The sequence below is a fragment of the Actinotignum schaalii genome (assembly GCF_028864145.1).
GTDB lineage: Bacteria > Actinomycetota > Actinomycetes > Actinomycetales > Actinomycetaceae > Actinotignum > Actinotignum schaalii_B.
Genome location: NZ_JARBHJ010000022.1, coordinates 1 through 42,770 on the forward strand (window position 1 = coordinate 1; position 42,770 = coordinate 42,770).

The window sequence follows — 42,770 nt, forward strand, 5'->3', positions numbered from 1 at the left end:
ACAAGGCGTGCAGGGCTGGCAGAAAGTACTGGGCGAGTTATCCCTTCACTACCCGGACCGATTCCCAACCAACTAAATAAAACCATTTACACAAAAAACTTGACAAGCCCCGAAAATCCGGAGTCAATCAGCTCCCCAAGCAACTGTAAATGTGCCGCAAACTCGTTAGCGAGCTCATCCAATCGTGCGTTCACCACGGTAGTACTCCTCGAAGCGATCCAGGATTTCCATTTCGAAGTAGGCGTTAGTCTCCTTCGGTCCGAGCTGGTAGTCATCAGCGCGCTGGTCGAATTCTTCCCGGGTCATTCTGACCTCACGCAAGATTTCTTCTTTGCGCTCGAGAATCTCTTCCAGCGAGTTGTAAACACGGTCTGGAAAGCACAACCGATCCTCAGCAATATCCATATGTCTCACTCCTTCAATCACCTTATGGCGAAGTAGTTACGTGTGCTTTTCCGTCATTCTTGCATGGTATGCAAGCGCAAAAAAGACCGATCCACAACCTGTGGAAAAACGCGGAGTAATTCTGCGGATAACTCCGGACCCGTTGCTGTCATATCCCTTCACCATCTACCCCCAATCCCACTCCTTGAAAACTTCCGTCACCTAGAATGGGAGACGTGGATTTGGATACGCTCTCGGAATGGTCTCCGGTTGTTTTTGACCTCTTAGATATTTTCGGGGTGTTCGTGGCGGCCATCCTTGGCGGCATGGTGGCCCGCGAAAAGTCCTTCGACATCGTTGGTTTCGTTATCGTGGCGATTATTAGCGCCCTGGGTGGCGGTATGCTGCGCGATGTCCTCATCCAGCAGGCGCCGCTTCTCAAGGAACCGCCGGTGGCGCTTACCAATCCCTACTATCTCAGCTGTGCTCTGCTCGGGGCGCTGGTTGCTTATCTGCTGCGCTTGCGCGGGAAATGGGTGCGGCGGTTTATGACGGTCATGGACGCTGCCGTTATGGGTGCCTGGACCGCCACCGGTGTTATCAAAACTCTCAATGCCGGATTGGGCGTGATGCCGGCGGTCATGATGGGCATGATTACCGCGGTGGGTGGCGGGCTTATCCGCGATATCACGGTGGGCCGCACCCCGGTGATTTTCGGCGGTAATACTCTTTATGCCACGGCATCGCTTATCGCGGCGTTCCCCGCGGTGGTTCTCTGGTACAACCACGCGCCGATGCTGGCGATGGCGGTTTCTACCCTGCTCGCTTCGCTGCTGGTGATCCTGGCTCGCGTTTTCGAGTGGTCGCTGCCCGTGAATCGGGACTATTCCGTGAACGATACTCTCCAGCACGTCAGTTCTTCGCTGAGCCGGCGGATGCGTAGGTTGCGGGACGAAGAGCACCGTCGGCTTGCGCGCGCGGAACGCCAGGAACGTGCGGTACGACGGCGCAACCAATCCCGCCAATCGCTTCGCGCGCGGGCACTGAGCAAGAAGAGCCAAGCGAATTCTTCCGGCTCGGGCGGCTCCGGAGATGCTGGCTCAAATGCTTAGTAAATCGCGACCGGGCCGCAGGGGCCGGGAATCACATCAATCTCCGCGTCGAAAATCGCGGAAAGGCGTTCCGGGGTCATAATATCCGTCGGGGTGCCCGCGTCCATGACGATGCCCTCCCGCATGGCAATAATGCGATCCGAGTAGCGTGCCGCGAAATTAATATCATGGATAACCAGCACGATGGTGCGGTGGAGCTCATCCGCCGCCTGGCGTAGGTGGCGCATCATCTGCACCGAATGCGAAATATCCAGATTATTGAGAGGCTCATCCAACAGCACGCAATCGGTTTCCTGGGTGAGAACCATCGCCACGTAGGCACGCTGGCGCTGCCCACCGGACAGCTCATCCAGGTAGCGCCCTTCCAACTCCGTGAGCCCCAGGAAATCAATATAGCGGGAGATAATCTCCTCATCTTCGGCGGTCAGGCGCCCATTGGAATACGGGAACCTCCCGAAGCCAACCAGCTGGCGCACCGTCAGGCGAGTAACGAAGTGATTTTCCTGGCGTAGGATCGCGAGAATCTTGGCAAGATCGGCGGATTTCGTCGTCGTCACATCAAGACCCGCCACCGCAATCGCGCCCGAGTCCATACGCATGAGCCGCCCGATCATTGTGAGCAGTGTGGACTTACCCGCACCATTCGGGCCCACCAGCGCCGTGACCCCACCGTGCGGAATATCCAAAGTCACCGGGCCGATCCGCACCTCCGAACTGTAGTCGCGGCGGGTGCCCTCCATGCGGATCATCGGATCCGCGCAACTAAGGTCGGCCGCACGCAGATGCGGGGAAACCACCGGCGGTACCGGTGCGGGAACCTCGATATGTGTGCCTGCTGTTTTCTTGCGGTGGCGCATTACAACCGCCCCTTTCTCAGAACGACGACGAGGAACATCAGGCCGCCCACCAGTTCAATAATGATGGAGACCACGCCTTCCGCCGAGAAAATATTTTTCATCACGAAGAAGCCACCCATGAGTACCGCGTAGCCGATCACGGCGGCCATGGGGAAGAGGAAACGGTGGTCGTAAGTATCCGCAGCTTGGTAGGTGAGGGTAGCAACCAGGAAACCGAAGAAGGTCATGGGCCCCACCAGCGCCGTGGATACCGAGATAAGCACCGCGATAAGCGTGAGTGAAATAAGGAGCATCCGCAGGTGGTTGACGCCCAGCGACACCGCCACATCCCGCCCCAGCGCAATCGCATTGAGGGAACGTGAAATGAGGAGGAGTGCCACCCCCGCGCCCAGCGCCAGCGGGAGCGCCGCCACGAACACATCCGAGCGAGCATTCGCGATAGTGCCGAACATGCGCGCAGAAAGCACATCGAATTCGGAAGGAGTAAGCATGCGTTGCATAAAAGCGGAAAGTGAGCCCAACCCGGTGCCGATAATAATGCCGATCAGCAGCATAATATGAAGGCTGCCGAGTTTGCCGCGCAGCAGCCACCCGTACAGTGCCAGCGCGCAGGCCACCATAATCGCCACCTGGATAAGGAAAGCCCGTACCCCGGTGAAAGCCACGAACCCGGCCACCCCGAAGAAGAAAATCGTGGAGGTATGAATCACTGAATACAGCGACTCAAAGCCCATAATCGACGGCGTGAGAATCCGGTTAGTGGTGACCGTCTGGAACGCGAGGGTGGCCAGCGACTGACAGAAGGCCACCAGTAGAATGGAAAACACCGCCTCGGCGCGCATCCGGGTGATAATCCAGAAACCTTCGGAGCCCACCGCCACCGGAATATTCCACACAAAGTAGAGCGCGGTGCAGGCTAAGCCGAGCAGCGCGGTGCCGATGAGCAGCAACCAGTAGCGCCGCCGCGCCCGCGGGGTTGCGAAAGCGTCCGCGTGGCGGGGAGCTTGTCCAGGAACGCATGATTTTTCGGGAGATTGTGGTACGACGACGCTCATGAGAGCCTCCGACGCTGCCGCAGAATAAGGAAGATGAACACGGCCGCTCCCAGGGTGCCGAGGATCAGGGACACCGGGATTTCGAAGGGAGCAATGAGAGTGCGGGACACCAGATCACAGACCGTGAGGATTCCGGCTCCGAAAACGCAGACCCAGGGGAGATTAGAACGCAGATCGTCCCCGCGCAGCAGCGAAATAATATTAGGGACGATAAGCCCGAGGAAGGGAATACGGCCAATCACCACGGTGACCACGCCGGTGGTCAGGGCGATCACCCCGGTGCCGAGCAGCACGATGAGGTTGTAATTCACGCCCAGCCCGGTAGCCACATCCTCACCTAGGCCTGCCACGGTGAGGCGGTCGGCCAGAATGAAAATAAGCACGGTGGCGATAAGGACAATCCACAGTGGTTCGTAACGCCCGGCCACCACATTCGCGAAACTGCCCTGGAACCAGACTCCCAGGGTCTGCAGGGTGTCAGTTTTGAGGGCGAAGAAGGTGGAAATAGCGGATACTACCGCGCCGAGCATAATTCCCACAATCGGCACAATCACCGAGGAACGCAGCGTCACCCGGCGGAGGAACAAGAAGAAAATAATGGTGCCGATAAAAGCGAAAAGGATAGCTGCCAGCATCTGCTCAATAAGTGAAGTATGCGGGACCAGGAACATGACCACGAGCAGCCCGAGGCCGGCCCATTCGGTGGTGCCCGTGGTGGTGGGTTCCACGAATTTATTCTGGGTCAGCAGCTGCATGACCAGCCCGCACATCGCCATCGCGGCACCGGCCAGCACCAGGGAGGCGGTACGGGGAATACGGGTGGCGAAATACATGAATTCGCCGCCTTCGTGTTCGGCGATATTGTAGGTCCCCGTGGTCATGGATAGGTAGACGAGGCCCGCCAGAATCACGACGCCGAGGGTGAGCGGTAGGGCTCGCAGCAGTCTACTCGCGGTAGGCCTGCGTGAGGAAAGAGAACTCTGCGGTGGTGTTGTCATGAGCGTACATGCTGCGGGGGCCGGGTTACCGGCCCCCGCAGGTTAGTCAACCGTTAGCCTGAGCTACTTGGCGGCCTTGAAGGCCTTGGCCAGGTCGTTGAGGAATTCGATGTAGGTTTGCGGACCTTCATTGACGTAGGTATCCGCGGGCATGGTCAGGATCTGCTTCTTCTGCACCGCCGGCACATTGGCCATGGCCGGGGAGTTGGTCACCAGATCCGCACCGTGGGCCTCACTGCCTTTACCGACCGCGGCATCGCGATCCATAATGAGGATCCACTCGGGGTTGGCCTGGGCCAGGGCTTCGTCGGAAACTTCGTCACCCTTGTGGTTGGCGGTTCCTTCACCCAGATCGAAGGCCGGGGTGAGGTTGAGGAGCGGGTAGAGCGGCCCGAGGGTGCGGCCCACGCCCGGGGCGAGGTAGCCCATCTTACCACCGTTGGTATTGATGGAGAGGACCTTCTGGCCGGCAGGGTAGGCGTCACGCGCGGCCGCAATCGCCGCATCCAGATCCGCGTTGAGCTTAGCGGCTTCCTTTTCCTTGCCGAAGATCTTGCCCAGATCCTCAACGTCCTTCTTCATGCCGTCCATGAGGAGTTCGCCGGACTTATTGGCGTCCGCATCCTTTTCTTCCTTGGGTAGCACGATATTCATATCGATAATCGCGGCATTCGGAGCGGCAGCCTTGATCTTGTCATAATGCTGGGCGAAGCGCTGGCCCACGATAACCAGATCCGGGTTGGCCGCGGTGATGGCCTCAAAATTCGGTTCGCGGTGATTGCCGATATTCACGACCGAGTCATCCTTGACGTACGGGTCATCCTTCGGCATCACATCCTTGGGCGCCGCGAGGAGCTTGACGCCCCAATCATGCAGAGTTTCGAAAGTGCGGTTATCCAGGGAAACCACGCGCTCCGGGTTGACCGGAACTTCCTGGGTGCCATGCGAATCCGTGATCGAAACGGTGCCGGCGGCCTCTGTGGTGGCCTCAGCGGCAGGTTCCGAAGCGGCGGCGGAAGGTGAGGAGGTATCCTTGGCCGAGTTATTGGAGCAAGCGCCCAGCGCGAGGGTGCTGGCAGCCACAAGCGCGAAAAAGCCGCGAACTGTCTTCTTCATTGTTTACCTTTGCGTAGAGTAAAAATACGTTAGGGAAGGAAGTCCTAACCCATCCATGAGTGTACTTATACGGGACACCTTAATTCAAGGCTGTGCGTATAGTGCGGTAATTTCCCAGTTCAACCCAGTGTACAAGCCTTAACTAATGTGGCAGATTTTAGCGACGCTGTCACGAAGGTGGAGTTTTTGTGCGGGTGTGGTGCTGGTGCTATAGGACCTCGGGCCAGCGGCCCGCGCGGCAGCGCGGCGGCGTCGTCACCCTACATGGCACCGGGGTAGAAGCACCTCGGCAGCAAGATGTGGAACGGATCTTGCCACCGAGGTGCAGTCGCTGTGGTGTATAGCCACTGGCGTACGGGATACCTATGCGCTCCGTTGAGAATCCGGGAGACCCCGCGCCGCGGTACTACTCTTCAAGGTTACGCTACCGAAAGTTACCGCGGCGGTAAGGGCGCTCTGGGATATCTCACAAATGTGGATATCTCAACAAACCTTGACTGGTCCCGAATCTCGGTGCTGGCCCTTTCCGTTTCGGGACGCTTAGTCTCAGCACCGCCCTAGTCCCAGCGTTCTTCCGGGCGCGAGGGATCCTGCCAGACGGTGTGGAAAACGCCCTCGGTATCGAGCCGGCGGTAGGTATGCGCCCCGAAATAATCACGCTGGGCCTGAATAAGATTGGCCGGGAGGCGCTCGGCGCGCACGCCATCGTAATAGGCCAGCGAGGACGCGAAGGCCGGGATCGGCACCCCGCGCTGCGCGGCGAACACCACAATCCGACGCCAGGCCTCCACGGCCCCGGAAATCTCCGAGCTGAAATAGGGATCAGCCAGGAGCAGCGGCAAATCGGGCTGGCGAGTATAAGCCTCGGTAATACGGTCGAGGAAAGCCGCGCGAATAATGCACCCGGCCCTCCAAATCCGCGCCATCGCGCCCAGGTCGATACCCCAGGAATTCTCCAGGGAGCCCTTGCGGATGAGCTCGAAACCTTGGGAGTAGGCCACCATCTTCGAGGCGTAGAGAGCCAAGCGAATATCTTCGATAAAGCGCTCGCGATCCTCCACCGCTACCTCGGTGGTGTGCCCGGGCAGGCTGCGGCCGGCAGCACGTTCCGAGCTATCCCCGGACAGGCTGCGCGCGAAAGTGGCTTCGGCAATACCGGTGGCAGGAACCCCGAAAGCGGCGGCGTTTTGCACGGTCCAGGCCCCGGTGCCCTTCTGTGCGGCGGCATCCTGAATCACGTCCACGAGCGCGCCCCCGGTGGCGGTATCGCGCTGGCGCAGCACCTCGGCGGTGATCTCAATCAGGTAGGAATCCAGCTCGGTGGAATTCCAGCGTTCGAAAACGTCGCCAATATCCGCGGCGCTCATGCCCAGGGCGGTGCGCATGAGGTCATAAGCTTCCGCGATGAGCTGCATATCCGCATATTCGATACCGTTATGCACCATTTTTACGAAATGGCCGGCGCCGTTGGGGCCCACGTAGGTGCAGCACGGCTCACCGTTTTTACGCGCGGCAATCGCCTCAAACATGGGGCCGAGGCGATCGTAGGATTCGCGGGTGCCACCGGGCATAATCGAGGGGCCCTTGAGTGCGCCCTCTTCGCCGCCGGACACCCCCGTGCCCACAAAATGCAGCCCGCGCGCGGAGATCTCCGCTTCGCGGCGCATGGTATCGGTGAAGAGCGAATTCCCGCAGTCCACGATAATATCGCCCGGTTCCATGAGATCGGCGAGTTCCTCAATAACAGCATCGGTGGGCTTGCCGGCTTTGACCATAATAATGGCCACCCGGGGGCGGGCCAGCGAAGCCACGAAATCCGCCATGGATTCGCTCGGGTAGAACTCCCCTTCGCTGCCGTGCTCGGCCATCACCCGCTCGGTTTTCGCGGCGGTGCGATTATGGATAGCGACTTTGTAGCCGCGGCTGGCGAGGTTGCGGGCCAGATTCGAGCCCATCACCGCCATTCCAGTTACTCCGATATCTGCAACGCCAACGGGCGGGGTGGGAATAGACATGCGGTTCCTTCTTCTGAGATTTCTACGAACGCCTGATTGAGGTTTCTAACGTGTCTATTCTAGAGTCCCGCGTGGACGTGGTGGATATGTGTTTCGTTCGATTCATAGCGACCGTGTGGAATATGACAGCAGGATGAGAGTCCTGTCATTTTTCCTTGAAATAAGGCCGGTTTCGTGGGTGCTTGTTAGGGTGGCAATATGAAAAGAACACGTTTCGCGGCCCTGATCGCCGCCACCGCTACCGCCGCCGCGCTGACCCTGAGCGCCTGCTCGAATGACACTGCCACTACCGCGGATGCCACTACCGCGAATAGTAGCGCCACGCCCCAGGCCAGTGCCGTGGCACCGAGCTCCGATGCTCATAATGGAAAGAACGACGACGCCGCCGCTGCCGCGGTGGGAGCCTGCGGGGCAGCCCATCTGGCCGCCACCTTCGAAGCCGGCAGCGCTGCTGGCACCCATATCCTCACCCTCACGAATTCTTCGCAGGCGGCCTGCGCCCTGCATCCGGATGTGGAGATCGAGCTGAAAGACGCCGCCGGGGATGGCGTCTCTGAGAATCTGGAACTGAGCTCCCAGGCTGGCAGCATCGCTCCGGGTGCCAGCGTGAGCTGGACTGTGGCACTGGCCGATGCCGCGAGTGTGCCCGGGTGTGCTCCCACCAAGCCCGCCACCCATCTTGAGGTGGATATCGAGGATGGCGGGGAGGATATTGACATACCCGTCAATCTCACGGGCTGCCAGGATGATGATATCGACCTGCTGAGCGAAATCCGCTAGCGGGGAATCAACCGGGGGGGGGGGGCCCCCCCCCCCCCCCCCCGCGTCGTCGTCGTTCCTATGTAGTGACGTACTTATTAGTTACCCAACGCGGCCGCAACCACGGCGCGTGCCTCCTCCTGGACCTGGGCCAGGTGCTCCGGGCCGCGGAAGGATTCCGCGTAAATCTTGTAGACATCCTCCGTGCCGGAAGGTCGGGCCGCGAACCACGCGTTTTCCGTGGTTACCTTGAGGCCGCCAATCGCTGCGTGGTTCCCGGGGGCCTCCACCAGCTTCGCGGTGATCGGCTCGCCGGCCAGTTCCGTTGCCGTGACGTCCGCCGGGGAAAGCTTGCCGAGCTTGGCCTTTTCTTCCTTCGTGGCCGGGGCGTCGATCCGGGCATAAGCCGAGGAACCGTACCGTTCCACCTGCTCATTGTGAAGCTGGGAGGGAGATTTGCCGGTCACCGCGGTGATTTCCGCCGCGAGGAGGTCGAGCACAAGGCCGTCCTTATCCGTGGTCCACACCGAACCGTCCTTGCGGAGGAAGGAAGCGCCGGCGGATTCTTCCCCGCCGAAGCCGATTTCCCCGCTCACCAGGCCGGATACAAACCACTTGAAGCCCACCGGGACCTCCACGAGAGTGCGGCCAATGCCGGCCACCACCCGGTCGATAAGCGAGGAGGACACCAGGGTTTTCCCGACGTTCACCCGCTCGGACCACTGCGGGCGGTGGGTGAAGAGGTATTCAATGGCCACCGCGAGGTAGTGGTTGGGGTTCATGAGGCCGGCATCCGGGGTGACAATACCGTGCCGATCGGAATCGGCATCGTTCCCGGTGGCCAGATCGTAGGGGGCGTGGCCGCTTGCATCCGGCTCCATGCGGTGGAGCAGGCCCGCCATCGCGTAGGGTGAGGAGCAATCCATGCGGATCTTGCCGTCCCAATCCAGGGTCATAAAGGGCCAGGCCGGATCCACGTCGGGGTTGACCACGGTCAGGTCAATACCGTAGCGGTCCGCAATTTCCTGCCAGTATTCGGCCGAGGCGCCGCCCATCGGGTCCGCGCCAATGCGCACGCCCGCCTTGCGGATCGCCTCGAAATCAATGATGGTATCCAGCGCGGTGACATACGCATCGCGGAAATCATAAGTACCCACCTTCGCGGCCGCATCCTCATAGGGCACGCGGGCGATGTTCTTCCATCCCGCGGCGATGAGTTCATTGGCCCGCGCCGCGATCCACTTCGTGGCATCGGTATCCGCCGGGCCGCCATTGGGCGGGTTGTACTTGAACCCGCCATCGCGCGGCGGGTTGTGAGACGGTGTAATAACAATGCCGTCCGCCAGACCCGGGCCGTCCAGGCGCAGCGCGTGCGGGGCGCCGTTCGCCTCCAGGATGGCCAGCGAGACCGCCGGGGTGGGAGTCCACGAGCCGCGAGCATCCACCCGCACATCAGCGCCGTTAGCTACCAGCACCTCGATAGCGGTTTTTTCCGCCGGGAGGGACAGCCCGTGGGTATCACGGCCCACGAAAATGGGGCCGTCATAGCCTTGCTTGTTACGGTAGTCCACGATCGCCTGTGTGGTTGCCGCGATATGGGCTTCATTAAAGGCGCCATCGAAAGCGGAGCCGCGATGGCCGGAAGTTCCGAAAACCACCTGCTGGAGGGGGTTGGTCGGATCGGGTTCGATATCGTAATATGCCGCCACCAGCTCATCAACATTGATGAGATCTTCGGGGCGGGCCGGGGTTCCTGCGCGTTCGTTCATACATTGAGTATCCCACGAATTGCGCTCCAATCGCGGGACTTGTTCCGCGGGTGGATAACATCGCCGTTGCTGCCGTGCGTGCGGCTGTGTTCGGTGCCCTGCGCGCGGCTGTCCGCGGCTTCTGTGGCGCGCGCGAGTGCTTCGTGGAAATTCCCCCAGTGCCCGGCGCGCGCGGCCTGTGGAACTTCCTCGCCGGGGGCGACCGGCCCGGGCGCGGTGGAGCGTTCCCCACGGGTGGCCGGCCCGCCGAAAGGCGAGCCGCCTAAGACTTCGCGGCCGTGCGGGCTGAGCCATCCGGACGTATCCGGGCCTAGTGGCACGATCTGGTTGGGGTTCACATCCAGGTGGACTTGGTAATAATGCGAGGTGATGTGCTCAAAATCCACGGTGTCCCCGAAACCGGGGGTCTGGAAAAGATCGCGTGCGTAGGCCCAGAGTACCGGCATCTCGGTCAGTTTCTTTTCATTGCATTTAAAATGCCCGTGGTAGACGGCATCGAAACGCACCAGGGTGGTAAAGAGGCGCACATCCGCTTCGGTCATGTGATCGCCCATGAGGTAGCGGCGCCCCGCCAGCAGCTCGGAAATATTGCGCAGCGCCGTGAAAAGGCGCAGGTAAGCGCGGTTATAGGACTCCTGGCTGCCGGCGAACCCGCAGCGGTAGACGCCATTATTAATCTCGGTGTAGATATAGCGCATGAGCGCGTCCATGGGTTCGCGCAGTTCCGCGGGGTAGAGGTCCGGGGCGCCTTCGCGGTGGAAATCGCGCCACTCGGTAGAAAAATCGAGCGTCATCTGCGCAAAATCATTTGTGACGACGGCGCCGCTAGCAAGATCCACCAGAGCTGGAACCGTAATTCCCAAGGAGAAATTCGGGTCGCGGGCCAGGTAGGCATCACGCAGGAAATGAATTCCGAGCACTGGATCCACCCCTCCCTCATCGCGGTCAAAAATCCAAGACCGCTCATCGTGGGTGGGGCCGGGGATGCCCAGCGATATAGCATTTTCCAGCCCGAGCAAGCGGCGCACAATCAGCGTGCGATTCGCCCACGGGCAGGCGCGCGCCGCGATGAGGCGGTAACGGCCCGGCTGCACGGGGAAACTGGCGCTGTCGCGGCTCACGCGCGTGGTGATGTAGCGAGCGTCGCGGCTGTAGCCTTCGCCGCGGCGAGTAAATGTTGCTCCGATGGTCATTTCGCCTCCCTGCGCGTCGGTGAGTGTTAGGTGTTGATCGGGACAGCGGTCGCTGATGACCCCTGATCGTTGAAGAATATATCAGATTGGGTGGGTGGGGGCCAGGTCTTCACACACCACGTGCTGCCGCCGCGGTTCGAGCCGGGCCTGTTGGCGGGTGGGGGAGTATTTTCTGAGTTGTACTTCGCGTGCGTTACGAGCGCAGTACAGGCGTGAAAACACGCAGGGCCTCCGTGGAAAATAATGTGCTTTCTGGGGGAGCTGAGGTTTATGTAATCGCGGGGTTGTGGGTTGCGGAGATTCTCCATGCGCCTGGTAATTTTCATTGACGTTTGGGGTTGTGGTAATTATTGTTGACAACGTGGAGATAGAGGGCAGCGCGTACCGGCACGGCATTGAAGCCGAAGATATTCGGCATGCCGCCCGTAAAAATTTCTGCGAGTGAAAGGCGATTTCTCGTGAAACGCTCTATTGAAGAGATGCTTGATGAAGTGGAAAACGCGAACGGTGGCGAGGGGCCGGATCCTATTGCGACCGTTGATGACCCGTATCTCGCGCAAGTTGCAGTTGCTCAGATAGAGCTACGCGCGGCGGACAATCGGCTAGACGCGGCGGTCGCTCGGGCTCGCGCAGCCGGTAAAACATGGCAAGCCATTGGTGATGTTTTGGGTATGACACGCCAGGGCGCTAACCAGAGGTTTGCGGCTGCATAATCCTTGACGGCTTGAGTGTTCTGGACCGGGAGTCCGCCGGCTCGTGGTCCTCTACCCGGCTCTACCCGAGCGCCAGGCCGGCGAAGAACGCCGCGATGCCGAGGAGGAAATTCCCGAGCAGGAGGCTGATGCAGGCCCAGTAGCGGCGCTTTTCGAAGAGGCCGAGGGCATCGGTCATCGCCGTCGAAAAAGTAGTGAAACCACCCAAAAAACCGGTGGTGACGTAAAGACTGTACGGACCGATCCAGGCGGAAAGTGCCCCGCCGCCGGTCACGAGCCCGAAGAGGAAACAGCCGATCACATTCACCGTGAAAATCCCGGCCGGCCACGTCGGCTTGAGCCGCGCGCTGAGGAAAGAATCGAGAATCCCGCGGCACAGGGCACCCAGCCCACCGGCTAGACTAAGAAGTAGGAGCGTCACGCTGCATCACCACCCGCGCGCCGGCGCGTCGCGAGGAAGCGCCGGCCCAGCGCGCGCCCGCAGGCCATCCCGGCGAAAGCCAGCAGAAAACCACCGAAAAGAGTGCCTCCCGCAGCCAGGCCGGCCAGGCGCGCCAGCTCGCTTGGTGCCCCGCTGAGGACTTCGCCGGTGGCCAGGTGGGCGCTGAGCGCCACGAAACTCGAATAGGTGGTGAAACCACCGCAGAAACCGGTGCCGAGCAGTAGGCGCAGTCGGGCCCCGTACCGATGCGTGCCCGTGGTGAAGAAGCCGGTGATGAGGCCAAGGAAGAACGCCCCCGCAAGATTGACGATAATCGGCGCCGCCACGCTCGGGACAAGTGCGCGGGCTACCGTGCCGGCCCCGCCACCGAGGAAAACGAGGAGCAGCCCGGTCGCGTCGCGATAGAGCGGGCGCACGGAAGACGTTGAGGTAGATCTAGATGCAGCCGTGTTATTTTCCTTCCTCGCGCGCGGGGGCTTCGCCGGGCAGCACGGTCACATAGCCGCCTTTGTCGCTCGCAATATGCCAGGTGCCCCCGAAGGTGGTGCTGGCCCAGTCGAGAATCTGCTGCGCATCCCCGTGCTTGGCCTTCGATTGGGGCGCGAAGACCACCGCGTTTGCCCAGGCATTCCCGCGGGTTCCCTCCCAGTACACCGTATTATTCGGCACCAGGTAGGCGAGCATATGAATATCGGTAACCACGTGGGAACCATCCGGCACCGCGGCCAGGGCTTCGCGCGCGCCGGCGCGCTCCTCTGCGCTTGCTCCGTCATAACGCCCTTGGATCCACCAGCCCACCGCGTTGGTGCGGGTACCGATCACCGTGGCAATCACGCTGGCCGCCAGGGCGAGCGCGATCAAGCCGCGCTTGACGTGCCCGCTGTACTTGATGCGCCTGCTGCGCGTGGCGCGTTCGCCGCGCGGGGTGCGCCCGCTAGGCTCCGCGTGCTCGGCACGTCCCGCAAAGGCCCGCAGCTTCGCGTAGCGCTCCAGTCCATCGAGCAGTGCAATGGTGGCAATTGGCATGAGCACGGCGGAATAATGCCATCCCAGGCCCCAGTAGTAATCCACGTTTCCCGTGAAACGCCAGGCCAGGGTCGGGAGCATAAGCAGAATCCACGGGCTGGCCAGGCCCACCACCCCGGCACTGCCCAGCAGTACCGCCAGGGTCATCAGCTTCGTAGACGCACCGGTGAAAAACCCGGCATCGCCCGTGAGGCGATCCGTGTAATCCCAGGCGCCGTCCGGATTGAAAGCCGGTAATAGCACTGCCACGGAGAGTACGAACCACAGCGCGCCCCATACCGCCAGGCCCGCAGCCCAGCGCCCCGCGGGGGTGCGCCACGCGGTGGATAAGCGCGCTCGCGGTGCTGGCCCGCGCCGCTGCGGCGCGGCGTCGTCGTTCTGTTCCGCCACGCCGCAGACCGCCCGCCTTTGCGCGAAAAACTCCGCCAGCAGCGCGGCCGCACCGAAAGCGATGAGCGTGAGGCCGAGGTCTTCTTTGACGAAAACGAGCGTTCCGAGCGGGAGCGCGGCGCGGCGGTAGCGGCCTTCCACCCAGGCCGTCAGCCCGTAGGCGAGGAGGGGCACCGCGAAGGCGATCTCGTGGAATTGCGCGGCTACCGCGGCTGAAAGCCCCCAGGACACCGCGTAGAGCAGGCCGAGAGCGGTCCCCGCCCCGGCCCCGCAGCGCGCCCGCGCCAGGCGGGTGAGCGGAATCGCGGAGATCGCGAAGAGCGCGTTTTGCACAATAAGCAGGGTGGCACCGCTGGGCCACAGCGCGAAAATCGGGCCGAGTACCACGAGGATGGGGTGGAAATGATCGCCCCACAGGTTGAAGCCGGGGCCTTTAATATCCACGATGGGGGCTTCGAGATGCGCGTAACGCTGGGCGAGCTGCGTGAAAATACCCAGGTCCCAGGAGGACGTCTGCAAAGAAGCCCATTGGTGCAGCGAAAAAGCGGTGAAAAGAATGAAACTGCCGAGCGCCACCAGGTAGGGAGCCGGGTCGGTGCGCAGCGGGCGGTACCAGGTCGCGGTGCGAGCCGGCGCCGTGCGGCGAGCCATCATCATGCGTTCTTCACCTTCCGTCCGTGCCGTCGCGAGCCACCACCACATAGCCGGCTTCTTCCGTGACAATATGCCACTGTCCGCCAACTTTCGCGGTAATCCAGGCCACCACCTGGGCGCCGTCGCCGTGGTTGAGCCGGTTGGAGAACACCACCGTGTCAATATACGCGCCGCCGTAGCTGTGCTCCCAGTACACGGTATTACCTGGGACAACGTAGGCCATCATGACCACGTCGGCGAGGATATGCCGCCCGGTGCCGGCCGCCGCGACCGCAGCCCGGGCACCTTCGCGTTGCTCGGCGGTCTGGGTGGCGCCGTAATCGGAAAAATACACGTATTGCTGGGTATTGGAACGCCCCGTGAGCCAGGACCCGAAGCCGTTGGAGGCGGTGCCGAGCACACTGGAGCTCAGCGCGAGGGCGAGGGCCGCCGCGGCCAGGCGCGGGCGGCGAGCCAGCACACCTAAAGTTTCGCGTTGCGTGGTTGCGGCCGAGGGAGCTTGAGATTCTTGCGCCTCCGGTAGTGGTACGACGACGCCGCGCGCACCCGCCCGCGCGAGCCCATCGGTCAGCGCGACGGCGATCATCGGCGCGAGCACCGCCGAATAATGCCACAAAATAGTCCAGTAATAGGGATTATCCCCCACGAAACGCCAGGCGAGAGTGGGTAGCAGCAGCGCCGCCCACGGGCTGCGCAGCCCCACGATTCCCAGGGCGGCCACAATATAGCAGAGGGTGCCCCAGCGGTTAGGTTCGAGGAGCATGCTCGCCAGGTCGAGGCCTTCGCGCACCCGCCCGGCGTAATCCCATTGCCCGGAATTATTGAAAGCCGGGAGGATGACCTGGGTGGCGGCCAGGAACCAGGCGGTGCCCCAGGCGGCCAGGAAAGCGCCAATGCCGGCCAACTCGCGCCAGTCGCGCGCTCCGTGGCTGCCGCGCTGCCGGGCGCTGCCGGCCGCAGCCGCGCTACCGGTGCTGGACGCACCGTCGCGCCCGCGTGCTCCGCGCCAGCTGAGCAGCGCTACCAGCACCCCGAAGCAGGCCACCGTGAGGCCGAGGTCCTCCTTGACGAAAACCAGCAGGGAGATGAGCACGGCGGCGCGCCGGTAGCGGCCCTCCAGCCAGGCGGTCAGCCCGAAAGCAAGCAAGGGCACCGCGAAGGCGATTTCGTGGAATTGCACCACGAGCGCGGAGGTGAGCCCCCAGCTGGCCGCGTAAGCCACCCCGATGAGGGTACCCGGCACGGCCCCCACCCGCGCCCGGGCGAAACGCGCGATGGGATACACCGACATCCCGAAGAGCACCGCTTGGAGGGTGAGCAGGCTCAACCCGGAAGGCCAGAGCCAGAACAGCGGCCCGGTCAGCAGCAAAATGGGATGGAAATGATCGCCCCACAGGTTGAAGCCCGGGCCTTTAATATCCACGATGGGTGGGAATTGCCGGCGGGCGTACCGGTCGGCCAGCTGGGTGAAAATACCCTGATCCCACGAAGGGGAGGAGAAGTTCACCCAGGTATACCAGGAAAAGAACATGTATACGGCGAAAGCACCCGCGGCCAGCAGCAGCGCCGTCGTATCACAGTGGTTGCATGCCCACGCGCGCACCACGGCCGTTCGCGAAGGTGCCCGCGCCCCGCGCGCTTCTATCTCCCGCGCCGGCCCGCCGCGCATTAGATAATGTCCTTCTTCTGGAGGTGACGCAGCGCGAACCAACCGATGGGCACCCGCGCCCAGAAAGTGAGCAGGCGGTACAGGATCGCGGTGGAGAAGGCCACCGAATACGGCAGGCCCGCGATGGTGAGCCCGCCGGTGAGGGCCGCTTCCACCGGGCCGATACCGCCGGGGGAGGGCACCAGGGAGCCCACCGAATTAGAAACCAGGTAGGTGATCGCCAGGGTGACCACCGGCAGGGTCTCCCCGAAGGCCGCCAGGGAGAAACCGAAGGCCGCCACGAAACTCACCGTCATGAGGAGGGAACCGCTGAAACCGGCAAGAATCCGGGAGGGATGGGTGGCGAGCCACACCACGCGCGGCCACACCTGCTCGATGGTGGGGCGCACCAGCTCGATAACCTTGCGGCGCAGCGGGCGAATAAAGTAGACGGCCGCGCCCAGGGCCGCCACCGCCGCCACAATGAGCATCACGGAGGTGCTCGGGATGGAAAGATTCCCGAAGTCGCCGGTGAGCAGCCCGAGGGCCAAAAGCAGAAGCACCGTGGTAATAAACTGCGCGATCTGTACCAGGGACACGGTTGCTACCGCCACCGGAGTGGCTACCTGATTGCGTTGCAGATAGCGCAAATTGAGGGCGAGCGGCCCGATACCGGCCGGCATAACCAAGCCCAGCACCGAGGCGGCGATCTGCACCTCGCTGGTTTCCCACAGCGGCAGGCGTTCGGCCGTGTAGGCCTTCAGGCACAGTGCCGCGCCCACGTAGGTCGCGAAACTGGCGATAAATGCGGCGAGCATCCACCACGGGTTGGCGCTGCGAATCGTTTCTTGCAGCTCGGTGAAATTAATGGAGCCGAGCAGAATAAAGATGGCAAGCACGCCGATGACGATGGTGATAATCGTCTTCGCGGAGAATTTGCGCAGCTGGATGGTCTGGGTGGCGGTGCCAATATCCTGCGGGAGGGCTTCCAGCAGGACTTCACGCATGCGCTGCACGCCTTTTTTATCCTCGAGTTCGGCCAGGGTTTGCGCCGGCATAATGGTGCGTTGCACGGTCGGTGCCACCGAGGAAAGCCGGTCGCGGGAAATGCAGCGCAGCGCGGAAGCGACGGCGCGCTCCGGGCCCACCGCCACCGCCTGGAGTAGGTACAGCTGCGCCAAATCAATATGCCGGGAAAGCTCATTGGAAGAAAAACTACCGTTACGCCAATGGGTGATGAGGGCTTCGTCCCCGCGCACCGCGACCACCCCGGCGCGAATATCGTGGTGGGTGAGACCGCGTGCGTGCGCGCGTTCGAGCGTGGCCCACATGGAGTCCAGCGCCGCGTCGGAGATCTCTTCGGGCTCCAGATCCGTGAGGGGAACGGCCTCGATATCCGCAAAAGCGACGACGGCGGACGCGCCAGCCGCCGCGTAATGTGCATCGCGCCGCGGGGCCACCCCGGCGTGGACAGCCAGGGCTTCCATGAGGAGGGTGCGCTCGGCGGTTTCCTCCACGTTATCCCCGGTCCGCTGGGTGACCTGGGTGAGGGTGGCCCGCTGCCAGGCACTGGCCAGGCGCCCGAGGACCGCGCGATCCGAGTCAATAAGCGCGGCAACGTAATGGGCGCCGTTGGCCAGGGTAACCACGTAGTGGCGGGAATTGACATCCCCGATAAGCGGGTGGACGTCATGGCGGGCCCGGGTAATGAGGGCGCGCACGTTAATATCGTCCTCCGGTTCGCCCAGCGGGTCGGCACCCGTAGCGCTCGCGGGAAGCGTGACCTCCTGTTCCGCGCTTGCCGCGGTGGTGAACGCGGCATCAGCCTGCCCGATGTGCCCGATGAGGGCCTCGCGTAGCTCCTTGAGAATCGCGGTATCCACGTATCCGAGCGGGCCGGTCACGGGAACGGACCACGCGTGCATATCGGCGTCGTCGCCCGCATCCACGCGGATAATGCTGTGCGCGTCCAAGCCAGCGCGGCGAATGAGAGTGACGACGGCGGCGCCGGTGGCGCGGTCGGGCGAATCCCCAAAAGCATAGAGAGCGAAATAGCCGCAGGCCATCCCCACGAACACGGTGGTGAGCGCGCCGGTCAGGGTTTGGGCACCCTGGAGCACGGAAAGCACCAGCACTATTCCCAAGGCCCACCAGCCGGTGCGCACCAGCCGGCCCTGACGTTCGGAGGCCGCCACCACCAGGATGGTGGCGATAATCGAAACGTAGGGGAGCATGCCCACGGCTGCTTGTTCTTGGATGGTATCCGAGAGGTCGATGGTGATTTGGGAGGTGGGCATGAAGCGCTCGAAAAGCCACAGGGAGCCGTAGCAGATGGCGAGCGCGCCGCCCATGGCCACCAGCGCGGTCACGAGGGTGCGCCAGTGCCGGTAGCGGATGATATCGAAGAAAAGCAGGAGGGGGAGGAAGAGCGAGACGAGGCCCTCGAGCACGTTAATGGGCATGGAGAAAATGGTGCGGAGGGTATCCGGGGCGGCGTTGGCGACGTCGTGCGTGACGGCCACGGTGGTGGTGTAGCCGAAGCGGGAGATGAGGAGCATCCCGACGATGGCCAGGGTGAAGAGGATGCCGCGCAGCAGGTTGGCGGGGCGGCGGGTCCAGCGCGCAATTTCGTCCACGAGGAGGACGCGGTGCACGGCAGGTTCGGTGTGCACGGCAGGTTCGGCGCGCGCTTCGGGCGCGCTTACCGCGAGTGCAGGTGCGGCAGCGGAGGCCTGCGTTTCCGGCGCGTTTACCGCAGCCGGGGCGGGTTGTACCTCCGCCGGCTGAACCGGGCTCGTTTCCTCGTTGTGGCGCACCAGCCCAGTCTAGTAGATGGGTAGTACTTTCTTCTGTGACCTGGCAGGGCTACTCAGCCCGGCGCAGCCGCAGCGAATTGAGCACCACGATAACCGAGCTGGCAGCCATCGCCGCGGCGGCCAAACCCGGCAGGATAATCCCGGCCACCGCCGCCGGAATAGCAATGAGGTTGTAGCCGAAAGCCCAGGCCAGATTCTGGCGGATAACCCGCAAGGTGGCGGCGGAGATGCGCAGCGCCGCTCCCACATTGCGCAGATCGGAGTTCACGATGGTGATATCGGAGGCGGCCTTGGCCACGTCCGTGCCCGAGCCCATGGCGATGGAGAGGTCCGCGGCGGCCAGAGCTGCGGCGTCGTTCACACCGTCCCCGACCATCGCAACCCGCCGGCCCTCCGCGCGGGCCGCTTCCACTACCCGGACCTTGTCGGCGGGGAGAACCTCGGCGTGCACGATCTCGATTCCGGCGGCCCGGGCCACCGCCCGCGTGGTGGCAGCGTTATCCCCGGAGGCCAGAATCGGAGTGAGGCCCAGGTTTTTGAGCTCGGCGACGGCCGCAGCGGAGGTGGGGCGTAGCTGGTCACGCACCGTGATAAGGGCGAGCGCCTCATCGCCGCGCGCCAGCATCACCAGGGACGCCCCGCCGCTCGCGGCTTCTTCCAGCGTGCTCTCCCAACCGGACACATCCACTCCGGCTTCGCGCAAGGCACGTGGCGAGGCCGCGTAGCAGTGCTGCCCACCGATGGTGGCGCGCACGCCCCGCCCGGCCAGATTCTCAAAATCGGTGGCAGGGCTAAGCTCCATGCCTTCCTTGCGGGCCCGGGCCACGATGGCGCGGGCGAGGGGATGCTCGGAATAGTTCTCCACGCTCGCGGCCAGGGTGAGAGCTTCTTTACGAGCGGCGACGGCGCCGCTACCGCCACGTGCCCCGGCAGGCGGGAGAATCACCCGGTCCACGGCCATGGTTCCGGTGGTGAGGGTTCCGGTTTTGTCCAAAATAATGGTGTTGACGCTGTGGGCGCTTTCCAGGGTTTCCGGGCCGTGGATAAGGATGCCGCGCTGGCTAGCCCGCCCGGAACCCACCATAAGCGCGGTGGGAGTGGCCAAGCCTAGAGCACAAGGGCAGGCCACCACCAGCACCGTAATGGCGGTCATGATGGCCAGGTCCAGGGGGTTACCGAGCGCCAGGCGCACCCCGAATGTCGCGAGCGCAATGAGGATAACGGCGGGCACAAATACCGCGGAAACCCGGTCCGCCAGCGCCTGCACCGGGGCTCTCCCGGATTGGGCGCGGGTGAGGAGGCGGCCCATCTGCGCCAGGGTGGTATCGCGGCCCACCCGGGTGGCCCGTACCCGGATCGCGCCCGCGGTGGTGAGGGTTGCCCCGGTGACTTTATCGCCCGGGCCCACGTCAATGGGGGTGGATTCGCCGGTGAGGAGGCTGGCATCCACCGCGGTAGTCCCGGAGACCACCACCCCGTCGGTTGCAATTTTCGTGCCGGGGGCCACGAGGAATTCGTCCCCGACGGCCAGGTCGCTGGCAGGAATAATTTCATCAACATCCGCGCCGGAAGCGGTGCGTACCCGGCGTGCGTCGTCGGCCCCTAAAGCGAGGAGGGATCGCAGCGCATCTCCCGCGCTGCGGCGTGAGCGGGTTTCGAGCCAACGCCCCAGCAGCAGGAATGTAACGATCATGGCCGCGGTTTCGAAATACACGTGGGAGCCGTGCGCGGCGCCGGTGGTGAGCGCGTGAATCCCGGTCATGGACATGCGGTAGTCCGCGCCGCCTGCCCCGCCCCACAGCAGCGCCCAGATGGACCAGCCCAGCGAGGCCAGGGTGCCTAGTGAGATCAACGTGTCCATGGTGGTGGAGCCGTGGCGGAGCGCGGCGGCAGCCGAAAGGTGGAAGGGCCAGCCGCACCAGAGCGCGATGGGGAGGGTGAGGGCGCCGATGACCCACTGCCAGTACGGGAATTGCAGGGCCGGGATCATGGAGAGCGCCACCACGGGGATGGAGAGGGCTAGCGAGATCCAGAAACGCTGGCGCAGCGAGGCGATGCGGGCGCTTGCCTGGGCGTCGGCTGCTTCACGCGTAGCGGCTGCTGCGCGAACCGATTCGGCGTGCGTGTTGGGGTTGGTGGTGGCCGGGTGTGCGGCGTCGTGCGGATCGGTAGTGCCCGCGCGGGCGCCCGCGCTTGTAGTGGTACCGCTCCCGGCCCTCGGGGTGAGTTCCGTGCGGGAAATGAGCCGGGCTTCGTAGCCGGCTGCGCTCACCTGGGCGAGGAAATCGGCGGTGTCCAGCTGTGCCCCGGTTTCGCTGAGTTCGAGGCGGGCTTCGTCGGTGGCGAGGTTGACGGAGGCGCGCACCCCGGGCATTTTATTGAGTTTCTTTTCCACGCGCGCCACGCAGGAAGCGCAGGTCATCCCGGAAATCGCGAGGTTTACTTCGGCAACGGGGGCGACGTCAAGATTTTCGCTCGCGCTGCTTGTGGTGTTGCGTGCGATGGGGTACGACGGCGCAGCTGCGGCCTGTGGGGGCTCGGACACAGAAAAATCTCCTTACGTGGGCGCACTTAGGTGGGCTGCCGCGGGTGGTGGTCCGCGGCAGCGTGTTTGTCAAGGCAGCGGGTGCCTAAATTATTTGTGCGAGTGGGTGGTGTTTAGCGGATGATCTCGGTCACGGTGTAGTCGCCGGCTTCGGCTACCGCGGCTTTGAGGTCTTCGTCGGAAAAATCGTGCGGGGTGTAGACGAGTACCGAGGAGGTGCCTTCCGGGTTCAGGGTGACGAGCACGCTGTTGACATCCGGGAGAGCATCGAGTTCTGCGCTCACGTGTTTGACGCAGTTTTCGCAGGTCATCCCGGTGACTTTCAGCTCGATAGTGCGATCAAATTCTTCTGTTGCCATGGTGCGCCTCCTTCTTCAGCCCCGAGGTGGGGTGCACCCGGTTTAACACGAATCTACGCGGTGCTATTCCCGCTTATCCGCAAGCCCAGCAGTGGCGAATCTTTCTGCTCGAGTAGTTTTTATCCATGTGTTTCATTGTATGGCCCGAGGAATCGCTTGCTTCGAATTCGCGATCGCAGCGCGCCTAGGCTGAGCGCCGTCGCCGCATTTACGCTCCCAACAATGCGAGGGGGATAACGTAAATTCCGTCGGGGCGGCGGTATGCCTGGGTGCCGGTGTTGAGGACCATGAGCAGCGGGTCCTGTTCGGGGATTTGCTTGCGTAACCACAGCAGGTGCTGCACGTCATGCTCGCTAATCGCGTTGGCGAGTTTCACCTCGACTCCGGCGATTTCTCCGCTCGGGCCTTCTGCTATCAAGTCCACCTCGTGGTCTCCGTTGCGGGTTCGTAAGTGGAATACGCGGGCCCGGTTGGCTTCGGCTGCGACTCGCACGCTCAGCGCGGCTAGGGACTCGAATAATTGCCCCAAGAACTTCTGCCCGCGTGTACCCAGCAATGTGGTTTCGTTCAGATTGAGTAGCCGCAGCGCCAGTGCCGGATCAGCGAGCTGGTGTTTCGGGGCGAGCTGCAGCCGCTTCAAAGCATTGCTGGCGGGTGCCCAACCGGCGATGGGATCCAGAATCCACAGTGCGGTCAGGTGTTCGCGGTATGTAATCGTGGTACTTTTTGCGGGCTGCGTGCCATCCCCACCGGTGGTGGCATCTAATAAATTCGCGTACGACGTTGTGAGGGAACTTGCCGCCGCGTACGCGGCCAACCAGCGGTGCAATACTTCCGGGCGGCGCACCGTTGCTCCGTAATCGGGTAAATCGCGGTCGATAATCAAGCGCAGATACGAATCCAGTAACTCTTGGGTCACTTCAGCCGATTTCGTCATAATCCCAGGGAAGCCGCTCCGGGCTATGGCGCGGCAATAATCCGGCAAAGCGAAATCCGTATGGCCGGCTATGCCTTGATTGGGGTTCCTGAGCAGTTCGCCGAAACTCACGCTAGGTTCAACAAGTTCGCGTTCGAATAATGCCATCGGGCGCAGCCGTAAAGAGAGCACTCGTCCGGCCCCGCTGTGCAGCCCGCTGGCATCGAAAGGTGTGGCTGAGCCGGTCAGCAGGAATCTTCCCGCAGGTGCACCCCCATCTACCTGGCGCCGCACAGAATCCCACACCGCTGGGACTTTCTGCCATTCGTCCAATAAGAGGGTGCCGGGCGGGACGGTGGTGAAATCTGGATCCGCGGCCGCCACATATTGAGTTTCGGGGCGGTCAAGCAGCCATATCGTGTTTGCGCGCTGCAAGGCGGTGGCAGTTTTCCCTACGCCTTTCGCGCCGTCAATCGCGATTGCGGGAACTTCGGGAAGTAATGCGTCTAGCCGCTTATCGATCGCTCGCTTATGGTAACGCATAGCCCCATCCTACCGTTAGCAGGCGCCCTACGCTACCATTAGCCGGGTTTCTATCCTACTTTTAGCCGGACTTCTACACTACCTTGAGCCGAAATTGCTTGAGGGTTCCACTTTCTAACGTCCGCGCCGGTTCACAACCACGCGGTGAATAATCCATCCCACCGCGATCACCAGGCAGACCACCGCCACGATCTTCGCGAAAATCCCCACGTAATCTTCCACGATGGTCCAATTCGCACCAAGCAGGTAACCGGCGTAAATCAGAATCGTATTCCAGATCGCCGAGCCCACCGCCGTCAGCGCGGTAAATTTCAGCATCCCCATATTCGTCACGCCGGCGGGAAGCGAAATAAGGGAGCGGAAAATCGGTACCATGCGCCCGAAGAACACGGTCCAACTGCCGTGCTTATCGAACCAGGCCTCGGTTTTATCCACATCGGATTGTTTGGTGAGCGGGAACCACAGCAGAATTTTGCGGGTGCGTTCCCGCCCGAGCCAGGCGCCCAGCCCGTACAGCAGCCAGGCCCCCGCCAGCGACCCGGCGGTACACCACAGAATCGCGCCGATAAGCGTCATATTCGAGGTGGGGGAGGAGGCCGTGAACCCGGCCAGCGGCAAAATCACCTCGGAGGGCAGCGGCGGAAAAATATTTTCCAGCGCAATAAGAAGCGCCGCCCCGAACCCGCCGATAGCGTCCATCACACTGACCACCCAGCCGGTGATCCCGCCCATCGCGCCCGGGTCACCGCCCGGCGCCGGTGCGGTCGCCAGGACACTCGTCCATGCTGCTACGTTCACGCTTCTCCTCCGGTTGCGAACGCCGCGAAGTGCGGCACATATGCCGTATTTGTTACGACGACGCCGCCGCGCTGCCGCGCGGCCTGCCGGCTACCTTAGCAGGCTTAGCTGGCTGCGGTCCCGGGCGTGTCCTCCAGGAAATCCACGAGGCGGGCAGCCAGGCCGGTGTACCCGGCCGGAGTGAGAGCAAGAAGACGTTCCTCTATATCCCCCGGCAAACCCAAGCCCGCTATAAATTCCCGCATATCTGCCGCGGTGACCTTCCGCCCGCGGGTCAGCGCCTTGAGGCGCTCGTAAGGATCTTCCAAATGCTCAGCACCACCCAGGGCTGCGGCCCGCATGGCCTGCTGGATCGGTTCGCCCAGCACTTCCCAATTCGCGTCCAGTTCTGCTGCGAGCTTGGCGGGATTGGGATCCACCCCGGCCAGCCCGCGCCGCAAATTATCGAGGGCCAGGTAGGAATGCCCGAGCGCCACCCCGATATTGCGTTTCGTGGAGGAATCGGTGAGATCGCGCTGCATCCGGGAGGTCACCAGAGTCTGGCTGAGCACCCCGAAAAGCCCGGAGCTGATCTCCAGATTCGCTTCCGCATTTTCGAAGCGAATGGGATTGACCTTATGCGGCATTGTCGAGGAGCCGGTCGAGCCCTGCGCCGCCAGGTTCTGATGGAAATAATCCAGGGAAATATAGGTCCACATATCGGTGGCGAGATTATGGGCGATGCGATTGACGTGCGCGATATCGTCGAAAAGATCGGCGAGCGCATCATAGGATTCAATCTGGGTGGTGAGCGGATTCCAGGTCAGCCCTAAGGATTCCACAAAATCGCGGGCCAGTCCCGGCCAGTTTGCCTCTGGAATCGCGGTGGCGTGCGCGGAAAAAGTCCCGGTGGCCCCGGAGAATTTCCCATAATATTCGGCGGTTTCCACCCGGCGCAGGGAACGGTGCAGGCGGTGCGCGAAAACGGCGAGCTCTTTGCCAACGGTGGTGGGCGAGGCCGGCTGCCCGTGGGTATGGGCCAGCATGGGTAGCTCCGCGTGGGTGCGGGCCAGCTCGCTCAGATCTGAAACCAGGCCCCAGGCGCGGGGCAACCAGCAGCGGCGCACCGCGTCACGCACGCCCAGCGCCCAGGCCAGGCTATTAATATCTTCCGAGGTGCAGAAAATATGGACCATCTCGCGCAGGTGACCCAGCCCGCCTACGTCCATACGCTTCTTGATGAAGTATTCGACAGCTTTGACATCGTGCCGTGTTTCCGCCTCGATGATAGCCAGCTCGTGTGCCGCGGCGTCGTCGAACTTTTCAGGAAGCGACCGCAAATATACGACGGCGCTGTCGGGCAGCGCCCCCACCCCGGGAATCACCGCGCGTTCGCACAGGAAAATCAACCATTCGACTTCCACGTGAATTCGGTAGCGGTTGAGCGCGGCCTCGCACAGGTAGGGCTGCAGCGGGGCGGTGGCGCTGGCGTAGCGGCCATCTAGGGGGGAAAGCTGCCCGGAAATATTCAGGACGGGGGTGGATGCGGAAGTTGATTCTGGCGCGCGCTGCTCACTCATAGCTCTATTCTGGCAGATCCGCGCCCGGCTGGCAGAACCGCACGCCATGTACCGCTGCGCCCAGCGCCGGCGAGATACGCACGTCCGGCTAGCCGAGCTTAGAGGTAGGGCCGGGCGGCGGCCAGGGTTTCCGCGCCGTAGGAGCCGCCGAACAGCGCGGCGTGGAGGATAAGAATATGGAGGCTGTGCAGGCCGATGCGGTGCTGCCACCCGGAGGCAAGCGGGGATACCTCGTTATAGCCGGCGTAGATGTCCTCCACGAAAGGAGCGCGGAAGACCGTGAGGGTGGCCAGGTCGGTTTCCGCGTGCCCGCCGTGGGAAACCGGGTCGATGAGCACCCCGCCGCGTTCCGTCCACATCACATTGCCGCTCCACAAATCACCGTGGAGTAGAGCGGCCGGGCTACGCAACAGGGCCGGTTGGGGACTATCGAAAGTGCCGGTCCGTAGGCGTTCACATAACTGTTCCAGGGCACGGGAGCCGCTCGCCTCCAGCGCCCCGTTATCGCGGGCGGGGCGCAGATAGGGTTCGATGCGATCCGCGGCGTAGAACTCCCCGAAGCTGCGCGCGGGAGAATTCGCCGGTACCACCGGTAAATCCCAGGAGCCCAGCCGGATCGGGCGGGAGCGGTGAGCGGTGGAGGGATCCGCCGCGCCGCCGGGAGCCTGCCCGAAAATCCGGTGCCCGGTGGGATCCCAAGCGTGGGTACGGGCCAGGCGCGCCCCGAATTCCCGGGCGGCCACCGCGGTGGGGCGCACGGAGCGCAAGCGCTCCTCGCGCAAGATACCGCGGTCGTGATCCGCGGCGGTGGATAGCAGCGCCACGACGGGCGCCCCACCACTCGGCGTGGCCTCGGCCAGCTCCGCCAGCGAAAGCGCCTCACCCCAGATCTCGGCCGGATCGCCGGTTTTCGCAAAGGTCTCCATACCCGCATCCTACGGCGCCCCGTGCGGAGTGGCGCACCGTTCCGGATAACGGTGCGCGGGGACGGAGCACGGTGCGGGCGGACACGGTGCGCAGCATGGAGGCACCGGTGCGCAGGCGGCGCGGAACGGCCCCGGGGTGGCTCGCGGTGATGGTGCACAATAGAAGAATGCAATGGTTCCGCCCCGAATTAGCCGATCTGCCCAGCTACGTTGCCGGGAAACGCCCCCGCAATGCCGATAGCGTCAAGCTCTCCAGCAACGAAGTACCTTTCCCACCCACCCCGGCGGTGGCCGCCGCGCTCGCGGCCGCGGTTGATCAGGGTGGGGAGCTCAATCGCTATCCCGATATGTCCTGCGCGCAGCTCACCGCCGCGCTCGCGGCCCATGAGAACTGGGATCCGTCCGGCATCGTGGTGGGCAATGGTTCCACCGCCCTCATCGAAAAATTCCTGCAAGCCGTGGTCACCCCGGGCGGCGAAGTAGTCAGCCCGTGGCGTTCTTTCGAGGCCTACCCCATCGCCACCATTGCCGCGGGCGGGCGCTTCGTGGGCGTGCCGCTGCGCGCGGATGGCACCCATGACCTGGAAGCCATGGCCGCCGCCATCACGGAAAATACCCGCGCTATCCTCCTGTGTTCGCCCAATAATCCCACCGGAACCACCATTCCGCACGCCGAGCTCGCTAGCTTCCTGAGCCGGGTTCCCGCCCGCATTCCGATACTCCTTGACGAGGCCTATATCCACTTCGCTCCCGCGGTAGGTGAGAGCCAGGCGAGCCGCGCCGTCGTACAAAACGGTAAGGAACTGGCGCGCCAGTACCCGAATGTGGCGGTGGCCCGCACTTTTTCCAAGGCTTTTGCGCTGGCCGGGCTGCGGCTGGGTTACCTGCTCACCAGCCCCGCGCTGGCCGAACCGCTGCGCCGTATCGCCACGCCTTTCGGTGTGAATCGCCTCGCTCAGGTGGCCGGCCAAGCTGCCCTCAGCGAAGCGGATATCGTGCTGGAGCGCGCCGCGCAGCTCGCCGGCGCCCGCGATGAACTGGCCGCCCAGCTCGCGGCGGCCGGCTGGCACACGCCTACCTCCCACGCGAATTTCCTGTGGATGTCCGCGGCTGAACTGGCTCGCCACGGGGTGAGCGCCGCACGTTTCGAGGATGCGTGCATGGATGCCGGGGTACTGGTGCGGGTGCTCGGCGAAGGGGTGCGCGTGAGCGTGGCCGAACCGGAAGGTAGCACCCGGGTGCTTGCCGCCGTGGGCGCGCTGGCCCGCAGCTAGGATCCCGACGCTGCCGCTTCAAGGCACCCGTTACGGTCAGCTGGCACGGGGCCAGCTAGAACAATTCTTCGGCGGCCCGCCGCACCGTAAACCCGTGGCCGGTCAGCTCCGACCAGCAGGAAATGCCGGCGTATTGGTCGGCGGTGCAGGCGAAGCCGTGCGCGGCTACCACGCTGCCGTAGGGCACCTCTTTGGCGGTGCTCACCTGGGTGGAACACCCGGCGGTGGTGGTGCCCGTCAGACCCACGGTGTAATTGGCAGGTTCGCCTTCGCAGCCGGGCGGGGACACGTAGTCATAGGTGAAAATCGTGCAATTGACGGCTTTTTCGTCAAGGGAGCAGCGCACGTTATTCATCGGGGTGGTGAAAGATTCCAGCCGGGTGGCCTCCGGTGGTGCGGGCCGCACCAGTTTCCACCACTGGCGCGAGGCCGCGAAAGATTGGAAATCCGCCGGTGCGGCAATATCGCCGAGCGCCGTGCTCAAGCTCAGGGTGTATTCGGCCCCGCAGCTGGAGGAGAGGGTGCGCAGGGCCTCGGTGAGGAGCGGTGCCTCAGCGGTATAGGTGCCGCCCGCGGCCGCCGCGGTCGCGTAATCGGCCAGGGTTGCCGCCGCGTTCTCCGGATTTGGGCAGGCGCCCGAGCGCAAGTCGTGGACCTGGTTGCGCAGCTGGGTGAGATCAGCGGAGGCGCTGCGCCCGGGTTCGGGGCCCGCGGTGGTGGGTGCCGGTGCGGCGGCGTCGTCGCTAGAAAAATACGAGACCCCCACGAGGGCGAGCACGCCCGCAAGAACGGCAGCCGCGAAGAGCAAGAAATACAGCGGCCATCGCGCCGGGCCGTGCGCGCCGTGTTTCATGCGTACTCCTTGTGCTGGGGATTGTCCTCCTAGGTTACGGCACCGCGCGCCGTGCGTCATCTTAGGAACGACGGCGCAGCTAGGGCGCCTGCCCGCCGCGGCCCCCACCGTAGCTTTCGGCTAGTGCCCACCCAGGGCGGCGCGCAGCACGGGCAGAATCTGGATATCGCCGGGCAGCCACTCCACGCTATCGAGCTCCGCGGCGGTGAGGACGCGGGCATCGCGGTGCGCCGGGCCCAGCGTGATTTCCCCGAAGGGCCGCGCCAGCCACACCATCATCCGCAACCCGGCGTTATGTTCCCCGGAACTCAGGTCCCAGGAGCCGTCCGGGCTATCGGGGTTGGCCAGCTGCCGGCCGATATCAATACCGCAGCCCAGCTCCTCGGAAATCTCCCGGTGCAGGGCCTCGCGCGGGGTTTCGCCGGGTTCCACTTTTCCGCCGGGGAATTCCCACAGGCCGTCCGCCCATTCGGGGTAGGAGCGCTGGGTGGCCAGCACGCCGCTGGGATTAGTGAGGTCAGCAACGAGGGCCGCGCCCACCACCAGGTGGGGAGCGGGTTCCGTGCTGGAGTCCGGTGCCGGGGCCGGCTCAGCTACCGGCGCTGGGTGAGATGCGGATTCGGATTCAGATGTCATATCGGATGCCTCCTCGCCGCCCATATTAATTCTTGAGGCGAGCGGCGGGGATGTCCGTTCACCTTGTGAGTGAGATCTGCCACCGGATAAACTGGCCGCGCATTGCCTCACCGTACGGGCGCCGTTCACGCACCGTCCCCGCGCGTATCCGCACCGCTCCCTTTTTGCCGATCACAGGAGATCACCATGACCCACCACTGGAGTTCTAAGGCGTTTTTCGGCTCCGGGGAGTTCCTCGTTCCATCAGTTAACCGATCTTTGCTTGCCTGGCCCGCGGAGCAGATAGCGGAGGGTGACCGCTTTGAGCTGTGGGCCTGCCCGGATGGAGCCGGCACGCTCGGGGATCGGGAGCGTGGTGATAGGAGCGCAGAACAGCTCGGCATCAAGCGGCTTTGCACCCTCGCGGTGGATCCGGACGGTATCCCGGCCGCGGCTATTTCCACGCGCGCACACCTGTCCGGCTATGCCGCGCTGCGCCTGAGCGGCGTGCCCTCCCACCAGTTGCGTGAGGCGCTGCGCGGGCAGCTTCTGGTGGCGCGCCGTAACGGTGCCGGGGAACTCAGCGCTCTCACCGGGGTGCAGATCGCCGGGATGATTGATGATCTTTACGCGGGTGCCCGCCAGGCATGCCTCGGTGTCACGTGGAACGGGGATGCGCCCGCGGTGGCACTGTGGGCGCCCACCGCCCGCCAGGTTCGTATTGAGGTGACGGGTGCGGGCAACGGCGCTGGTGTGGGGCCCGCTGGCCCCACCACGCACGCCATGACCCGCGATGAGCTGGGTATCTGGCACGCCAGCGGTACTCCGGCCTGGAAGAACGCCAGCTATCTTTTCGAGGTCGAGGTTGTGGAACCCCGGGCGGGCACCGTGGTGACTTACCGGGTGACCGACCCCTACGCGGTGGCCCTCACGGTGGATTCCGAGCGCGCGGTTTTCGTGGATCTGGACGACCCGGCCTACCAGCCAGAACTCTGGCGCACTGCCCCGCGGCGCACCCTCGCCAACCCGGCTGCCCACACCATTTACGAGTTGCACGTGCGCGATTTTTCAATGTCGGATCCCACCGTTCCCGATCACCTGCGCGGGAAATACGGTGCGTTCACGCTGCCGGACTCGGCCGGGATGCGCCACCTGCGCGCCCTGGCCGAGGCCGGAATGACCACCGTTCACCTCCTCCCCACCTTCGATATCGCCACCATTCCCGAACGCCCCGAGAACCAGAAGACTCCGCGCATCCCGCCGGCCGGCCCGGATTCCCCGGCCCAGCAGCAGGCCGTGAGCGCGGTGGCGGATTCCGACGCCTATAACTGGGGCTACGATCCGTTCCACTACCTGGCACCGGAAGGTAGCTACGCGGTGGAGCTCAATGGCGGGGCACGCATCAAAGAATTCCGTGCCATGGTGGGAGGGCTGCATGCGGCTGGCCTCGGCGTCGTACTCGATCAGGTCTACAACCACACGGCCGCAGCCGGCGGGGATGCCGTCTCCGTTCTCGATAAAGTGGTGCCCGGTTATTATTACCGTCTGGACGCGCGCGGCACTATCGCTACGTCCACCTGCTGCCCGAATGTGGCGACCGAAAACCTTATGGCGGAGAAACTCATGGTGGATGCGGTGGTGCTGTGGGCCAAGCACTATCGCGTGGACGGGTTTCGTTTCGATCTCATGGGCCACCATTCGCGCGCGAATATGGAGGCGGTGCGTGCCGCTCTCGATGCCCTGACGGTGGAGCGGGATGGCGTTGACGGTGCGCGTATCTACCTCTACGGGGAGGGCTGGAATTTCGGGGAGGTGGCCGATAACGCGCGTTTCCGCCAGGCCACCCAGCTGGAGATGAACGATACCGGTATCGGGGCTTTCAATGATCGCCTGCGGGATGCCGTCAACGGTGGCGGGCCTTTCGATTCCGATAAACGCCACCACCAGGGCTACGGCACCGGCCTGTTCACCGACCCGAATGGCCACAGCCCGTGCTCCCCGCAGGAGAACCACGAACGCCTCGGGCACGCCACCGACCTGGTCAAACTCTCCCTGGCCGGGGCCCTGCGCGATTTTAGTTTCCTCACCCACACCGGGGAATGGAAAAGCGGAGCCGAGCTGGATTACGGCGGACGGCCCGCCGGTTTCGCCTCCCAGCCCCAGGAAGCCGTCAATTACGTGGACGCGCATGATAACGAAACCCTGTGGGATAGTGGTGCCTACAAACTGCCGCTCTCCCTCAGTACCGATGATCGTATCCGGATGGCGCTGCTCTCCCTGGCCACGGTGGCGCTCGGCCAGGCCCCGGCTTTCTGGCACGCGGGCACCGAGCTGCTCCGCTCGAAGTCCCTGGACCGAGATTCCTATAATTCCGGGGACCATTTCAATCGCCTGGATTTCTCCGGGCAGAGCAATAATTTCGGGGTGGGCCTGCCGCCCGCCAGCCGCAACGAGGCATCCTGGCCGGTCATGAGGCCGCTGCTAGCGCGCCCTGAACTGCGCCCCAACCCGGAACAGATCGCCCGCGCGGCCGCCATCGCCCGCGACCTGCTGCGCTTGCGCCACTCCAGCCCGCTCATCACCCTGGGAAGCGCGGAGCTCATCCGCGCGAAAGTCACTTTCCCCAACGGTGGGCCCGGCGCCACCCCCGGCCTCATCATTATGCGCATCGACGATACCGCCGGCCCGGATAGTGACCCGCAGCTCGACGGCATCATCATCGCCTTCAACGCCTCCCCGCGCCCCATCACGGAAAAAATCGAGGGCGTCACGGAAACCTACGCGCTGTCGCCCATTCAGCGGCATGGGTACGACGACGCAGTTCGCGGCGCCACGCTTATTGGCGGCACCGTTACTGTGCCAGCGCGCTCCGTCGCGGTCTTTCTGCTGGCCCAGCGATCCTAGTACGCACGCCGGGCCTCCCGCCGGATCCGGCGCACCCGCGGGGGGGGGGGATCTCTTCAGGATGGGTGCTTTCTCAACGCCGCCCACTCACGGTGGGATCCCCCGGCAACCAGAAGCGCAACGGTGCATCTGTATTTCGGGAAATCCCGATACGGGGACCCACCCGGTAGGGTAGCGGCGCCGGTGGCAACTCCAGCCACAGGCACCGCTCCGATAATCCGGCGGGATCGGGAGTGATGGCAGGATCGAGCACCCCGCCATCCGTATCCCGCACCGTAAGCGGCAGCCCGCTCATGGAAGTATCCAAACCGAGGACCTGGCCCACGTTGCCCGGCCCGCGCGCCAGGGCCTGGCGCGCGGGCGGAGCGGCGCCTGGCCGGGTTCGGCGCCGCAGGGCTTCCTCCAGCCCGGCCACAACCTCCCCGGCGCGCAAGAGCACCGCGCTGGCCTGGCCATCCGCCCCGCACACGATATTGCCGATGCGATGGATGCCGTAGCTGAGGTAGACATAAAGGTGGGCGGGTGGCCCGAACATAACGCGGGCGCGCGGGGTGGGCCCGGCGAAAGCATGCGAGGCAGGATCGCTCGCCCCGAGGTAGGCTTCCACCTCGGTCAGGCGCACCGCCACGGCGCCGTCGCCCACCACCGCGCCCAGCAGCAGCGGGGCCAGCTCATCGGCCGGCCGGCTCAGATCCGCGATGCTCGCCGCACCCGTGCGCGCCACAGTCCCTCCTGCCGCTAGGCTCAGGCGTCGTCGCCCATACCCTCGAGGTTCGAGAGCGCTTCACGGATCTGCGCGGCGCTGGCCCGTAGGGATTCCAGTTCCGCATCTGATGGTTTCATATCGATCTGCCGGATCGCGCCGCGCGCCCCCACGATGGTGGGCACGGACATGCACACCCCGGAAATTCCGTTCCACCCGGTCATGAGGCGGGAAACAGAGAGTACCACGCGTTCGTCGCGCAGCACCGCCTGGATAATCCGGGAGGCCGCCAGTCCGATGGCGTAATTCGTGGAGCCTTTCCCTTCGATCACTTCGTAGGCGGCGTTGATGACGCGGTCGGCGATACCGTCGAGGAGTTCATCGGTGACCGGGCCGGAACGCAGTTCCCATTCGCGGATCGGTACCGTGGAAATCGAGGCCATCGACCACATGGGAGTCTCGGAATCCCCGTGTTCGCCGCACATATAAGCATGCACATTCGAGGTTGCCACGTGGAACTTCTGCGAAATAAGCTGGCGCAGCCGCGAAGAATCCAGCACGGTACCGGTCCCGAAAACGCGTGCGGGCGGCAGCCCGGAGATTTTGAGGACGGCTTGGGTGATCACGTCCACAGGATTGGCGACGATGACGAAAATCGCGTTGGGGGAGAGCTCGACCAGCGGGGGAACAATGGAACGCATCATCGCCACACTCGCCCCGGCCAGGTCCAAGCGGGACTGGCCCGGCCGCTGGCGCGCCCCGGCGGTAATCACGATGACATCGGAATCCACGGTGGCCTCCACGTTATCGGTGCCCTCAATTTTGGCGGTCGGCATGAACTGGCCGCCGTGCATAAGATCGAGGGCTTCGGCATGCACCTTCTGTGCGTTGATATCTTGGAGAACAACATGCCGGGCGACGCCTTTGATGAGCATGGCGTAGGCGAGGGAAGTCCCCACCGCCCCGGCGCCAATAATAGAAACCTTTGAGCCTTCAGTGCGCTGGTCAATCATATTTAGTTATTTTACCCGCTACAGGTTGATCCGCACCGCCGTGCGCCCGTAACGCTGGCCGGCGAGCAGCTCGCGCCCAGCTGCGGGAACATCAGCCAGCTCAATCACGTGGGTGAGAGAATCGAGCACGCTCGTGTCCACGTGCTCGGCCAGCAGTTTCCAGGCGCGCAGGCGCAGCTCGCGCGGGGCCCGCACTGAATCCACCCCGGCCAGGGTGATGCCCCGCAAAATAAAGGGCAGCACCGTGGTGGGAAGCGCGGTTCCGCCGGCCAGGCCGCAGGCGGCCACCGTCCCGCCCCAGCGGGTTTGCGCCAGCAGATTCGCGAGCACCTGCCCACCCACGGTATCCACGCCGCCCGCGAAGCGGCTCTTTTGGAGCGGCCGCGCGGAAGGCTCCTCGAATTTCGAGCGCTCAAGCACCTCGCTTGCCCCGAGCCCGCGCAGGAAATCCCCGAAGCGCTCCGCCCGCCCGGTCAGCGCCACCGGTTCGTAGCCCAGCCGCGCGAGGAGATGGAGCGCGATACTGCCCACCCCGCCGCTCGCCCCGGTCACCACAACGGGGCCGTCGTGCGCCACCGCGTGATCGCTGAGTGCCAGCACACACAGCGCCGCCGTATACCCGGCCGTTCCCAGGGCCGCCGCCTGCGCGGCGCTGAACACTTCCGGCACCGGCACGCAGGCATCTCCCGGCACCCGCAGCTGCGGGGTGTAGCCTCCGTGCCGGAATTCGCCCAGACCCGCACCGTTTACACTCACCAGCTGCCCCGGGTGCACCGGGCTATCCGGGCCGGCTTCCCGCACCGTCCCCACCGCGTCAATGCCGGGGATAAGCGGGCTGATGCGGGCCACACCCCGGTCGCCTTTCAGGCACAGCGCATCTTTGTAGTTGAGGGAAGACCAGGAAATATCGAGGAGCACATCGCCTTCCCCGAACGGGGCTGCATTCGCTCCACCGGCCTGAGTATCGAACGTGAGCGTGGGCGCGGTTGCGTCGTCGCATCGCACAAAAATAGTAGCCATGCATTAAGCGTACCGGCGCGGCACGCGAGGTGCTTTTACCGCTACTATCTGAAGTAGACCCGGCGCGTGAGCCGGGCACAAGGCGCAGATAGGGTCAGCCGCTACTTCCACGCATTCGCAACGATGGCGGTCCCGCCCTATCCTGGCGGAAAGGTGATTCATGATCAACATTAAAGAGGCGGTGGATTATTTCACCCCCTGGCAAGAAGAGCTTTATATCCACCTGCATCAGCATCCCGAACTCTCTATGCAGGAAAAAGAAACCTGTGACACTATCGACGCGGAACTAACGCGCCTCGGGTACGCAACGCAGCGGATCGGCGGCGGCGTCGTCGGTGTGCTGGAAAACGGGGAGGGGCCCGCGGTGCTCTTCCGCGCCGATATTGACGGGCTCCCGGTCAAGGAAGCGACCGGGCTCGAGTACGCATCCACGCAGACGCGCACGGACACGGACGGCAACGAAGTCCCGGCCATGCACGCCTGCGGCCACGATTTCCATATTTCTTGCGCCCTGGGCGCGGCACGTATTTTCGCGGAAAACCGCGAGGCGTGGGCCGGCACCTATATCGCGCTATTCCAGCCCGGGGAAGAAACCGCGGCCGGGGCACGCTCCATGGTGGCCGACGGCCTGGTCGATAAGATTCCGGCGCCGGATGTGGCTCTGGGGCAGCACGTGCTGGCCGGGCCGATGCGCGCGGGGCAGGTCGGCACCCACGCCGGGGCGATTCTCTCCACCGGTGCTTCCGTCAAGGTGACGCTGCACGGGAAGGGCTCGCACGGGTCCATGCCGCATCTGAGTATTGACCCGGTGGTGCTGGCCGCCGCCGTGGTGACCAGGCTCCAGAGCGTGGTGGCGCGCGAAATTAATCCCTTCAAGATGGCGGTGCTCACCGTGGGCTCCATCCACGCCGGAAGCAAATCAAATATTATTCCGGACACCGCCACCCTGCTTATTAATATTCGCGCGTACGATATGGACGTGCGCGAACAGCTCCTCGATGGCATTAAGCGCACCGTCACGGCCGAATGCGAAGCGGCCCGCGCCCCGCAGGCACCGGAATTTGAGATCTACGATTCCTACCCGCTTACTAATAACGACGACGCAACTACCGCCAAGGTCACCCAGGCATTCCTGGCACACTTCGGGGAAGAGCGCGTGATGGACTGCGGCGAAGTATCGGCTTCCGAAGATTTCAGCGTGATCCCGGACGCCTTCGGGATTCCCTACACCTACTGGGGCTTCGGTGGTTTCGCGGAAGGCGCGCCCACCTACCCCAACCACAACCCCGCCTTCGGGCCGGTTCTCCAACCCACCCTCGCCACCGGCACCGAAGCCGCGGCCGTTGCCGCGCTCGCCTGGCTGGCGCGGGACTAGCGGGACCACATTTCCACGATGACAAAGGATAAAACTATGGCTACCACCAATGGCGCAAAGGCGCCGGCCGGTAACCCGCCGCAAGAAACCGGCTACCGCGGCACCGAAAAACTGCTGTGGGGCATCGTCCTCGCGGTGGTGACCTTCTGGCTGTTCGCCGGAACTGCCGCCACCGTGGCACCCAATATTATGGAGGACCTCGGCAGCGTGGACGCGGCCGGGATGAACCTCGCGGTGTCCATTACCGGCCTGTTCTCCGGCCTCTTCATGGTGCTCATGGGCGGCCTGGCCGATAAGATCGGGCGCGTACGCATCACCCTCCTCGGGATTGTGCTCAACGCCGCCGGTTCGCTGCTGCTCATTTTCGCGGCCGGGGGCGTGGCGCTGCCGCTGCTGCTGACCGGGCGCGCGATCCAGGGCCTGGGCGCGGCCTGCATTATGCCGGCCTCGATGGCCCTCGTGAAGGCCTACTGGGATGGCCCGGCCCGCCAGCGCGCGGTGTCCATGTGGTCGATTGGTTCCTGGGGTGGCTCCGGCCTGGCCGCGATCTTCGGCGGCACCGTGGTGCAATTCGTGGGCTGGCGCGGAATCTTCATCGCCTCGATTATTATTTCCGTGCTCGCCTTCCTCATGATCCTGGGCACCCCGGAAAACCGGGTGGAAAGCACCGGCCCGCGCAAGAGCTTCGACGCCATCGGCCTGGTGCTCTTCATCGCCGGCACCCTCGGGCTCATGATCGTGCTGCTCTACGGCTCGAAACTCGGCTGGGGCAGTGCGGCAACCCTTCTGCTCACCGCGCTCGCGGTGGTTTCTTACGCGCTCTTCTTCGGGTGGGAACGCAAGCAGGCGAACCCCTTCATTGATTTCGCGCTTTTCAAGAACACCACCTTCACGGGTGCCACTATCTCCAACTTCCTGGTGAACGGCACCATCGGCATGCTCATTATTAGCCAGCAGGTCATCCAGCTGGCCGGGCACAAGGCGGACGGTTCGCTCTACACCGCGTTCGATGCCGGCCTGCTTTCGCTGGGCTACGGCGTGTGCATTATCGCCTTCATCCGTATCGGTGAAAAGCTGCTCCAGCGCTTCGGGCCGCGCAAGCCGATGATCTGGGGCTGCCTCATCACCATCGTGGCCTGCGGGCTGCTCATGACCACGCACCTGCTTATCGGCCAGTACGTGCTCATGGCGGTAATCGCCTACTGCCTCTTCGGTCTGGGCTTGGCCTTCTACGCCACCCCGTCCACGGACGCGGCGCTCTCGAACCTGCCGGCTTCCCAGGCCGGTTCCGGTTCGGGTATCTACAAGATGGCCTCCTCGCTGGGTGGGGCGATCGGCACCGCGATTTCGCTGGCGGTCTTCTACGGGCTGCAAGGTGCCCCGGTGCCGGACGTGATCGCGATGTCCGGGCGTACGGATAACTCCTCGATTCGCCTGGCCGCGATGGTCGCCTTGGGTGTTTCTTTGGTGTTCTTGCTGCTCGCCATTGTTTCTATTACGACGACGGTACCCAAGGGCGGGGGCTCTGCCACCGCGGGTGCTTCGGCTCCCAGCGCGGCTCCGGCCCCGCAGCTCGCCCCGGACGACGAGCGCCAGGAGATTATCGCGCGCCTGTCCGAGCTCCCGCTGCGTGACCTCCAGCGCCTGGAGCGCCAGCTGCTCGTGGACGAACTCTCCGGCTTGGACACCAAGGCTTTGCAGGCCCTGGTGGAGAAGCAGAAGGCGTAGTTCTTCGCGCGGCGCGCTCGCGAATGGGTGCGTAGGCAACGCGGGATAGCTACATGGTTGTGGGTGCGTATTGCAGATTTCTGCGGTACGCACCCACACCTCGTTAAAGCTGATGTGCTTTCGAAGCGGTCGGGCACTTACCTACCGCTGGAGGTACCGCGGTCGGATGCCTTGGCAGTACAGTGCCGCGCATAATCCTGCCGCTACACACATGCCGGCAGCGATAAGCCACAGCGAGGGGCTATTGCTCCGCGATTGCACTAGATTCCAGGTGCTCTCACGATCGGGCGCAAAAGCTGCGCTCAGGAACACCAGCACCAGGGGAAGCGCCCACATGAGGCGCGCGCCGAAGCAGTAGGCACTCACGATTCCAAGTGCTAGCCACGCAACGTGAAGGCGGAGTAGGCCGAGCCCGGTAGAGTCGTGAGTGAGTAGTACCAGAATTCCGGTTAGTACTGTAGTAGCAGCGGCGATTCCGCACCCTACCGTCAGCAACATACCCGCCGGAGCTTTGCCGTAGTAGTCCTTTTCCTCACGCGGGGCGATGATACTGAGGAGGGCCAAGGGTATGCAGAAGGTGAGCATACGGCCGAGCGGCGTTGTCCCACCTGAGACCCACGAATGGAAAGTGTGCTCTTCCCCGAGTAAATAGATAGCGATGAGGGCGGCAAGGGCGATACCGAAGGCCTTCAAAGCTCGGTGAGCGCGAAGGTAGATGAGCCACGGGTGTGCGGTCATCGTGCTACCTCTCTAAATCAGCAATAGATGCTGCATACGTTTTCTGAGCCCAGGCGCGCTGTTCCGCTTCTGGTAGTGCAGTGATTGCTCGCGCGCGTTCCACTGTCGCGGAATCATGACCGTCGGCAATAAAGGAACTATCTGTTTTACTCGGGGCGCCTCGCATCATGAGCCATAGGTCAAGATCATTACGTGCGGCATTCCCGGCATCACTGTTTGCTCCTCCTTCATAACTCCGATTCGTGAGGGGGTATACCAGCGCAGTGACGAGCATGCTTTCGTCATCCATATCCGCGCTCGCAAAGTTCAAAGTTCGCCCGCCGTAGTGATTGCCGTTGAGAGCAAATTCTTCAAAGGTATCCGCAACTGGCATTCCTTCGGGGATAAGCGGCAGGATACGGTCGCGGATATTCGTGAATGTTCGCAAAGCGGGCTCGTGTTCTTTCCATACGCACAGGAAAGGTTGAGACGTGGTGCATACCTGACCTCCGCCCCGGCGTTGGCTCGGCTCCGGGAAGAGCGCGCTGGTAGCGATGAGGGTAGCAGCAGCAATAAAAACAAATATCAAACTGCCCACACTTTGCTTTTTATGCCATCCCGTACGCCGCGGAAGGAAAAGTGCGGGGATGAAGGCTAGTGCTGTCACTGCAATAAGGGCGTAGAGCTGGGGGAGTGAGACCTCCATATAGGGTTCTAGAACCGTATATTGAGTAGTGAACATGGCAATGCCGAGCATTGCCCCGAAGCTAGCTACCGCAATAACGGCGCTAGATGCATCTATTCGCCCGATCATATGGCCAATAAGTACACCCAGGAATCCGAGGCATAGATACCCGATGATTGGATGAATATTGACCGGCGCGAGCTCCCCGCGTGCCATGGCAGTTACCCCTAGGGCGGCACCACTGAGAACCGCTCCCGTGAAGAGGACGGTAAGGAGCCCCGGCATAAGCGCGCTGGCGTTCTGCATGAGCACGCGACGCGGAGAATAGGGCACCCACGTGGGAAAATCTACCGCACGGATTCGTTCGGAGTGAATTGCCTGCACCGCAGAAACCAGCGGCATCGCGAAAATAAAACCACAGAGAGCGTAATTTGCCGTGGCACTCGTATAGCCCACCCAGGAATCACGTAGGAGCCATAACGCTATCGCTCCGACTATCAGGGTGAGGAGCGCGCTGATGAGATGGGGGTGACGTTTGAGGTAGGGCCAGAAAATCATGACGTGCTCCCCTGGGGAGTTTCTCCGGCCAATACCGCCATAAAGCCTGCCTCCGCCAGGCTCATATCTCGCGTATCAGTGCCAGTGTGGCTACCAAGGCTTTCCAGTTCCGCCACCGTTCCCGAAAAACGGATAGCGCCCTGGTCGAAGACCAGAACAGTTTCGGCTACATGAACAATGTCCTCAATGAGGTGGGTGGAGATAATAACGGTATCCGCCAGGTGTGCACCGAGGAGTTTTCGGAATTTTACGCGCTGCACCGGATCCAAGCCGGCCGTTGGTTCATCAAGAAGTAATATCTGCGGGTCGCCCACTTTGGCGGCGGCCAATCCGGCTCGTTGCAATTGCCCACCGGATAGACTTCCCATTTTCTTATTGGCGAGATCGTCAATATCGAAATCACAGAGGTTTGTGCGCACCGAGGTATCAATATTTGAGCGCGCTACGCCGCGCACCCAGCCGATATACGAAGCGAATTCTGCAACGGTGAGTCTGGGATCAAATGTGATTTTCTGCGGCAGGTAGCCGATGCTTTGCCCCAGTTCGCGCCAGCTGAGTTTCTGGAGTGGTTTCCCGGAAATGTAAACGCTGCCGTCACGCGGGCGCAATTGGCCGGCCAGGGTACGTAGCAGGGTGGTTTTACCGGCACCGTTTGGCCCCAGCAAAGCGGTGACCCCGGAGGGGAACTCCGCGTCAAGTCCACTAAAGACGGGATTCGACGCGGAGTACCCCTGGGTTAGATGACGAGTAGTCAGCATAGTCTCCACCCCTGCCGCCAAAGCTATTGAAAGTTTCGTGTCCTCTTTGAGCCTACAACGTGACCTGGGATACATTCAATAGCTTAGGTTGGTTATTTATTTCCGAAGTAAAGCTCTTTCGGAAGGAATCACAGCCGCGCATACTCCGCATTGCTCACCGGCTCAAGCCACTCGTTGGAGGTATCCGTGCCGGGAACTTCCACAGCGAGGTGGGAGAACCAGCTATCGGGTGCGGCCCCGTGCCAGTGCTTGGTGCCCGCTGGCACATTGATCACATCCCCGGGCAGCATTTCTTCCACCGGCTGGCCCCAGACCTGGTGGAATCCGCGGCCGGCCACGCAGATAAGGATTTGGCCGCCGCCGCTGGAGGCGTGGTGAATATGCCAGTTATTGCGGCAGCCCGGCTCGAACGTCACGTTGTACATGGGAACCTGGCTGGTGGAAACCGGCGCGAGGTAGCTCTGCCCGATGAAATACTGAGCAAAACCGTCATTGGGGTCACCGATGGGGAAGAGGCATTCGCGCACGTGGCGTTCCTTGGCGCTCAGTGCATCCGTGCCAGGATTGGAGCCAGCGCTACCATCCGCACCCGCAGTCTCGGCATCACTACTCCACACGTCCTTCGCCAGATTGAAAACTGCCCAAGCCTTCGGCCAGCCTACGTACATGGCCGCATGCGTAATAATCGCGGTGATCTCCTCCCGAGTCACCCCGTGATTCTTGGCGTTATCCAGGTGATAGCGCAGCGAAGAATCCGTGATCCCGGAAGCCATGAGAGCCACCACCGTCACCACGCACTTCGTTTTGAGAGACAGCGCGGGCTGATTCCACACCCGCCCAAAAAGAACGTCGTCATTGAGCTCGGCAAAAAGCGGGGCGAAATCTCCCAGCTGGTCACGGCCCGCGGTTTGGGTAATCTTCTCACTCACCTGAGATCATCTCCTTCACATATGGCCGACGCCTTTGCCCAGCCAAAAAACAGACTACACCCCGGCGCATCCGGTCTCGGGTGCGCCGGGGTGTGGGGGGCGGGCCTTAGTGGCCCGGTCCGTTCATAGGTGCGTTACTTGCGCCGGTGGCGTTCCAGGGCGACGCCGCCGCCCAGGCACAGGGCACACAAAGCGATCACGCCCATGATCTTCGCCAGGGTGCTCAGCTTAATGCTCCGATCCCAGCCGATTGCCGAAGCATCGGCATTTGCGCCGGCAGTCGCCTGATTGCCCTGGCCTGCTGCGCTATTCGGCATGCCAACGAAGGCGGAACCGGAGGGTGTGCCGGCACCGGGCGTGGCACTCGCCGACGGAGTAGTGGAGGGTGCAGCCGCTTTCCCGGCTGCCGGCCCGCCCGCCTTCGCGGGTGCGGGGGAGATGGGGCGCGGTGCCGCGCCGCCACCGGGGCTGAGCGGTGCGTTGCCGCTCGGTGGCAGCACCTTCGCCCCGGGATTCTCCGGAAGCGGAGCGGGAGCGGGCGGCCCGGCGGGAGTGAGCGGCTTATTCCCGGGATTATTTCCAGTGCCGGGTATACCCGGCTGCCGATTCGGTTTCTGTGTGCTATCTTGTCCCGGGGTTTCGGGTGTGGTCGACGGCTGCGGTGCGGGAGTGGTGCCCGGCGTGGGCGCACCACCCGGATTAACGGTGCCGCCCGGGTTGCCACCAGGGTTACCTCCGGGATTTCCACCCGGATTCGGCGTGCCGCCAGGATTCCCGCCCGGATTGGGCTTTCCATCCGGATTCGGATCCGCGGAGGGGTGATCCGCACCACCCGGTTCGGGAGCGGCGGGATCGCCGGGGATGCTCACGGTGCCCTGCTCGTAACCGGCGATCGTCTCATCCCCAACCAAGAAGACGAGGCGGCCCGCCCGATTGGCCCCGGCCGCGCCCGCATCAAACCGGCCCGGCGGGGGGCGCGCCCAACACAACCCCCGCCCCGTACCCGCCCGGGGCGGGGACGCCCAACCGGCGGGCGGCTTGGTGG

Annotated in this window: 35 protein-coding genes and 1 pseudogene; 7 read left to right on the plus strand and 29 right to left on the minus strand. The window is 63.3% G+C overall.

The window, feature by feature from the left end; translation table 11 throughout:
- Nucleotides 1–174 precede the first annotated feature (174 nt).
- On the minus strand, nt 175–405 hold the full coding sequence (locus PWJ82_RS05765; RefSeq protein WP_274732971.1) for a hypothetical protein: 231 nt from the start codon (nt 403–405) through the stop codon (nt 175–177).
- A 206-nt stretch (nt 406–611) separates the two neighbouring features.
- Between PWJ82_RS05765 and PWJ82_RS05770 the strand changes: the two genes are divergently transcribed.
- Nucleotides 612–1,496, plus strand: a complete 885-nt coding sequence (locus PWJ82_RS05770; RefSeq protein WP_274735765.1) for a trimeric intracellular cation channel family protein — start codon at nt 612–614, stop codon at nt 1,494–1,496.
- Here the strand turns inward: PWJ82_RS05770 and PWJ82_RS05775 are convergent.
- From PWJ82_RS05775 to gndA, 5 genes are all read right to left on the minus strand, one after another.
- A complete protein-coding gene (locus PWJ82_RS05775; RefSeq protein ID WP_274735805.1) occupies nt 1,493–2,245 on the minus strand; it encodes an ABC transporter ATP-binding protein in 753 nt (250 codons plus the stop codon). The two genes, PWJ82_RS05770 and PWJ82_RS05775, sit on opposite strands and share 4 nt — an antisense overlap.
- Before the next feature lie 107 nt (nt 2,246–2,352).
- The gene (locus tag PWJ82_RS05780) at nt 2,353–3,408 is read right to left on the minus strand and encodes an iron chelate uptake ABC transporter family permease subunit (RefSeq protein WP_016441950.1); all 1,056 of its coding nucleotides are present in this window, start codon (nt 3,406–3,408) and stop codon (nt 2,353–2,355) included.
- Complete coding sequence (locus PWJ82_RS05785; protein ID WP_016441949.1) at nt 3,405–4,406, minus strand: ABC transporter permease; 1,002 nt, start codon at nt 4,404–4,406, stop codon at nt 3,405–3,407. The genes PWJ82_RS05780 and PWJ82_RS05785 overlap by 4 nt, the downstream gene beginning before the upstream one ends.
- Nucleotides 4,407–4,469: 63 nt before the next feature.
- Nucleotides 4,470–5,522 (minus strand): siderophore ABC transporter substrate-binding protein, encoded by a 1,053-nt coding sequence (locus tag PWJ82_RS05790; protein WP_274735768.1) that lies wholly within the window; start codon nt 5,520–5,522, stop codon nt 4,470–4,472.
- A gap of 557 nt (nt 5,523–6,079) precedes the next feature.
- Nucleotides 6,080–7,537, minus strand: a complete 1,458-nt coding sequence (gene gndA / locus PWJ82_RS05795) for an NADP-dependent phosphogluconate dehydrogenase (RefSeq protein ID WP_274735770.1) — start codon at nt 7,535–7,537, stop codon at nt 6,080–6,082.
- A 198-nt stretch (nt 7,538–7,735) separates the two neighbouring features.
- On the opposite strand from gndA, the gene PWJ82_RS05800 reads away from it, so the two are divergent.
- The gene (locus PWJ82_RS05800; RefSeq protein WP_274735772.1) at nt 7,736–8,317 is read left to right on the plus strand and encodes a DUF4232 domain-containing protein; all 582 of its coding nucleotides are present in this window, start codon (nt 7,736–7,738) and stop codon (nt 8,315–8,317) included.
- 77 nt (nt 8,318–8,394) lie between these two features.
- Here PWJ82_RS05800 and pgm read toward each other — a convergent pair whose 3' ends face one another.
- Nucleotides 8,395–10,065 carry a phosphoglucomutase (alpha-D-glucose-1,6-bisphosphate-dependent) gene (gene pgm / locus PWJ82_RS05805; protein WP_274735774.1) on the minus strand — a complete coding sequence of 557 codons (1,671 nt, stop codon included), beginning with the start codon at nt 10,063–10,065 and terminating at the stop codon, nt 8,395–8,397.
- On the minus strand, nt 10,062–11,258 hold the full coding sequence (locus PWJ82_RS05810; RefSeq protein ID WP_274735775.1) for a glutathione S-transferase family protein: 1,197 nt from the start codon (nt 11,256–11,258) through the stop codon (nt 10,062–10,064). Before PWJ82_RS05810 ends, pgm begins: the two co-directional genes overlap by 4 nt.
- 458 nt (nt 11,259–11,716) lie before the next feature.
- On the opposite strand from PWJ82_RS05810, the gene PWJ82_RS05815 reads away from it, so the two are divergent.
- A complete protein-coding gene (locus PWJ82_RS05815; RefSeq protein WP_274735777.1) occupies nt 11,717–11,971 on the plus strand; it encodes a hypothetical protein in 255 nt (84 codons plus the stop codon).
- Nucleotides 11,972–12,032: 61 nt separating this feature from the next.
- Here the strand turns inward: PWJ82_RS05815 and PWJ82_RS05820 are convergent, their stop codons facing one another.
- The 11 genes from PWJ82_RS05820 to PWJ82_RS05870 form a co-directional block, all read right to left on the minus strand.
- Complete coding sequence (locus tag PWJ82_RS05820; protein ID WP_274735779.1) at nt 12,033–12,392, minus strand: fluoride efflux transporter FluC; 360 nt, start codon at nt 12,390–12,392, stop codon at nt 12,033–12,035.
- Nucleotides 12,389–12,829, minus strand: coding sequence for a fluoride efflux transporter FluC (locus tag PWJ82_RS05825; RefSeq protein ID WP_274735781.1), 441 nt, complete (start codon nt 12,827–12,829; stop codon nt 12,389–12,391). Before PWJ82_RS05825 ends, PWJ82_RS05820 begins: the two co-directional genes overlap by 4 nt.
- Nucleotides 12,830–12,863: 34 nt before the next feature.
- Entirely contained in the window at nt 12,864–14,531 is a 1,668-nt protein-coding gene (locus PWJ82_RS05830; protein WP_274735783.1) for a DUF2079 domain-containing protein, read from the minus strand.
- Entirely contained in the window at nt 14,494–16,152 is a 1,659-nt protein-coding gene (locus PWJ82_RS05835; protein WP_274735784.1) for a DUF2079 domain-containing protein, read from the minus strand. Before PWJ82_RS05835 ends, PWJ82_RS05830 begins: the two co-directional genes overlap by 38 nt.
- Nucleotides 16,152–18,947, minus strand: coding sequence for a lysylphosphatidylglycerol synthase transmembrane domain-containing protein (locus PWJ82_RS05840; RefSeq protein ID WP_274735785.1), 2,796 nt, complete (start codon nt 18,945–18,947; stop codon nt 16,152–16,154). Before PWJ82_RS05840 ends, PWJ82_RS05835 begins: the two co-directional genes overlap by 1 nt.
- Nucleotides 18,948–18,996: 49 nt before the next feature.
- Nucleotides 18,997–21,492: a heavy metal translocating P-type ATPase gene (locus PWJ82_RS05845; protein WP_274735786.1), complete on the minus strand. Its 2,496-nt coding sequence runs from the start codon at nt 21,490–21,492 to the stop codon at nt 18,997–18,999.
- Nucleotides 21,493–21,605: 113 nt separating this feature from the next.
- Nucleotides 21,606–21,851: a heavy-metal-associated domain-containing protein gene (locus tag PWJ82_RS05850; RefSeq protein ID WP_274735787.1), complete on the minus strand. Its 246-nt coding sequence runs from the start codon at nt 21,849–21,851 to the stop codon at nt 21,606–21,608.
- A 208-nt stretch (nt 21,852–22,059) separates the two neighbouring features.
- Nucleotides 22,060–23,310: an ATP-binding protein gene (locus tag PWJ82_RS05855; protein ID WP_274735788.1), complete on the minus strand. Its 1,251-nt coding sequence runs from the start codon at nt 23,308–23,310 to the stop codon at nt 22,060–22,062.
- Nucleotides 23,311–23,424: 114 nt separating this feature from the next.
- Complete coding sequence (locus tag PWJ82_RS05860) at nt 23,425–24,108, minus strand: DedA family protein (protein WP_016441929.1); 684 nt, start codon at nt 24,106–24,108, stop codon at nt 23,425–23,427.
- 104 nt (nt 24,109–24,212) lie between these two features.
- A complete protein-coding gene (gene purB, locus PWJ82_RS05865) occupies nt 24,213–25,667 on the minus strand; it encodes an adenylosuccinate lyase (RefSeq protein WP_274735789.1) in 1,455 nt (484 codons plus the stop codon).
- A gap of 98 nt (nt 25,668–25,765) precedes the next feature.
- Nucleotides 25,766–26,593 (minus strand): fructosamine kinase family protein, encoded by an 828-nt coding sequence (locus PWJ82_RS05870; RefSeq protein WP_274735790.1) that lies wholly within the window; start codon nt 26,591–26,593, stop codon nt 25,766–25,768.
- Between the two features lie 167 nt (nt 26,594–26,760).
- Between PWJ82_RS05870 and PWJ82_RS05875 the strand changes: the two genes are divergently transcribed.
- Nucleotides 26,761–27,867, plus strand: a complete 1,107-nt coding sequence (locus PWJ82_RS05875; protein ID WP_274735791.1) for a histidinol-phosphate transaminase — start codon at nt 26,761–26,763, stop codon at nt 27,865–27,867.
- Nucleotides 27,868–27,922: 55 nt separating this feature from the next.
- Here the strand turns inward: PWJ82_RS05875 and PWJ82_RS05880 are convergent, their stop codons facing one another.
- Both PWJ82_RS05880 and PWJ82_RS05885 read right to left on the minus strand, forming a co-directional pair.
- On the minus strand, nt 27,923–28,720 hold the full coding sequence (locus tag PWJ82_RS05880) for a hypothetical protein (RefSeq protein WP_274735792.1): 798 nt from the start codon (nt 28,718–28,720) through the stop codon (nt 27,923–27,925).
- A 120-nt stretch (nt 28,721–28,840) separates the two neighbouring features.
- Complete coding sequence (locus PWJ82_RS05885) at nt 28,841–29,356, minus strand: (deoxy)nucleoside triphosphate pyrophosphohydrolase (RefSeq protein WP_274735794.1); 516 nt, start codon at nt 29,354–29,356, stop codon at nt 28,841–28,843.
- A gap of 186 nt (nt 29,357–29,542) precedes the next feature.
- Between PWJ82_RS05885 and pulA the strand changes: the two genes are divergently transcribed.
- Nucleotides 29,543–32,239: a pullulanase-type alpha-1,6-glucosidase gene (gene pulA / locus PWJ82_RS05890; RefSeq protein ID WP_274735795.1), complete on the plus strand. Its 2,697-nt coding sequence runs from the start codon at nt 29,543–29,545 to the stop codon at nt 32,237–32,239.
- Between the two features lie 73 nt (nt 32,240–32,312).
- Here the strand turns inward: pulA and PWJ82_RS05895 are convergent, their stop codons facing one another.
- Genes PWJ82_RS05895 through PWJ82_RS05905 form a run of 3 tightly spaced genes read right to left on the minus strand, consistent with a single transcriptional unit; the run spans nt 32,313 to nt 34,975 of the window.
- The gene (locus PWJ82_RS05895) at nt 32,313–32,963 is read right to left on the minus strand and encodes a DNA-3-methyladenine glycosylase (protein WP_274735796.1); all 651 of its coding nucleotides are present in this window, start codon (nt 32,961–32,963) and stop codon (nt 32,313–32,315) included.
- Nucleotides 32,964–32,983: 20 nt separating this feature from the next.
- Complete coding sequence (locus PWJ82_RS05900; RefSeq protein ID WP_274735798.1) at nt 32,984–33,955, minus strand: L-lactate dehydrogenase; 972 nt, start codon at nt 33,953–33,955, stop codon at nt 32,984–32,986.
- Nucleotides 33,956–33,973: 18 nt separating this feature from the next.
- Nucleotides 33,974–34,975 carry an MDR family oxidoreductase gene (locus tag PWJ82_RS05905; protein WP_274735799.1) on the minus strand — a complete coding sequence of 334 codons (1,002 nt, stop codon included), beginning with the start codon at nt 34,973–34,975 and terminating at the stop codon, nt 33,974–33,976.
- 160 nt (nt 34,976–35,135) lie between these two features.
- On the opposite strand from PWJ82_RS05905, the gene PWJ82_RS05910 reads away from it, so the two are divergent.
- The gene (locus PWJ82_RS05910; RefSeq protein ID WP_274735800.1) at nt 35,136–36,350 is read left to right on the plus strand and encodes an amidohydrolase; all 1,215 of its coding nucleotides are present in this window, start codon (nt 35,136–35,138) and stop codon (nt 36,348–36,350) included.
- A 36-nt stretch (nt 36,351–36,386) separates the two neighbouring features.
- On the plus strand, nt 36,387–38,078 hold the full coding sequence (locus tag PWJ82_RS05915) for an MFS transporter (protein WP_274735802.1): 1,692 nt from the start codon (nt 36,387–36,389) through the stop codon (nt 38,076–38,078).
- 141 nt (nt 38,079–38,219) lie between these two features.
- Here PWJ82_RS05915 and PWJ82_RS05920 read toward each other — a convergent pair whose 3' ends face one another.
- The 5 genes and pseudogenes from PWJ82_RS05920 to PWJ82_RS05940 form a co-directional block, all read right to left on the minus strand.
- Nucleotides 38,220–38,816, minus strand: coding sequence for a hypothetical protein (locus PWJ82_RS05920; protein WP_274732922.1), 597 nt, complete (start codon nt 38,814–38,816; stop codon nt 38,220–38,222).
- Between the two features lie 4 nt (nt 38,817–38,820).
- Entirely contained in the window at nt 38,821–40,038 is a 1,218-nt protein-coding gene (locus PWJ82_RS05925; RefSeq protein ID WP_274735804.1) for a DUF7224 domain-containing protein, read from the minus strand.
- Nucleotides 40,035–40,796 carry an ATP-binding cassette domain-containing protein gene (locus PWJ82_RS05930; RefSeq protein ID WP_274732918.1) on the minus strand — a complete coding sequence of 254 codons (762 nt, stop codon included), beginning with the start codon at nt 40,794–40,796 and terminating at the stop codon, nt 40,035–40,037. The genes PWJ82_RS05925 and PWJ82_RS05930 overlap by 4 nt, the downstream gene beginning before the upstream one ends.
- Before the next feature lie 128 nt (nt 40,797–40,924).
- A complete protein-coding gene (locus PWJ82_RS05935; protein WP_274732917.1) occupies nt 40,925–41,725 on the minus strand; it encodes a carboxymuconolactone decarboxylase family protein in 801 nt (266 codons plus the stop codon).
- 134 nt (nt 41,726–41,859) lie between these two features.
- Nucleotides 41,860–42,770: pseudogene (locus PWJ82_RS05940) on the minus strand (hypothetical protein); the annotation flags it as partial.

What these genes read in the sequence shown, in the direction of transcription:
- PWJ82_RS05765 (WP_274732971.1), bottom strand. Translation starts at nt 405, where the DNA reads ATGGATATTGCTGAGGATCGGTTGTGCTTTCCAGACCGTGTTTACAAC.
- PWJ82_RS05770 (WP_274735765.1), top strand. Translation starts at nt 612, where the DNA reads ATGGGAGACGTGGATTTGGATACGCTCTCGGAATGGTCTCCGGTTGTT.
- PWJ82_RS05775 (WP_274735805.1), bottom strand. Translation starts at nt 2,245, where the DNA reads ATGATCCGCATGGAGGGCACCCGCCGCGACTACAGTTCGGAGGTGCGG.
- PWJ82_RS05780 (WP_016441950.1), bottom strand. Translation starts at nt 3,408, where the DNA reads ATGAGCGTCGTCGTACCACAATCTCCCGAAAAATCATGCGTTCCTGGA.
- PWJ82_RS05785 (WP_016441949.1), bottom strand. Translation starts at nt 4,406, where the DNA reads ATGACAACACCACCGCAGAGTTCTCTTTCCTCACGCAGGCCTACCGCG.
- PWJ82_RS05790 (WP_274735768.1), bottom strand. Translation starts at nt 5,522, where the DNA reads ATGAAGAAGACAGTTCGCGGCTTTTTCGCGCTTGTGGCTGCCAGCACC.
- gndA (WP_274735770.1), bottom strand. Translation starts at nt 7,537, where the DNA reads ATGTCTATTCCCACCCCGCCCGTTGGCGTTGCAGATATCGGAGTAACT.
- PWJ82_RS05800 (WP_274735772.1), top strand. Translation starts at nt 7,736, where the DNA reads ATGAAAAGAACACGTTTCGCGGCCCTGATCGCCGCCACCGCTACCGCC.
- pgm (WP_274735774.1), bottom strand. Translation starts at nt 10,065, where the DNA reads ATGAACGAACGCGCAGGAACCCCGGCCCGCCCCGAAGATCTCATCAAT.
- PWJ82_RS05810 (WP_274735775.1), bottom strand. Translation starts at nt 11,258, where the DNA reads ATGACCATCGGAGCAACATTTACTCGCCGCGGCGAAGGCTACAGCCGC.
- PWJ82_RS05830 (WP_274735783.1), bottom strand. Translation starts at nt 14,531, where the DNA reads ATGTGGTGGTGGCTCGCGACGGCACGGACGGAAGGTGAAGAACGCATG.
- PWJ82_RS05835 (WP_274735784.1), bottom strand. Translation starts at nt 16,152, where the DNA reads ATGCGCGGCGGGCCGGCGCGGGAGATAGAAGCGCGCGGGGCGCGGGCA.
- PWJ82_RS05850 (WP_274735787.1), bottom strand. Translation starts at nt 21,851, where the DNA reads ATGGCAACAGAAGAATTTGATCGCACTATCGAGCTGAAAGTCACCGGG.
- PWJ82_RS05855 (WP_274735788.1), bottom strand. Translation starts at nt 23,310, where the DNA reads ATGCGTTACCATAAGCGAGCGATCGATAAGCGGCTAGACGCATTACTT.
- purB (WP_274735789.1), bottom strand. Translation starts at nt 25,667, where the DNA reads ATGAGTGAGCAGCGCGCGCCAGAATCAACTTCCGCATCCACCCCCGTC.
- PWJ82_RS05870 (WP_274735790.1), bottom strand. Translation starts at nt 26,593, where the DNA reads ATGGAGACCTTTGCGAAAACCGGCGATCCGGCCGAGATCTGGGGTGAG.
- PWJ82_RS05875 (WP_274735791.1), top strand. Translation starts at nt 26,761, where the DNA reads ATGCAATGGTTCCGCCCCGAATTAGCCGATCTGCCCAGCTACGTTGCC.
- PWJ82_RS05880 (WP_274735792.1), bottom strand. Translation starts at nt 28,720, where the DNA reads ATGAAACACGGCGCGCACGGCCCGGCGCGATGGCCGCTGTATTTCTTG.
- PWJ82_RS05885 (WP_274735794.1), bottom strand. Translation starts at nt 29,356, where the DNA reads ATGACATCTGAATCCGAATCCGCATCTCACCCAGCGCCGGTAGCTGAG.
- pulA (WP_274735795.1), top strand. Translation starts at nt 29,543, where the DNA reads ATGACCCACCACTGGAGTTCTAAGGCGTTTTTCGGCTCCGGGGAGTTC.
- PWJ82_RS05900 (WP_274735798.1), bottom strand. Translation starts at nt 33,955, where the DNA reads ATGATTGACCAGCGCACTGAAGGCTCAAAGGTTTCTATTATTGGCGCC.
- PWJ82_RS05905 (WP_274735799.1), bottom strand. Translation starts at nt 34,975, where the DNA reads ATGGCTACTATTTTTGTGCGATGCGACGACGCAACCGCGCCCACGCTC.
- PWJ82_RS05910 (WP_274735800.1), top strand. Translation starts at nt 35,136, where the DNA reads ATGATCAACATTAAAGAGGCGGTGGATTATTTCACCCCCTGGCAAGAA.
- PWJ82_RS05915 (WP_274735802.1), top strand. Translation starts at nt 36,387, where the DNA reads ATGGCTACCACCAATGGCGCAAAGGCGCCGGCCGGTAACCCGCCGCAA.
- PWJ82_RS05920 (WP_274732922.1), bottom strand. Translation starts at nt 38,816, where the DNA reads ATGACCGCACACCCGTGGCTCATCTACCTTCGCGCTCACCGAGCTTTG.
- PWJ82_RS05925 (WP_274735804.1), bottom strand. Translation starts at nt 40,038, where the DNA reads ATGATTTTCTGGCCCTACCTCAAACGTCACCCCCATCTCATCAGCGCG.
- PWJ82_RS05930 (WP_274732918.1), bottom strand. Translation starts at nt 40,796, where the DNA reads ATGCTGACTACTCGTCATCTAACCCAGGGGTACTCCGCGTCGAATCCC.